A 54,589-nucleotide genomic window follows, 5' to 3' on the forward strand; every position below is an offset into this window, starting at 1 on the left:
GCCATAGATGGCGTGCGTCCAACGGCCTCTATAGTAGTGGCGGATAACGCATTAAGTGCAGGCGAAACTTCGCTGGTGACTTTTACGTTCAGTGAGGCGGTGACAGGTTTTAATAACGCAGATTTGACGATAGCCAACGGTGATTTAACTGCAGTCAGCAGCGCTGATGGCGGCATCACCTGGACTGCAACTTTCACACCGACGGCCAGTGTGACAGATGCAACCAATGTCATTACGCTGAACAATACGGGTGTAACAGATACAGCAGGGAATGCAGGTACTGGCACAACGAACTCTAATAACTATGCGATAGATACGGTACGCCCAACAGCCACAATAGTGGTGGCTGATACTGCACTGAAGATAGGCGAAACTTCGCTGGTGACTATCACTTTTAGTGAGGCTGTGACAGGCTTTAACAACGACGATTTAACCATAGCCAACGGTACTTTAACGGCCGTCAGCAGCGGCGATGGTGGAATCACCTGGACAGCAACCTTTACACCAACAGCTGGTGTTACAAACGCGACCAATGTGATTACTTTAGATAACACAGGTGTGGCCGATACGGCAGGTAATGCGGGTACAGGTACAACGGACTCCAATAACTACGCTATAGATACCGAAGCTCCCAATGCACCATCGGTGCCGGATCTGGCCGCCGGGTCTGATAGTGGCAGCAGCCAGACTGATAATATTACCAATGTCACTACTCCAACCTTTACCGGAACGGCAGAGCCAAACAGCACTGTGACTTTGTATGATACAGATGGGACTACTGTGTTGGGTAGTGCTACAGCAACTGGTGGCAACTGGAGTATTACCAGTTCAGCTTTGAGTGCAGGCAGCCATATTTTGACAGCAAAAGCAACGGACGCGGCAGGCAATGAGTCTGCTGCATCCTCTGGATTGTCTGTCACTATAGATACTGAAGCGCCAGTCAAACCTGCCGCACCTGATCTGGATGCCAATTCGGATACTGGCAGCAGTAACAGCGATAATTTGACCAACGCTACCAGTCTTACTTTTAACGGTACTGCAGAAGATGGCAGTACCGTCAGCCTGAGCTCCAGTGTGGACAATGCGCTGGGGGCTACAACAGCCACAGGAGGCAGCTGGAGTTTAACCACTGCAGCTGTAACCAGCGAAGGGGCTCATAACATCACACTAACGGCCACAGACGTGGCGGGTAATGTCAGTGTGGCTTCTGATCCATTGGCGATCACTCTGGACAAAACGGCGCCAGCCGTTGGCGGTGTGGCTTTTGATCAGGCTTCTGTCAGCAGCGGAAATCAAGCGGCATTAAGCTTCACTTTGGCTGGTGCTGAGGTGGGGGCAACGGCAGAATACAGTATCAGCAGCAGTAATGGTGGCACAGCAGTCACCAACTCTTTTGTGGTGGCGGCTGCCGATCAGCAAGTCACAGGACTCAATGTCAGCGGCTTAAATGATGGCACTTTAACTATCAGCCTGACCTTAACTGATGCTGCGGGTAACGTCAGTACACCTGCAGTTACCGATACCGTAAATAAAGACGCCAATGTGCCAACCATTAGCTCAGTGGCTATTGCCAGTGGTAACTACAAAGCCGGAGACACTGTTAGCTTTAGTCTGACTTTTAGCGAGACTTTGGTGTTATCTAATGCTAATTCTGACTACAGTCTGGCGATAGATATAGACGGCACAACCCGGCAGGCTGTGTTAACCAGTAATGCAGCTGGGGTTTTAACCTTCAGCTATACAGTGCAGGCCGGCGAAAATACCACTGCTTCTGGTGTTGCCATAGCCAGTAATGGCTTGTCTCTGCTCAATGGCGCGACCATTAAGGATGCAGGCAATAACGATGCAACTTTAAGCTTCGGTGGTATTAATAACAGCGCCGCTAAAGTGGATACGATTGCTCCGGCTTTGACCCTGGTGACAGATCCGGCTCAGGCTGTGTTTGTGAATGCTGCTAATTACCAGATCAAGGGAACTCATTCTGAAATTGGCCTGACCATTAACTTGTATACAGATACAGGCAATGATGGCACTGCAGACGGTGGTATTCTGGCCAGTGCTGTGGTCGATGCAGATGGTAACTGGAGTTTGGTACAACCTTTGACAGCAGACTCTGCACACAACTATGTGGTCATAGCTGAAGATGCGGCTGGTAATGTTTCGGCTGCTGTGGATGTTCCTACTATTACTGAAGATTCTATTGCTCCTGTTGCTCCAGTTGTTACCAGTCCTGCTGCGGCTCTGGCTGTGAATACCCTCAGTCAACTGATCAGCGGTACTCACACTGAAGATGGTGTCACAGTAGAATTGTTTGCAGACGCCGACAATGATGGGGTGGCAGATAACAGTGCAGTGCTTGCCAGCGCCGAGGTGGGGGCTGTCACTGCTGGCAGTTGGTCATTGACGGCACCTCTTACACAAAACACAGCAAATAATTTTGTCGTTATTGCCAAAGACAAAGCCGCCAATGTATCGGCTGCTGTGGATGTGGTGACTGTGACTCAGGATTCTGTGGCTCCTGTGGTGACAATAGCACCACTGGTAACTGCAAATCCCAGCCCTGCTTTGGTGGGCACAGTGGATGATGCCACTGCAACCTTAAGTCTGACCGTGGACGGTAACAGTTATACACCAACCAATAACGGCGATGGTAGTTGGGTCCTTGCTGCTGATCAAATCACAGCTTTGGCTCACGGTGTTTATGATGTTGTTGTCAGTGCTGAAGACGCACAAGGCAATATTGGCACTGATGCTACAGGTAATGAACTAACCATCGATTTATTGCCTCCTTCAGGCTATAGCGTGGTGATCCAGCAAAATCGTATTGATGCTGCAAATCAGACCTCCATGAGTTTTGTATTTGCTGGTGCTGAGGTCGGCTCCACTTACACTTATGTGGTGAGTGATGGTACTAATTCAGTCACCAACACCGGAGTGGTCACAGCGGCCAATCAGCAGATTGGATCTATTAACGTCACTGGTCTGGCTGAAGGGACATTACAGCTTAGTGTTATTCTTACCGATACAGTGGGTAATGCTGGCGCAGCTGCCACAGCAACTGTAGTGAAGCTTTATAACGCGACTCCGGTGATCTCCGGCAGCCCTGCAACTTCAGTGAATGAAGACAGCCTGTACAGCTTTACCCCAGTGGCTACAGATGCAGATGCAGGCACAACCCTGACGTTCAGCATCAGTAATAAACCAGTGTGGGCAAACTTTAATACCGCCACTGGTGCTCTGAGCGGAACACCAACCAATGATCATGTAGGCACCACCTCAGGCATAGTGATCAGCGTCAGCGATGGCACTGCAACAGCTTCACTGGCTGCTTTTGCTATTACAGTGGTGAATGTGAATGATGCGCCTGTTGTCACTTCAACACCTGTCACCTCTGCTACTCAAGGTTCGCCTTACAGTTATAGCTTTACAGCGACAGATGTAGATGTCGGAGATACTTTAACCTTCTCAGTGGTTACTAAACCGGCCTGGCTGAATTTTAATGCGGGCACTGGTGTGTTGTCGGGTATTCCGGCAAATAGCGATGTAGGTGTACATGCAGTGACATTAAGAGTGACAGATACGGCAGGTTTACTTGCAGATCAAAGCTTTAACGTCACTGTGGCTAATGTCAATGATGCACCAACTATCAGCGGAACTCCTGCAATCACAGTAGCTCAGGGCGCAGCTTATAGTTTTGTGCCTACAGCGGCTGATGTGGATGTGGGTACAACCTTAACCTTTAGCATCACCAATAAACCAACATGGGCAGCCTTTAATACGGCGACAGGAGCCTTAACCGGAACTCCGGGTAATGCCGATGTGGGTGCTACTGCTGGTATTGTGATTTCAGTATCAGACGGTGAATTGAGTGCAGCACTGCCAGCCTTTACGCTGACAGTGACCAATGTCAACGATGCACCAACTATCAGCGGAACTCCTGCAATCACAGTAGCTCAGGGCGCAGCTTATAGCTTCGTACCAACGGCTGCTGATGTGGATGTGGGTACAACCTTAACCTTCAGCATCACTAACAAACCAACATGGGCAGCCTTCAATACGGCGACAGGAGCCTTAACCGGTACTCCGGGTAATGCTGATGTGGGAGCAACTGCGGGTATTGTGATTTCAGTATCGGACGGTGAATTGAGTGCAGCACTGCCAGCCTTTACGCTGACAGTGACCAATGTCAACGATGCACCAACTATCAGCGGAACACCTGCAATCACAGTAGCTCAGGGCGCAGCTTATAGTTTTGTGCCTACAGCGGCTGATGTGGATGTGGGTACAACCTTAACCTTTAGCATCACCAATAAACCAACATGGGCAGCCTTTAATACGGCGACAGGAGCCTTAACCGGAACTCCGGGTAATGCCGATGTGGGTGCTACTGCTGGTATTGTGATTTCAGTATCAGACGGTGAATTGAGTGCAGCACTGCCAGCCTTTACGCTGACAGTAACTAATGTCAATGATGCACCAACTATCAGCGGAACTCCTGCAATCACAGTAGCTCAGGGCGCAGCTTATAGTTTTGTGCCTACAGCGGCTGATGTGGATCTGGGTACAACCTTAACCTTTAGCATCACCAATAAACCAACCTGGGCCAGTTTTAATACGGCGACAGGAGCCTTAACCGGAACTCCGGGCAATGCCGATGTGGGGGCTACTGCGGGTATTGTGATTTCAGTGTCAGACGGTGAATTGAGTGCAGCTTTGCCAGCCTTTACGCTGACAGTAACCAATGTCAATGATGCGCCAACCATCAGCGGAACTCCTGCAATCACAGTAGCTCAGGGCGCAGCTTATAGTTTTGTGCCTACAGCGGCTGATGTGGATGTGGGTACAACCTTAACCTTTAGCATCACCAATAAACCAACATGGGCAGCCTTTAATACGGCGACAGGAGCCTTAACCGGAACTCCGGGCAATGCCGATGTAGGGGCTACTGCTGGTATTGTGATTTCAGTATCGGACGGTGAATTGAGTGCAGCTTTACCAGCCTTTACGCTGACAGTAACCAATGTCAATGATGCACCTGTGATCACCTCAACGGCTTTAACCAATGCTTCCCAGGGTGTTGCTTATAGCTACACTCTGACGGCAACAGATGAAGATGTGGGTGACACTCTGACCTTCAGCGCAGCCACTAAACCGGCCTGGTTAAGCTTTAATGCTGCAACAGGGGTATTAAGTGGTACGCCAGTCAGAGCTGATGTGGGCAATCATCAGGTTAGTTTAGTAGTAACAGACAGCGGTGGTTTAACTGCAACACAAAACTTCACGCTGGTGGTGGTCAGTACTAATGATGCACCTGTAGCAGCAAATAGCTCTGCCACTCTGAAAGAAGACACTACGTTGAGCCTGACCTTAACAGCTCAGGATCCGGATCAGGACCAATTGACCTTTGAGATTGTGACTCAGCCTGAACATGGTACTGCAGCACTACAGGGTGCCGTGTTGGTGTACACACCGAATCAGGATTTTAATGGTACGGACAGCATTGGATTTATTGCCAAAGATGCTGAGCTAAGTTCGAACATTGCCACCATTAGTCTGACAGTGACGCCGGTTAATGATAATCCTGTAGCACTGGATGACAGTTACAATCTGCAGCGCACGGACAACAATCAGTACCTGCTGAATGTACTGGCCAATGACACAGACGTGGATGGCGATACCTTAACTATTGATGGTGCTTCAAGCAGCGTTGGAACCGTTACTTTTAATGCCGAAGGCTTAACAGTCACAGTTCCTGATCGTTATGTCGGACCTGTCAGTCTGCGGTACACAGTCACTGATGGGAACGGAGGCCGGGACAATGCTGATGTGAGCCTTATTATTGAAGGAGGAGCTGCGGCTGACTTGCCAGTCATTACAGTGCCTGCTGATATTGAAGTGAATGCAACGGCCTTGTTTACCCGCGTGCCTATTGGCACAGCTACGGCAGTGGATCGTAATGGTCGTCGTCTGCGGGTGTCCTTAATCAACGGCAGTCTGTTCTTCGCACCTGGTGAGCATATAGTCTACTGGCAAGCCACTGATGCTGCGGGCAATACAGCCACCAAAGCACAAAAAATCAGTGTGAATCCGCTGATCTCGTTAAGCAAAGATCAACTGGTGACAGAGGGTAGTGACGTGGTGGTTGAGGTGATGCTCAATGGTCCATCTCCTGTGTATCCGGTGTTAGTGCCTTATACCGTCAGCGGCAGTGCAGATGCCAATGATCATACGCTGGTGTCAGGTGTGGCAGAAATCAGCTCGGGGGTCAGTACCAGTCTGCGCTTTACCGTGCTGGAAGATGGTCAGAGCGAAGGCACGGAAGACATAGTGATTAGTCTGGATGCCAGTGTTAATCGTGGTAGTCAGCGTACCAGCCGTATTGTGGTCACTGAAGCCAATATTGCCCCTGTAGTGTCTTTAACTGTGCAGCAGAATGGCGAAAGCCGGTTGACTGTGGGTGAAAATGGCGGTGTGGTGACTGTGACAGCGACTGTAACTGACGCCAATCAGCAAGATCAGGTGAGCGGTGAATGGAACTTTGGTCGGCTGAATAACGTGACCACAGATCAAACTCAACTGAGTTTTGACCCTGCAAATCAAGGCCCGGGTTTGTATCAGGTCAGCTACACAGCGACAGACAATGGTAGTCCCAATTTATCAGGCACAACCCGGGTCTTTATTGTGGTTCGGCCAAGTCTGCCTGTTTTAGGATCGCAAGATTCAGATGGTGATTTAATACCTGATGATCAGGAAGGTTTTGCCGATTCGAATGGGAATGGTATTCCGGACTATCTGGATGCCATCACTGAATGTAACGTAATGCCCACTGAGTTTTTGGGGCAAACCGAATTCCTGGCCGAAGGTGATCCGGGAGTCTGTTTACGTTTGGGTACTGTAGCTGCTGAAACGGATGCCGGTGGTTTGCAAATTGCTCAAGATGCTATCGAAACGGATAAAGTCGCGACCAATATTGGCGGTATCTTTGACTTTATCGCTTATGGTTTACCGGAGAAAGGCCAAAGTTACAGTCTGGTATTGCCACAACGTTCACCTGTGCCTGCTAATGCAGTGTATCGCAAGTTCAGTGATGTAACAGGCTGGGTAGACTTTGTCAGCAATGAACGTAACTCAGTTGCCAGTACACAAGGCGAACGTGGATTCTGTCCACCGCCTGGTGGGAATGAATGGACTGAAGGCTTAACTGAAGGCCATTGGTGTGTGCAGGTGACAGTGGAAGATGGTGGTCCAAATGATGCAGACGGCATTGCCAACAACGCTATTGTTGACCCTGGTGGTGTAGCTGTTGAACTCAATGGTAATAACCTGCCTGTGGCTATGCCGGATCAGGCAACAACTGGCATGGATATGACAGTTATTGTCAATGTGCTGGCCAACGACACAGATCCGGATGGTGATACTTTAACTGTCAACCAGGCTGTGGGTAGTTTTGGTACTGTTACTATTCTGGATGATCAACAGCTGAGCTACACACCCAATCCGGACTTTATAGGCACAGATACTGTGATCTACAACATCACGGATGGCAGGGGCGGTACGGCCAGCAGCGAGTTAGTGGTCAGCGTGGTTGGCAACAGAGCTCCGGTAGCGGTGAATGATGTAGCTTCTACCGATGATAAGACAGTGTTGCTAATCGCTGTGCTGGCCAATGATACCGATGAAGATGGCCATACGCTGAGGGTAAGTAGTGCCAGTGCTGTGCAGGGTACTGTCAGCATTGAGGCTGATCAACGCCTGCGTTATACACCAAAAACCGGTTTTGCCGGGGTGGACACCATCAGCTACACAATAACAGATGGTTTTGATGGTCAAGCGTCGGCCCAGGTCAGTGTGACTGTGCGTGCTTATCAGGATGTGGTCGTAGATAACAAATCAAGCGGAGGCAGTATGGCGTGGTGGATGGTGATGGTATTGGCAGGAGCTGTGGTGTTACGTCGCCGTTCAGTAGTGGGGTTTGCGGCACTGGCATTGTTGTCGTTCAGTCCCTTTAGTCAGAGCGCTGATTGGTATCTGCAAGGCTCGGTTGGGCATAGTAAAGCCGATCAAAAACAAAGCCGTTTGGTGGAAGAACTACCCAATGGAACCATTACTGGTTTTGATGACAATGACGGTTCCTTTGGCATCAATCTGGGTTATCAGCTGCATCCGGTTTTTGCGCTGGAGCTGGGTTATCTGGATTTAGGCGAAGCCAGCAGTCAAATCACAGCCGAAAGTCTGACACCACAGCAGTACCATGAACTGGTGAAAGCTGTAACTCCGGTTCTGGTGGATGGTTTTACTGTCGCAGGGCGCTTTACCTTATGGCAAAACGAGCAATGGAGTCTGGAAGTGCCATTAGGATTGCTGTTTTGGGATTCAGAAATAGAAAGCCGCATGGATAACACTGTGATCCGCTCTAAGAATGATGGCACAGACTTTTACCTTGGTGTGCAACTGAACTATCAACTGGCTGCGGGTTGGAAACTGGGGCTGGGGTATCAGCAACTCAATCTGGAACCTAATGACGTAAACAGTTGGTTGGTTAGCATACGCTACCAGTTCTAAGCTTTTGTTTTAGAATGCACAAGGGCGGTTTTTACCGCCCTTGATATTTTTTGTGACAAAAAAAGGCTGCCCGTTTTTAGCCTGCTTTGTTATGTTAAGCTGAAGCTACAGCGAATTGGAGTAAAAATTAATGTCAGGACAAGGATCAGGCGGTAATGTATTGGCCGCGTTATGTAGTTTGTTTATCCCGGGTTTAGGCCAACTGCTACAGGGCCGTTTAATTGCCGCTATATTGTTTTTCGTCATTACAGTAGTGGGTTATGCGATGTGGTGGTTAATTATTCCAGCGATTATCGGCGGTATTGCGCATTTATTCGCCATACTGGACGCGGCGCGTTTCAAATCTTAGTGAGACGACACAATTAACTGACGCAATGCGGCTTCCAGCTGAGGTACTAAGGCCGCATGGCGTTCATGCACATAATGAAAAATTTCTGTTTTGGCTAAATCAGGTGCAATAGCGTAAATGCCGTGGTTTTCCAGCTGCTTGAGCTGCCATTCGGTTTCATCCCCTAAGGCAACAACCACATCAGTTCGGCCGGACAACAGCCGTTGTATCGCCTGACTGATACTGTTTACTTCAGTGTACTCCTGCTCCTGCATATTCACTCTGGCCAGATAAATACCCCGCAATACATCAACACGAAAGGCTGATAAATCCCGCCAGTGATTAATTTTGAGTGCTGGATTGCGGCTAAAAGCTGTAATACGGATATGGCCTATAGGCACTTCAACCCTGAGCATATTTGGCAAGATTTCCGCCGCTTGGGCAGTGCGGCTTAATTCAGCATCCAGTAGTTGGCCTTTATTGCTTTCGTGGGCGCTGCGTTCCAACGGCATCACTATCAGTGTCATCTGATAGCCCAACTGCTGATAGGCTTTAGCCATCAATAAAATGCTGGGGTGATCGGCAGGTAAATTATTTGAAGCGCCGACGGCAATTTCTTGCTCGCTGGCAACCGCAGCACAAAGGCCGAACCAATAGAAACAGAAGGCAAAAAGACGCATTGCAGCCAGAGTCCTTGAAGCTGATTTGTATTGACTATAGCAAAACAGCTAAAGTGCAGCTTTTAGTTTTATCAGAGCAGCCGCGTCCGGCACTACAGATAAAACGGCGAAGGAGAACAGATGATTTTACCTGTGATTATGGCAGGAGGTTCCGGCAGCAGATTATGGCCTATGTCGCGTGAACTGATGCCAAAACAGTTTCTAAAACTGGATGGTGATTTCACTATGCTGCAGGCTACGCTGAATCGTTTGCAAGGCCTGAATACACAAACCGCGCTGGTGATTTGCCATGAAGATCTCAGGTTTGTGGCTGCTGAGCAGTTAAGGCAAATCAATCAGCTTTATCATAATATTGTGCTGGAACCTGCTGGCCGTAATACAGCCCCTGCTATTGCGCTGGCCGCATTTACCGCTATTAAAAAAGGTCAGGACCCCTTGCTGTTGGTACTGGCCGCTGATCATCTGATAGGCGATACCCAAAGTTTTCAGCAGGCTGTTGCATCAGCAACAGAGTTTGCTGAAGCGGATCGTTTAGTCACTTTTGGCATTGTGCCTGTCGCAGCCGAAACAGGCTATGGCTATATCAAAAGAGGGCAAACCACAGAGTTGAACCAGGCCAAGGCTTATCAGGTAGCGCAATTTGTCGAAAAACCACAGCTGGACGCTGCACTGGCCTATATCAACAGCGGCGACTATTACTGGAACAGTGGCATGTTTTTATTTAAAGCCAGTGTTTATCTTAAAGAGTTGAAAGCGCACAGACCGGACATTCATGCTGCCTGCGAGCAGGCCATGGCTGACGTAAATCCGGACTTAGATTTTATCCGTGTCGATCCACAGGCATTTTTAGCCTGTCCGTCAGAGTCTGTGGATTATGCAGTGATGGAAAAAACCAATGCTGCTGTGGTGGTGCCTTTGGAAACACACTGGAGTGATGTGGGCAGTTGGTCGTCTTTATGGCACTGCTCGGATAAAAACAGCGACGGCAATGTGCATAAAGGCGAGGTTCTGAGTCTGGACAGCCAGAATAATTACGTTATGGCTGAAACCGGCCTGGTGGCTACTTTGGGGGTGCAGGATATGGTGGTGGTGCAAACCAGAGATGCAGTACTGGTTGCGACCAAAGATCGGGCACAGGACGTAAAAGCCATAGTGCAGCAGTTGAGCGAATTGGGGCGCACTGAACATCAAACTCACCGTGAACTCTACCGCCCCTGGGGCAAAAGTGATTCACTGGCTCAAGGCGCACGGCATCAGGTGAAGCATATTACGGTGAATCCCGGCCAAAAGTTGTCGGTGCAAATGCATCATCACAGAGCTGAACACTGGATAGTAGTGGCAGGTACAGCTTTGGTCACTATAAATGGCGTCGAAAGCTACCTGTTGGAGAACCAGTCGGTTTATGTACCTTTAGGGGCTGTGCATTCGCTGGAAAATCCGGGGAAAATAGCACTGGAACTGATAGAGGTGCAGTCTGGTACTTACTTAGGCGAAGACGACATAGTGAGGTTTTCAGATTGGTATGGTAGATAAATTGGGGTCAGAGAGGCTAATGGGTGACCCCAATTTCAGGTTTAGCTGATGATCATCTGAGCGTAACGAATTCCTCTGAAGACGTAGGATGTATAGCCACACAGTTGTCAAAATCGGCTTTGGTGGCGCCCATTTTGATGGCTACGCCAAACCCCTGCAGCATTTCATCGGCACCAAAACCTATCACATGCAAACCTACTACTTTTTCGGTAGGGCCAGCGCACACCAGTTTCATTCGGGTAAGCTGACGATGCTGGGTTAAAGCCGTATACATAGCGGCAAATTCGCTGCGATATACTTTCACCTCGCCATCACCAAATTGCTGACGGGCTTCGTCTTCAGTTAAACCTATGGTGCCAATAGGAGGGTGCGAAAACACCACAGTGGGCACAGTGCTGTAATCCAGTTTGCTGTCTGGTTTGTTATTAAATAACCGCTCTGACAAACGTCGTCCGGCCGCTACTGCCACAGGGGTTAACGCCAGACGACCTGTGTTATCCCCTACGGCATAAATGCCAGGCACATTGGTATTCTGAAATTCATCTGTAGGAATAAAACCGTCGTCGTCTAACGCCACACCAGCTTTTTCCAAGTGCAGTTGATCGTTGGCAGGCTCGCGGCCTATGGCCCAAATCAGACAATCCACTGTCAGGTTCTGGCCTGTCGATACCTGAACAGTTAAAGAGCCATCGGTATTTTTAATGACAGCAGTGACTTCGGTGTGAGTGTGCAACTTAGGACCATCTTTGGCCATCAGTTCAACTAAGGTGTCAGACAATATAGGGTCAAAGCCACGCAAGGGTTTGTCTTTACGCACCAGTAAGTGGGTTTCACTGCCAAGGGCCTGCATCACACCTGCAATTTCTACGGCGATGTAACCTGCACCCACCACGGCCACACGTTTTGGCTGGCTTTGTAAGGCAAAAAAGCCATCGCTGTCGATGCCAAGTTCAGCTCCCGGTAAATCAGGGCGCACAGGGCGACCACCAGTGGCTATGGTGATATGGTCGGCGCTGTAGAGTTTGCCATCTACTTCCACAGTTTTTTTATCCACAAAACGGGCAAATCCCTGGATCACTGTAACGCCGTTTTTTGCTAATACTCTGTCGTAAGAACCATGAATACGGGAAATATAAGCTTCGCGGCTTTCGACCAGTTTGCTCCAGTTTAAGGCTGGCATTTCAACATTGAAGCCATAATCCGGCGCGTACTTAAAGGCATCGGCAATTTGTCCGGCAAACCACATGGCTTTTTTCGGCACACAACCCACATTAACGCAGGTTCCGCCTAAAAATTTGGCTTCAATAATGGCGCATTTCTGACCATGGCTGGCTGCTCTGTTGGCGCTGGCTATACCGCCGCTGCCGCCACCTATGGCGATATAGTCAAAATGTTCAGTCATTGCAGGCTCTGTTGTTGCTTGGGTATCTAATGGTTATATGGGGTCAACTGGCTGAACTCAAGGGGGATAGACGAATGGTTACGCATCTGCGGCGGTTTCAGTTCCTGCAGGCCAGCGTAAGCTGACACTGGTTCCTTGTTGTGGGTTACTGTGGATACAGACTTCGCCTTGATGCCACTGGGCGACTTTATTGACAATATACAAACCCAAACCAAAACCAGAGCTGTTGTCACCACGGCGAAACAGCCGCATCAATACATCAGGATGTTCTTCAAGGCCAGGGCCATCATCAGCCACTGTCAGTTGATAGTGGGATTCCGTTTGCTCAAATTTAACCACAATACTGCCTTTGGCATATCGGATGGCGTTGGCCAGTAAATTTTGCCCGGCCAGCAGTAAAGCAGAATAATGAAAATGAGCGACAGGAGTTTGCGCCTGAAAACTCAGTTCAAAAGCATGCTGATAAATATCAAAACGTGAAGCGAGATCAGCCATTAAGTCCGCTGTATTGTGACGAGGCAGTTGGTGTTGATGTCGAAAGTAATCCAGTTTTGAAAAATCCAGATAATTACTAACCAGCGCATCAATTTCTTCAATGTCATCCAGCAGCCGCTGCTGATAACGGCCTTCCAGTTGCCGGGCGGCCAGACTTAAAGTGAACTTCATTCGTGCCAAAGGGGTGCGGGTTTCATGTGCTATGGTGCGTGACATATCCTGATTAATCGCCATCATCTGGCTGATCTGGCTGGCCATTTGTTCCATGCTTTGTGCCAGTGGATACAAACTGGAACCCGGGCGGATCTGGCTCTGTAAAGGGCCTGGTGAAGCGGCAAATTGTTGGGTTAGTAAGGTAAGCCGTCTGATATCCCGAAACACAGGCCACAACAAAGCCAAAAACAGCAGTGCCAGAGCGCCATAAAGTAAGTAGGGCAAACTGCTGTTGGCCACAGAAATGGTCGGCAATGGACCCAACTGATCCAGCATATCGGGGAGCAGGCTTTGCCGGTAATACAAACTCTGGCCATCAGACAAATCTACCGCGACAATCTGTTGTTGCCGCAGCAATTCGCTGAGTTCAGGTGGGAAATACAGGCTGGATGCCGGAACCTGCTGAATGATTTGGCCTTGTTGCTGCAACTTAAACAGAGAATCAGCATCGAGCTGATAGTTCCAATGGTCTTGTTGGACTAACTGAACAATACTGCCAAGCGCCCATAACAACCCGGCGCAGGACAAAAGCAACAGCAGGTAAAAACGCACAAACTGTTTTTTCATTCCTGCTGTCCGGCAGGCAGATAATTAAACAGATAACCCTGACCCCGCACAGTGACTATAGATAGGCCCTGAACCTCTAATTGCTCCAGATGTTTACGCAGCCTGCTGATCCTGACATCAATAGCCCGATCCAAACCATCGTATTCACGGCCTACCAAATGCTGAAACAGCAGTTCGCGGCTGATAATTTGTCCGGGCCGGGCGATAAAAAAACATAAAATATCGAACTCAAGACTGGTGAGCTGCAGTGGTTTTCCGGCTAATAAAGCCCGGTTCAAACTAAAATCGATCACCAGATCATGTAATGCCAGTTGGCCCTGAGGTTGTAATTGGCTTTGTCTGGCACGCAGGCAACTACGGATTTTCGCCAGCAATAAGCTGGGATCTATAGGTTTACACAAATAATCAGCTGCGCCGGCTTCCAGACCACAGATTTGATCTTCGGCACTGCTTAAGGCGGTCAGAAACAATACGGGGCAGGACCAGCGTTGCTGCAACTGCGGCAACAGATTCAGGCCATTGCCATCAGGTAACATGATGTCACAGAGTATTAAGTCATAATCGCCTGCGATGGCTAAAGCGCCGCTGGCGTCGGCCACATGAAATATCTGGATCTGCTGAGCGCGCAGGTATTCACAAATTCCCAGAGCCAGGCCACTGTCATCTTCAATTAATAAAATCCGGCTATGCTGATGCATCAGAGCATATTCCACAAATAACCACGTTTGTGTCTTTTGTGTGCACCCTGAAACTGCACCAGCTGCAAAGTGGTTGTGGCTATGGCTTGCCCCTGAGGCGTTTTTAACCGCAAGGGCAGGTTGCTGTCAGCATCCACTTCCAGAGTGAACACTGTGGTCTGGCCGGGAAGGTGCCATTGGCAACTATGCTGAGTAGTATCCTGATATAAGCACAGCAATTGGTGTTCTCCTCCTGTCACCAGCAATCTGGCTTTGATCTGACACTGAGGTTGTTGTTCTGTCACGACGCAGGTTTGAGGTATTAGTTTTAGTGCAAGTTCGGCTGGAGCTGCTTCTGCAGCACAAACAAGAGCTAAACTGAACAGCTGAATCACAACACTGCAACGAACCATCATCAGAAGCTGTATCTCACTCCGATAAATCGACTGTAATAATGATCAGAGCGTAGCAAAGGGCTGCGTAATAAATCCTGATCCAACTGATTTTTTTGCCAAAACGCCTGAACTGCCCACTGTGGATTTAATTGATAACTTAGGGTTACACCATAAAAGTAGTTCAATCCGCCTGGTAACCCGAACCAGCTTGGGTTATTTCCCAGTTCATCAGGCCGAAGATTGTAGTAATAATTGGTGATTTTTTTGTTTTTGTAGAGAGTGCCAAGATGCCAGCGAAATTGCCATTTTTGCCAGTGATAACTTTTACGAAAACTCAGATGATGTTCTTTCCCGTGATGCACTCCGCTGATATCTGCCAGCGATGACAGTCGAACTTCCACTAAGTCGGTCAGCCAGGTGAAACTTAAGCCCGCCATATAAGATAAATTGCGTTTAATGTCCTTATAGACAGGTTTTTCAATGCCATCACCTGAGTTGAAGCCACCGTCCATGCCCAAAGCGTCCCACCAGCCAAACTGGTTAATACCATCAAGTTCAAAGAAGAAACCGTCGTCGTTCAGGGAACCGGTCAGATCCAGATACCAGTTTTGTTTTTCAAATAAGGTATAGCCGATGAAGCTGTTTTCGATAAAAAAACGTTCGCCGTAATAGCTGACCGCGGGCAGGAGGTAGCCTTGTAAATCGTCGCGGTTCGACAGAGGGGTCGTCACTTTGCCTGCACCTGCAGATAAAGAAATACTCCATTCACCAGCTGCAGTTTGTGGGGTGTCTGCCAGTAACTTACCGCTGTGTAGCGCCATGACCAGAATAAAAGTCAGAAACAGTTTCATCAAAATCCAAAGGGTTAAAACCAGCTGTTCTCACTTTAGCAAGACTCAATACTGAAATCTGCAGTTTTATGACAATGATACAAACTGATACATGAAATGCTTCGCGCTTCGGACGGCTTGAATGATTAGATAAATTCAGCGACGGAAAAATAACCAGTCGCGTAAATAATCAAAAGTTGGAGAGTCCAGTGAAGTTAAAATCTATAGCTTATGCAGTTGCGGCGGCCCTTGGCGGCATTGCAATTGCCCATGCGGCAACCAGTCATTTACCTGCATCCTCAGCAAGTAAAACGGATGCAAATACCCTAAAGCCCGTCACTATTTCAGCCGAACAACTCAAAAAGCAGCAAAATAGCAGAAGTATCAAAAACAACAGACTAGTGAATGAAGGCTTAAACGTTGCGTTGCAGCCTAAAAAAGTTAGTTTTGTGCGTGAAGATGGTCTGAACGGAGAGCAGGTTTATATAGTTCGGTTACGACACAACGCTGTCAGCCAATACAAAGGGGGTATTGCCGGATTGCCAGCGACTAAGCTGGACAACGCAGATCCGACACAGCGCTTGTTTGATAAAGGTCAACCAGCCAATACTGCAGTGAAAAGCTACCAGAAATTTTTGCTTGATCAGCAGCAGGTGGCACTCAATAGCATTGGCCAGTTGGTTGGTGCAAAAAAAGCCCGTATGCAGTACGTGAATGCGCTCAATGGTTTCAGTTTAAGCCTGACTCAGGACGAAGCAGAACAAGTAGCGGCTTTGCCTGATGTTGTCAGTGTACAGCGCTCGAAACTATACCAGTTGCACACAGATGAAGGTCCAAAACGTATCAGCGCAGACAAAGTCTGGGCAGGGCAAACCAGTGTGAATTTACCTTTGAAAGGTGAAGGCACCATTGTTGGTATTATCGACACTGGTGTGAACAGTGATCACCCTTCTTTTGCTGACATGGGTGGCGATGGTTATGACCATGTTAACCCTTTAGGTTCGGGAAAATACGTAGGTGACTGTGAACTTGAAGAATTTGCAAACAGATGTAACGACAAGCTGATCGGTATCCGCAGTTATTCAGTGATCACAGACACTTACGCTGGTTTGTATCCGGCTGTGGGTGAAGACGTTTCAGGCCACGGTTCGCATACTGCGTCTACAGCTGCAGGTAACGTGCTGAGAAACGTAGATTATTCGGTTGCTGAACTCAGTCCTGCCAGCGCAGGTAAAATCATTAAAGAAGGTTTATTCCCTGAGATTTCGGGTGTTGCGCCTCATGCCAATATCATTTCTTATCAGGTCTGTTATCCGCTGGAAGGTTGTCCTGGTGAAGCCTTAATTGCTGCTATTGAAGACGCAGTGACTGACGGTGTAGACGCCATTAACTTCTCTATTGGTAATGTGATGAACACTACCTCGCCGTGGGAAGATGCCATCGAGCTGGCCTTTTTAGGTGCGCATCAGGCGGGTATCGCCGTTGCTGCTTCGGCTGGTAATGCCGGAAGTAATGATGGTCAGGAAGTTGGGACTTACATAGATCACGTATCTCCGTGGTTGTTAAACGTTGCGGCCTCTACCACGGGCCGCCGTATTGTAGTGGATACCAAAGCGCAGGACTTTACCGGCGGTGACAACCTGCCGCAGGAAGCCATTGCTGGTGGTGGTATCAATGAGCAAGCGCTGACAGGCGTAGTAGTGCAAGCCGCTAATTTTGGTAATGAGCTGTGCACAGAGCCTTTTGCCCCTGGTACCTTTGACAATTTAACCAATGCAGATGGCGAACCCTATCTGGACGCAGAAGGTAATCCAGCCAATATTATTGTGGCTTGTATGCGTGGTGAAAATGGTCGGGTGGAAAAGTCTGCTCATGTTGCAGCGGGCGGCGCTGAAGGTTTTATTCTATACAATGCAACAGATTGGGGGCAGGAAGGCTCGATCGCTTACACCGACAGCTATGCAGTGCCTGGCATTCATTTATCTAATGCGCAGTGGTGGGGCAGTATGTACAACTGGCTGAGCACTGAAAGCAGCACAGGCCATCAGTTGACTCTATCCGCCACCAGCATAGATCGTACAGTTGATGAAAGTGAAGCCGACAAACTGGCTGATTTTTCGTCTCGTGGTCCTGGCATTGCGAACCCTGAACACTTAGTGCCTTCAGTCACTGCACCTGGTGTGGATATCTATGCGGCCATTAACGACGAAAGCCCTTTTGCAGAACGTTTGGGTTTAAGCCCTGTGACAGGTGAGTTTGGTGTCTACAGCGGCACTTCTATGGCTTCGCCTCATGTTGCCGGTGCTTTAGCTTTATTAACCCAGGCTCATCCAGACTGGACTGTCGCACAAAAGCAATCAGCTTTGCAGTTAACAGCCGAACCTGTGGTCACCTATGCAGTTCATACTGGCACTGCATGGGAAAAAGATATTAAAGCTGAAATTTACCGTGCCGGTACTGGCCGTATTAATGTGGCTTCTGCCATAGATGCGGGCCTGCTGATGGATGAAAGTTATGACAATATGTTGGCGGCAAACCCTGCCAATGGTGGCCTGGTGCACAAACTGAACCTGCCACAAATGGTGAATTTCAGCTGTAAACCAAGCTGTAGTTGGATTCGTACCTTTACTGCCACTAAAGACGGTAGCTGGACTTTATCAGCGGATGAAATCACCAACTGGTCTCCATGGTATCAGGAGCGTTATGTACAACAGGGGGCTAAGCTGGAAATAGTCCCTAATAAATTCAGCTTAAAAGCAGGTGAAACTCAGACTGTGATGGTACGTGCTTCTATTATGAATTCTCAGGACGTGTTGGGGAATTCAGAAGTAGAGCTGCAGTCTCATCTGATGTTTAAAGAAGACAATGGCAATTCGCCGGAGATGCGTTTACCCGTGGTATTTAAATACGACAACGCGGGTTTACCTGAACGTTTGTCTGTTATTGCCCATAGAAATGAAAGCAGCTACGTCGCCAAAAAAGTTCCTGTACCCGCCATGAAAGCAGCTGTAACCCGCACTTTTGTGCCGGTAAAAGCAGAGCGTCATAGTGTGACTTTACCTAAAGATGATGACTTTACTTTTCCATGGCCATTGCAGGAAGGCGACTTGCCAGAAAATCGTCTGGATGAAGCTGCCCATAGTTTCTGGATTGATGTTCCGGCCAACAGCAAACGCCTGATTGTTGAAAATCTGCAAAGAACTGATTCCAGCAATAAAGAAGCGCATAACTTCGGCAATGTGATTGTTTATCTGGGCAAAGACTTCAACAACGATGGCGTCATGGATCTGGATTCAGAAATGATCTGTGTGTCCTGGCATGTTAAATACAACAACTTCTGTAATGTGAACGATCCGGAAGAAGGCAAATACTTCGCTCTTTTATACAACGCCAACGACTGGATGACGCCAGGCACTGATACCTTTGAATACACTTATGCAGTAGTCAGCGATGACGAAGCAACTGATGTTAGCGTCACTATGCCAGCCCAGACTGATGGTAAAGAGCCAGTTGATGTACAGATCAACTGGAACAAGCCTGATATGGAAACCGGTGATCTGTATTACACAGGTTTTGATATAGGTTCTTCTCTTGCTAATGCCGGAAATGTAGGTTTTGTGCCGGTGAAACTAAGTCGTGGTGATGACGATGTGACACTGAAAGCAAAGCAAACCAGTGCCCGTGTTGGTCAGCCGATATCATTCAGCTTCAATGCCTTAGCTAACCAAAGTGGTGCAGACAGGGACTTCACCCTGACGGCTACTATTCCTGCAGGTTTAGAGCTGACTGCGGAAGATGTGCGGGCCAGTGATTCCACTATTGTCACTGAAACCACGCTGGAAAACGGTGTATTAACAGTGAAAGGGACTCAACCTGATACCAGGGATGTAAAACCAGAGTATAAAATCAGCAGCAGTGACGAAGATGAAATGTGCCGTGTGCCTGACTTTGGTCAGAACAACGATCGTTATGTCAATCTGAGCGACTTCTACATCTGGCCGATGTTTGGTGATGATCCATCCATGCTCAGAGAAGGTACTTTAATTCCATACAATGCCATGTTTGGTGATGGCGGCAGCTTTGGTTTATATAACAACGAGTACGCTAATTCGCAGTGGATGTCTGTGCGTGGTAATGGTTTGATCGCCTTCTCAGGCGACCCTATTTACTACCCGGCGCATTACCCATTCCCATACAATGGCTTTCCACATGAAACTATAGGCGCTTTATGGCGTGGCTGGGGTGGATACCCATTTATTCTGGATACTGCAGCAACACCTTTAAGCTGGGATTCGGGTATGACACTGGCCAGCACTCAAAATGGCTGGGGTATTGTGGAGTGGGATGGTATGCGCACTATGCCGTACCTGGGTATGGATGAAAACTGGCAATCTATTTGGGGTGAAAGTGATGACCGCTTTGAATTCCAGGTGATCTTTAACAACAAAACCCGTTTTGGTGAAGGTGAATATGAGTTTTATATGGCCTATAACCAACTGGACTTTGCAGGTGACGGTCGTGGCGCTGTAGGCGTGCAAGGTTATCGTGGTCAGCTGTCAGTCTATGGCCCATTAGAAGGTCATCTGGGTACTCAGTACGCTTATGAAGACTTAGACAGCAAACTGAATGTGGGGAAAGTGCTGTGTTACAACTACGTAGGCCCTGAGTCTTCTCAGTTCCAGGTCACTGTGAATGCCACTGTAGCTCAGGCCGCTATTGGCAGCTCAATGACAGTGACAGCGACCAGCCAGGTTGCAGGTATGGAAGATATCAGTATGAGTCATGAGATCTCTGTTCCAGGTAATCTGACGCTGGGTGTGATCCGCAATGCCACTATTGCTGAAGATACAGAGTTAAAAGCTGTTCAAGTGCTGTACGCTGATGAAAACAATAGTGTGAACAGCATCACAGTCAGCGGTGAGCATTTCACTGCCACTGTAAATGGCCATACTTCAGGTTCAACCATCGATATCAAACCTGATGCTGACTTTAGCGGCACTACCACAGTGACAGTGACAGTGGCTGATGTGGAAGAGCCAAATGACAAAGCCAGTACCAGCTTTGAGCTGACAGTGACTCCGGTAAACGATGCTCCGGTGGCAAAAGTGACCAGCAGTAGTGTGACTGGCACCGCAGGCAGCAACATCACATTAGATGCTTCCGGCAGTACTGATGTGGACGGTGACACTTTAAGTTATAGCTGGACACAAGAATCCGGCAGCACCTTAAACACTACTGCAGATGGCGCCAAACTGACGCTGAACAGTGTTCCGGCAGGCAGCTACAGTTTTGAGGTGATAGTCTCTGATGGTGAGCTGATCAGCGTAGCTGAAGTGACTGTGACAGTACAAAACAATCAGGTGACAACAGAAGTCAAACCTAAATCATCAGGTTCCTTTGGTGGTTGGGGTCTGTTGATGTTGGTGGCTTTTGCTGGTCGCTTGTTCCGTCGTAAAGCAGTTTAAACAGAGCTGGTAGTTCGATTGGCGTGGTCAGGGAAGGGCCGCCAATTTCCTGAGTGAAACAGAGCGCATCAGCGCTCTGTTTTTGTTTTAGGCTGTAAGGCAGCATATTTATTGAATAGTAAGTCGCAAAAATCACGCCTAAAACAATTCTTTGCTTGAGAATGTGGTAAAAGCCCCAATACTGCTTTTATAAAGAGTTTACAGAGATACATCATGACCCAAGCCTTACCTGCATTTAGTCAAATCGAACCCAGCCAAATCAAAGCCCGTGTAGAGCAGTTGATAGCCCTTTGCACTGCGGATATCGAGGCTGTAGTAAAACAGCCAAACCCGGGCTGGCAGTCGCTGATTGTGGCGCTTGAGGAAAATAAGGATGAGCTGGCTAAATTCTGGTCGCCTGTATCGCATTTAAATTCAGTGAAAAACAGCCCAGAACTTCGTGAAGCCTATGAAAGCTGCCTGCCATTGTTATCAGATTTCAGCACTTATGAGGGGCAGCATGAAGGTTTGTATCAGGCTTATTTCAAGCTGTCGTACAGTGCTGAATACGCCACTTTAACTACAGCGCAGCAAAAAGTGATTCAAAATGCCTTACGTGATTTTAAGCTGTCCGGTATTGGTTTGTCGGATGAGAAAAAGCAGCGTTATGGTGAAATTCAAAGCCGTGCTTCTGATTTAGCCTCCAGCTTTTCCAACAATACGCTGGACGCCACTCAAGCCTGGTTTAAACATATTGAAGACGAAAGCCTGCTGTCTGGTTTGCCGGAAGATGCCAAATTAGCAGCGGCAGAAGCAGCGGCACAAAAAGAATTATCCGGCTGGGTTTTTACGCTGGAATTTCCAAGTTATATCGCCATTCTGACCTATGCTGATAACAGCGATTTACGTGCTGAGTCGTATCAGGCTTATTGCACCCGTGCTTCTGATCAAGGCCCAACAGCGGGTCAGTTTGATAACACGGCCATTATTGAAGAAACCTTAGCACTGCGTCACGAACTGGCGCAGCTGCTGGATTTTACTAACGCGGCAGAAGAGTCACTGGCGACTAAAATGGCCGAAAGCCCGGCTCAGGTGCTGGAGTTCTTGGCAGATTTAGCCCGCCGCGCTAAACCTCAGGCGCTGCAGGATCTGGCCGAGCTAAAAGCTTTTGTGAAAGCAGAGTTTGACGTCGCTGAGTTAAATGCCTGGGATGTCACTTATTACTCAGAGAAGTTAAAACAGGCCAAATACTCCATTTCTGACGAAGCTTTGCGGCCTTATTTCCCGGAAACCAAAGTAGTGCCGGGTTTATTCAGCGTGTTAAATAAGCTATTTGGCATTGACGTGAAACAACGAGAAGGTGTCGATGTCTGGCATCCGGATGTCAGCTTCTACGATATTTTTGACGCCAAAGGTGAGCTGCGTGGCAGTTTTTATCTGGATTTATATGCCCGCGAGAAAAAGCGGGGGGGCGCCTGGATGGATGATTGTCAGGGCCGGCGCTGGAAAGCCGATGGCAGCCTGCAACATCCTGTGGCCTATTTAACCTGTAATTTTAATAAACCTGTAGGCGGTAAACCTGCGTTATTTACTCATGACGAAGTAGTAACTTTGTTCCATGAGTTTGGCCATGGTTTACACCATATGCTGACGCAAGTGGATGCATCAGCTGTGGCTGGCATCAGCGGTGTGGCCTGGGATGCAGTCGAATTACCCAGCCAGTTTTTAGAAAACTGGTGCTGGCAGCCAGAAGCTTTGGCGCTTATTTCTGGTCATTACCAAACAGGCGAAGCTTTGCCACAGGATATGCTGGAGAAAATGCTGGCAGCGAAAAACTTCCAGTCGGCCTTGTTTTTAGTGCGTCAGCTGGAGTTCGCTTTGTTTGACTTCCGTTTACATGCTGAATACGACCCTGCTTTGGGTGGGCGTGTACAGCACATTCTGGATGATGTACGCCAGCAGGTGTCAGTGATACTGCCGCCGCGTTTTAACCGCTTCCAGCATGGTTTCAGCCATATTTTTGCCGGTGGTTATGGTGCTGGTTATTACAGCTATTTATGGGCTGAAGTATTGTCCGCGGATGCTTTTGGCCGCTTTGAAGAAGAAGGTATTTTTAATGCTGCTGTGGGTCAGGATTTTCTGCACTGCATTTTAGAAAAGGGCGGCAGTGCAGAACCTATGGAGCTGTTTAAAGCCTTCCGTGGTCGTGAACCATCCAATGCAGCATTATTGCGGCATATGGGCATAACAGCTTAAAAGGCTTATACCTTTATAAAGAGGCGCTATGAAGAAATTTTTTCCTTATGTCCTGTTTGCGGCTATCTGTGTAAGTACAGCCGCTTGTTCAGAATCTGAACCGCCTCAGAGCGTTCAGCCACAAGAGGGTGCTATGGATATAAAAACGCAAATTCAGCAAGAAAGAGAGCAGATCAGGCAACTGATTGGTGATGCCAAAGCTTCAGACCCCTCTCAATGCAGAGTGCTTGCGCTCGGCCATAAAGCCTGTGGCGGGCCTGAAACTTATGTGGCGTATTCGACTGAGCATACAGACGAAGCTGAGCTGTTAAAGCTTGCTGAACACTATAAAAATGCACAACAGACCATGCAAAAGCAGGAAAGAATGTATTCGGACTGCGCTATTGTGCCAGAACCCAAGGTGGGGTGGGTGAATGGCTATTGTGTACTTGGGGCTGACAATGTTTTATAGAGAAAGCTGATGATGTCTTATGCAGAATCTTTTGCGGTTATTTTTCACAGGGCGGCTGAGCGCAAAGGGGGCAAAGCCGCATTGCAGGCTTTGTTATCTAAACCCCGTACTGCGGTTCAGTTAAGCCAACTGACAGATGCTGAATGTTTAAGTGAATTCAGCAAAAAGATTTTTCAGTCCGGTTTTGTCTGGTCTGTGGTTGAAAAAAAGTGGCCGGGGTTTGAAGAGCTCTTTTTTGGTTTTGAACCGGAAAAAATGTTGCTGATGAGCGACGAGATGTTAGCTGCTAAAGCCACAGACCCACGTATTATCCGCAACGCTACCAAGGTATTTGCGATACGCGACAACGCGCTGATGATCCAACAGGTGGCTGATCAATACGGCAGTTTTGGCGCCTTTTTAGCCCAGTGGCCAGGTGAAGACATTATTGGCTTATGGGGCTATCTGAAAAAACAGGGCAGTCGTTTAGGTGGCAATACCGGCGCTTATGCGCTTCGTATGCTGGGCAAAGATACCTTTATTATCAGCCAGGATTTAGAAGCTTATTTGCGTAACTTTGGTGTGGTCGAAGGTGGCTTAACCAGTCAGAAAAACCAAAAGGCCATTCAGCAGCAGTTTAACCTGTGGCAACAAGAATCAGGCTTAAGCCTGCAGGAAATCAGTAAAGTAGTCGCCTTTAGCTTTGGTGATAACCATGTAGGTCTGAAGATGTAGAATTAGGCTCAGCTCGCATTGTTAACTGTTAACAAAGTGAACTGCCCCCTTTTTTAAACAGGGCCAGGGCGGTTACACTAGCTATAGTTTTATCCTTGATCTGAAAAATTAAAGTGACACTATGTCCAGCACTTGTTATTTAATCCAGCCCGATTTCCCCCCTGAACTGGCTGAAAGCCTACAACACCACTTTGGTTTGCAAGCAACAGACTCCCCTCAAGGCTGGTATTTATGCTGGACTGGAGATGCTTTGGTGTTACGCAACACAGAACTTAATAAACAAGGCGATATACTGGTCGACTTCGCCAGTGGTGCAGCTACCTACAGACGTAAGTTTGGTGGCGGCAAAAGTGAAGCCATAGCCAAAGCTGTGGGCCTCACCAAAAAGCCGGGTTTAACTGTAGTAGATGCAACAGCAGGTTTAGGCCGTGATGCCTTAGTGCTGGCCAGCTTAGGCGCTAAAGTCACTTTAGTGGAGCGTCAGCCTGCTGTGGCTGCTTTGTTAGCAGATGGTTTACGTCGTGCAGCCCTTGATCCTGAATTAGCCCATTGGTTGCCTGAACGTATGCAACTGGTTTTTGCGCCATCGCAGCAGGCGTTAACCCAATTACCATCACCGGACGTAGTGTATTTAGACCCAATGTTTCCGGCCCGTGAAAAGTCGGCTTTGGTAAAAAAGGAAATGCAGGCCTTTCATCAGGTGGTAGGTACTGATGACGACGCAGATGCATTGTTTCCTTTGGCCTGGCAACTGGCCAGCAAAAGAGTAGTGGTAAAGCGGCCTGGTTATGCGGAGTTTTTAGCAGGACAAAAACCCAGCATGCAAATCGAAGGCAAAAACAACAGATTTGATGTCTATGTGAAGGCTGCGCTGGACTAATACCTATATGTTTTGATACTGCGGCATATCTTGGGGGGCGCTTAGCATGAGTGAATACAGCAAGGGACTGATTGTGGGGACGCTGGCGGCGTCACTGGTCACAGCGCTGATAACGACATACCTCTTTATGCATTTTTTGCGCGCAGCAGTGATACAGGAAGCCGCAGGCATAATTCTGATGTCTAACATCGCTACCCAAGCAACCAGCTTAGATAAAGTTAGATATATGCAATTATGGAAAGCGGGCTGCGCTATTGAACATGTTGAATTTATGGAATCGGCTCTGTTTAGCTTGATCAGTGATAAAGAGGACGTAAACCGACTGAAGTCTGAGTTGCGTGGGGCTCCTCAGCTCTGTAACCAATACCCGATCGATAAAGAAAACAAACTATGAGTTTATTGGGTGCTTTGTTTTTCGTGAAGCTGACCCAATACTATAAAAGCTCGCGGTTAGAAATGAATGTGGTGCCTGAAGTGAATCAGCTTCAGAGGTATTTAAAACAACAAGGCAAGAGTTTAAGGATAAATTTATGATCAAAATTGGCGATACCTTACCTGATGTGACCTTTGCGCGTTTAACCGACAATGGTCCTGTGAACCTGACTACGGCTGAAGTCTTTAAAGGCGAAAAAGTGGTGTTATTTGCTGTGCCTGGCGCTTTCACGCCCACCTGTAGTGCAGCTCATTTGCCGGGCTTTATTGAACTGGCGCAGCAATTTTTTGATAAAGGCGTGGATCGTATTATCTGTACTTCGGTTAATGATGCTTATGTGATGGATGCCTGGAGCAAAGCTCATAACGCCACCGATATCGTATTTTTAGCAGACGGCGCCGCTAAATTTGCCAAAGCTGTTGGCCTGGATGCTGATACCGGTGATTTTGGTGGTGTGCGTTCAAAACGCTATGCAATGATCGTGGACAACTGCGTAGTCAAAGCGCTAAATGTCGACGAACCTAAACAGTTTGAAGTCAGTAAAGCTGAAGTGATGGTAGAGCTGGTTTAAGCCAGCTCTTTAGTCGGCCAGTGAAATACTTTTTGGTAAGGTTACATAGGCCATCACAGCACTATCGCGGATGCTTGAATCTTGCTCATAATGCTTAGTGCGATAGGCCTGGCAATATTCAACCGCGTCACCTTGCTGGTGCAAAAAGTCATTGTGTTTCACCTTAGCTAAAGCCTCTTGCCAGCGATTGGCAGCTTTTGGTGGTGGCGCAGGCAGTGTTAATAAAATGCGTTCTGAGGCTGAAAACTGACTTTTTGTAGCGATTGCCAGCATGTTGTCCGTGGCTTCTCCGAGCCAGCAAGTGCCACTTTTAGAGATGTAAAGTAAAGGCATATAAGGCGCAAGGGCAGGGCAGATATCATTGCGATAGACTTCCACTTCCCAGTAAGTGCGGGCTACGGATATAAACTGCTCAAAACTGGTGACTTCAGCAAAACCAGAGGTTGCTAAAGGTAATACCTCAATGCGTGGCTTATTTGGATTGACTGTGTCATTGGATACATCCAGATACCAGTCCCCAACAGACATAGCGTTTTGAAAATAGACGCCCCGCAAAGCGCCCCATATTTTTTTCAGGCTCTCCCCTTTGGCCAACTGGTCGCGGATTAATACTAGTCCGGGTTCTGTTGCTTGCGGAAGTTGTTGTTGCAGCTGCACAAATACGGCATCTCGTATTTCTTTACAGCGGCCCAGCGGGTAAATCTTAGTGCCCAGATAGGGATAACGTGGAACCAGCTCTAAATCGACCTGCAGACGTAAACGGGCCAAATCTGCCACTACGGCGTTGATCTGCTCGTTATCCCATTGCATGTTTTCATTTTGTATAGGGTTCATATTCTGCTAAGCACCTGATTTTTTAATAAAGCGCCATAGATATAACACAATACAGCACTAGTTTGACTATGTTTCAAAGCCAACAAATTGACAGCTCAGATCGATCATTGCAAATACAAGGTACCATTTGCTTTGATGATAGCTAACCACTGCTGTGACAAAGCTTGGGCTTGTTCAATCTGCTCTGGGGTCAGTTCAGAATGACGACGTTGCACAAACCATGAGTATCTGCTCTGCAATTCATTGTCATCCGTCAGTTCCAGGATCAGATGGTTTAAGGCGTAGGATTTAGCCCTACCATGCTCGCCATAGTTTTGTGAGTGGTGCATAGTTGACAGTGTGATCAGTGCTCTGATGCTGCCGTGCTGGGATGCGGACTCCAATAATGAGAGCTGCAGCTGAATAAATTCCTCCCGCTTTTGGATATAAGCCGCTCGTTCCAGATCTGTTGCATCAGCCAATTGCATAAACAGCTCTGGCGTGACTGTGGCCATCTCTTCCTGAGCATAGACATAACCAGCTTTGGCCGCAGTTTCTAAATAAAGGTAAAACTCATCGCGTTGCTGCTGATTTATTCCGGCACAAAACTCATAGCGTTCTTTGATGTCAGCTATGGCAACACCATTGTCTTTATACTGATAGGCTTGTTGCAAACGAGCTTCTAAGTCGGTTTCATCCAGTGGTGCCATGCCACAAAACCTCAGGTTCATTGCAAGACTATAGGCGGCCTGCAGATCGCCTTTGTCTGCCCGGTTTTTCAGTCTTGTTAGCTGAGTTTGCAAAGGCTGGTCCAGTTTCCAGTCTGTTCGTTCAATAACGACCATCTGTTCAGCTGGTTCTGGCGCTGCCGGACTGGAGTTGGGTTGGGTGACCCCTTCCTTCTCAACGGCTAAGGGAATAGGGTTTTGCTCTTGAATGTCAGAGCTGTACTGAAGCTGAGTTTGAGGCTGAGTACTGCTGTTGTTCGTGCCTATAAAAAACAGGCCGCATAGGAGTAACAGCACTAAGGAGAAAGCTAAGAGTTTTTGCATTACATTCCTTGTACAACTTCAGACCCGGAACCTTAGTTCAGCACCAACTCCAGGGCCGCTTTTATCGAAGGCCAGACTTCATCTGCGCTGGCCTGGTCTTCTGCTGTCAGTGTTTGGCCTGATAACACCAACACTTTACGGCCAACACCAGCAGCTTGTGCTGCCTGCATATCGGCTTTTTTATCACCTAACATCAGGCTTTGGCCTGGATCAATCTGATACTTGTTTATGGCTTGCAGCAACATGCCTGGAGCTGGTTTACGACAATCACAGTCGGTTTGATACGGTGGCTTGGCATTAACCGGATGATGAGGGCAAAAAAACACATCAGTCAGAGTAACACCGTGCGACTCAAACTGAGCTTTCATCCAGTCGGTTAAAACATGGAACTGCTGCTCGTTGTAGTAGCCGCGGCCTATCCCTGATTGGTTAGTCACTACTATCAATAGATAACCTTGTTGCTGTAAATGACGACAAGCCTCAAATACACCCTCAATAAACTCAAATTGTTCTGGGCTGCTGACATAACCGTGATCGACATTGATCACACCGTCTCTGTCCAGAAAGGCGGCTTTTTGCATAGTTTTCATAACTGCTGACTCATAGTTGCTGTTCTGTCACTACTTTATCGAACATGGCAGTCACAGCCTCTACAGATATTTTTTGCATAATGTCGCTGCCTTTGACGCGGGCGCCCCATTTCAGCTCTGCTGCCGTTTTACCCAGCTGTTCCAGTAAAGACTGGTGATAGACCTCAACCACATACTGACGGAACAAATAAGGCCCGGTGCGATCCGGATTACTGTGGCCATACAAACCAATGACCGGAGTGCCAACTGCCACCGCCATATGAGTAGGGCCAGTATCTGGCGCCAGCACTAAACTTGCGTGTTTCAATAAAGCCAGCAGCTGTTTTAAATTGGTTTTGCCTGTCAGATCTGTGATGGGATGCTGTGCTGATGCCAAAATGGCCTGACTTAAAGTACGTTCCAGCTCTGTCGGGCCACCAGATAAGATCACTGCAAAGCCTTTGGACTGCGCATAATCGGCCAAGGCTGCGTAACGCTCAGGCAACCAGTTGCGCTCCGCTTTAGAAGCGGCAGGGCTGATAATCAACACTCTGGAGTTGCCGATAGCAGCTAACTGCTGTTTGGCCCATAACTCATCGGCTTCAGGAATAGGCAGTTGCCATGTTGGAGTTTTTCCAAGTTCTTGCTCTGATACACCAATAGCTTTAGCAAACTGACGAAAGCCATCCAGCACATGGCTACGTGGCGCTGGCTCTATGCGGTGACGCATAAAAAGCGCATGTAACTCTTTGGCGGTGTGCCAGTCAAAACCAATTTTTTTGCGGGCCTTGATACATAAAGAGGCAACATTAGCGCGAAAGGCCACCTGCATATGCAGCAGCACATCAAAATAGTCGTTTTTTAAATCCTGCTTTAGCTGGCTATAAGCCGCTCTGCCAAGCTTTTTATCAAAAACCACAAAACGTACACCAGGCAAAGCTTCCAGCAAGCGGGCTTCCACTTTGCCGATAATCCAGGTGATCTGCGCTTGTGGATGCTGGCGCTGAATAGATTGCACCACAGAGACTGCGTTGCAGACATCACCTATAGCGGATAAACGCAGAATACAAATAGATGTTATGGGCTGCGACAAATCAGTTATTTCCCTGCAAGTCCTGGATTTTACGTATCACTTTGCTGGTGGAGCGGCCATCAACAAAAGTCAGCACTTGTACTTCACCACCATGAGCTATCACGACGTCTGCGCCCACTATGGTTTCAATGCTGTAGTCGCCGCCTTTGACCAATACATCAGGCAAAATAGTGCTGATAAGCTGGAATGGCGTATCGTTTTCGGCAACGTCATCGCCAAAAGGCACCACCCAGTCAACACTGGCCAAACTTGCCAGCACTGTGGCGCGATCTTCCAACGTATTGATAGGGCGCTGTTCGCCTTTTAAGCGGCGCACTGAAGCATCTGAATTCAAACCTACGACTAAACGGTCGCCCAAAGCCTTAGCCTGAGCTAAATAACGCACATGACCTGCATGTAAAATATCAAAGCAGCCGTTGGTAAAGACAATACGTTCGCCGTTTTGACGGGCAAACTGGATATGCTGCAGTACTTTGTTAAAAGGCGTCTGGTAAAAATCGCCCTGACGGAATAAATCTTTATTCAGCTTGGCGGCCAGCTCTTCCGGTGAAACAGTTGCAGCTCCTACTTTGCCTACCACTATGCCAGCCGCTAAGTTGGCAAGTTGAGTGGCATCATGCAGCGACATACCTGCACTTAACATCACAGCTAAAGTGGCGATCACTGTATCGCCAGCACCAGTCACATCACTTACTTCCAGCACCTGAGCCGGGAAGTGGAAATGTTCGGTTGGGGTGATCAGGCTCATGCCTTGTTCGCTGCGGGTTAATAAAATCGAGGCTAAACCTGCTTTTTGCATCAGCTCACGGGCTGAGCTGAGCATTTCATCCACAGAAGCTGTTTTGCCGCCCGCTGTTTTAAATTCGCCTAAATTCGGTGTAATCACATCAGCGCCAGCGTATACCGACAAGTCGGCTTGCTTAGGGTCAACCAATACAGTTTTACCGGCCGCTTTGGCCAATTTGATCATGGAAGAAATTTGCTGCAACGAGCCTTTGTTGTAATCACTGAATACAATCACATCGTAGTTCTGATACACAGCGGCAAAACGTTCTGCCAGCAGGGCTGCATCTTCCGCGCTGAACATTTCTTCCTGATCCAGCCGCACTATTTGTTGCTGGCGCGACACCACCCGCATTTTGGCGATAGTAGGTTTATCATTTTGGCTAAACAATTCTGAATGAATTTGTTCACCGGCCAGCAATTGCTGTAAAGACTCGCCTGCACTGTCGTTACCAATAATACCTAATAAGCCTGCTTTGCCATCCAGATGAGCAATATTACGCGCCACGTTGGCAGCTCCACCTGCTTTGTCTTCTATTTTGCTGATTTTCACTACAGGCACAGGGGCTTCAGGCGATATACGCTGCGAGTCGCCATTAAAATAGCGGTCCAGCATCACATCACCAACCACCAATACAGAAGCAGAAGACAAGTTTTGCAGCAGGCTCAGATTAATCATTAGTTGTTTCCCGTAATAGCCAGATCAAGGGCTTCACAGAGCCAGTGACCAATAAACATATGCACTTCCTGAATACGGGCGGTTTCATCGTTTTTGACAATAATAGGCAGTGTGGCAATGTCTTTCACTAAACCGCCGTCGCGGCCAGTCAGGGCTACAGTAAAAGCGCCTAATTCATTGGCGGCTTTTAAAGCTAAATTGATATTTGGGCTTTTGCCTGAAGTCGTCAGGCCAATCACCACGTCTTGTGGCCGCACTAAACCTAACACCTGACGCTCAAAAACGCTGTCAAAATGGTAGTCGTTGGCGTGGGCTGTCAGAATAGAAGTGTCTGTGGTTAAGGCAATAGAAGCCAAAGGGCCACGTTCTGCTTTATAACGTACCATAAACTCGGCGGCTAAATGCTGGCTGTCGGCAGCGCTGCCGCCGTTACCCATCCAGACCACTTTGCCACCTTGTTGTAAGCAGTGTTGCACTGCCTCTAACAGCTGCATGGCTTCATCATGGTAGGCTTCCACTGTGGCAAAAGCGTCACGGTGACGTTTTAAACTATCTAAAAAACTTTGTTTTAAATTGGCTTTTAAATCTGACATAGGAGGCTCTGCCTGGCTGCATGAATAAAGGCATTTTAACGGATCTGCTTTATTGCAAAAGAACTTTTTCTTGCTTCGGCTTAAAAGTAAGACTGATTATGCTTATCAGCCTATACCTCTGGCTGGGCCGTCATTTTTTGTCTCAATGCTGATCCGCTCAATGGACGATACAATTCAGTAAAAGTAGTGCTGAGATAAGGAGAAGCTCATCCATGATGAACTTCACCTCTGTCACGCGCTCTTAGCTCTCACCTTTCATTTTTGTCTGACACTCTGTTTTAGCAATTTAGCAGGCCATATGCTTTAGTGCATGCTGAATATAAGCGTTCGCTGCATAGCTGGCCTGGAACTTTTCATACATGGGCCATTGCTCTACATCCACTTTGGGTTTGGTTTTCAGCAAAAGTTTTATTTTTTGCGCAAAGCTATCAATATCAGCCATAGGCACAAGCCAATCTTCGTGGAAATTATGTAATATTTCTGCAGGACCATGAGGGCAGTCAGTCGACAATACCGGGGTTCCGCACAGTAGTGCTTCTACCAGTACATTAGACAAACCTTCATAATCAGATGACAGCAGCAATAATTCGGCGTGGCGCATCCAGACAAATGGATTTTGTGTAAAGCCGGCAACTACCACTTTATGTTCTAAGCCATAGCTTTTAATCAGTTTTCTTAACTTGGTTGAATCTTTGGTCAGCAATACCAGTTGGGTTTCAACACCTGACCTTTTGTAGGCATCAAACAATCTGTCAATGCGTTTCTGAGCGCTTACTCTGCCTATATGCAATAAATAAGGCGAAGAAGGAAGTGCTGGCTCAGTGGCCTGAGCCATATTTAAAATAGCCTGCGTATCGAAGGGGTTATAAATAGTGGTCACGCTGGCAGCCTGTAGCCATTCGATATCACCCTGTAACTCTGACCCCACGCCTGCAGACACAGTCACCAGATGTTGTTGATGCATCACAGCTTTACGTCTTTTTAAGCGCTGATAGCCAAAGAAGCCACGTTGCCTGGCGTTGCTTAGTTCGGCTTTACAGGACGCATGCACTACATAGTGTCTTTTTATTTCGCACTGAAGGCCAGCCACTACACTGTGACTGACATCGAGGTGGCTATAAATAGCTGTCACAGCGCCACCTTGCTCAATTTTGCGGATCAGCTCCAGCAGCTCCTGTCTGACTTTACCGACGCGATACCAGCTGTCCAGGTTTTTATTGGTCCCAAATGGTAATACATAACAGTTGGTCAGGTGACTGATGTCATAGTCGCTTCGGCGACTCAGAGACACAATGTAAGACTCAGCATTGGGTTCATTGTTAATCGCCTCATGTAAGCGCAAAACTACTGCTTCAGCTCCGCCCCCATTAAATGAGTCGATAATATGAATAATACGAACTGCATGTTCCGACTGCTGTACTTCCGTTGCATTCATTTTTTTGACTCCAGCACCGATTTAAAATAATCCATGACGTAGGTTAAACCTGGTGTGACATCAAGTTGATGTTTCAGAGGATGTTCCAGGGCTATTTTCGCTTGAGCCACTATGCTCGCTTGTTCAAGACTGGCCTGGTAAATGGCTTTTTGTTCAAGGCATTTGGCGATACGTGGAGGTTGATCTTTTGCTACAGGCACTGCGACAAGGTTTTTACGCAGCACTATGGCCTGGCCCATCATGTCGCCACCGCCACACACCACCAGTCTGGCATGTTGTATCAATGTCATCAGCTGCTCGTTTGGCAAACTTTTAACCAGCAGCATATTTTCAGTTGCAGTCAGGCTGCCCTGATAATTAGCTCCGGTGACAACAATATGCTGCAGATCCTTGTTATTAAGTTCCTTTGCCGCCTGATAAAACACTTCAATCGCAGGTACACCTTTATGGCTATGACCACCGCCGCCCGCTGCCCAAAGCACAAAATCATGACCATTTAACCGGGCAAACTCCGCAGGTAAATCAGGTGCAGGGGGCGTAAACACAGGGCCTATAAATTGTGGAGCTTTGCCATTGCAGAGTTTGAGTTTAAGTTTTTCCAGCCAGGTTAAATCGCCATCGACAAATTTGAACTGGGTGATCCAGTGAGCGTCCAGAAAAGGCAGGCGGCCAAAAGAAAAACCACGTTTGCGTTTCTTTTTGTGTTGGCTGATAAACACCACTTTGCTGCCACAGGCTTTTGCATGCCTGACCTGAGAAGCCCGGCCTGAACAATCAAAAATTGTGACATCAGGCTTATATTCAGAGACCAACTGATTCACAGCACTGATTTCTTTAGTGGGTGAATTATTCAGCAGGAAATGTGGAAAAGGACAGCTGGACGCATAGGGGGCATCTTTGTTCAGAATAAAACTGATGTCTGATTCTGGCCATTGCCTTTTGATGGCCTGAGCAATAATAAGTGAGCGCATATACTCACCTATACCCTGGGCTGAAGATACGGGGATAAACAAAACTTTCAATGAATTAGCCATCTTAAATTAAGCACTGTTTTGAGGCGCTGAGTTTAACAAATTGCGGTATAACAAGCTATTCTGCGATAATACAGCGCATTTTGCCGCTGGAACACGGGACATCGATGGTAAACCGCTGGATTTATAGTGTATTGCTTGTGCTGTGTTGGCCTCTGGTTATTTTTTATCTGTTGCTGCGCTCGCGCAAAGACCCGGCTTATCGTCAGCGTTTTGCTGAACGTTTTGCCTTGACGCTGCCTGCTGCTTCGGCCAAAGACGGCATAGTGCTGCATACCGTATCAGTGGGGGAGTTTAACGCCGCCAAACCTTTGATTAAGCAGCTGTTAGTGCACTACCCGCAACTGACTCTAACTATCACCTGCACCACACCCACAGCTTCAGCAGCTATTGTCAAACTGGTGGCCGAACAGCGTGAATTGGGCCGCAAGCTTCAGCATTGTTATCTGCCTTTTGATTACCCGGTGCTGATGCGCCGTTGGCTGAGTTTTATGCAGCCACAATTGCTGCTGATTTTAGAAACTGAGCTGTGGCCCAATTTAATAGCAAACTGCAAAGCTTTGGCTATTCCCACTTTAATAGTAAATGCCCGTTTGTCGGCGCGCTCAGCTAAAGGTTACCGGCGTTTTAGCGCTTTAACTCAACCTATGTTGAAAAACATCAGCCAGATTCTGACTTTGGATAAACACAGCGCCCGGCGTTTTTCCGCTTTAGGCGCACCCAATGTGCAGGTGGCAGGCAACTTAAAGTTTGAACTGGATGTGCCAAAAAGCAGCACCCAGTTGGCTATGAGTTTAAAACCTTTGCTGCAGGGCCGTATGGTTTGGGTGGCAGGCAGTACTCATGCCGGTGAAGATGAAGTGCTTATTCAGGCTTATCAGCAGTTAAAAACACAATTCCCGCAGTTAATGCTGGTGCTGGTCCCCCGGCATCCTGAGCGTTTTGATGCGGTCGCAGAGCTGTTGCAGCAACAGCAACTGAAGTTTGTCCGCAGAAGCGTGAATGGTTTGCCTGATGCAAACACTGAAGTCTGGCTCGGCGACTCGATGGGCGAATTATTAAGCTGGTATCAGCTGGCCGATTTTGTGTTTATTGGTGGTAGCCTGATCAACAGGGGAGGCCATAATCCACTTGAAGCTATGGCCTTTGGCAAAGCGGTGTTATCCGGCCCTTCTGTGTTTAATTTCCAGCAGGTCTTTCAACTGCTGCAACAGCAGCAGGCGTATTTTCAGGTGGCCGATGTTGAAACTCTGGTTGGCACAGTCACTCAACTTATTCAGCAGCCCGAACTGGCCATTCAGACCGGCGAAAAGGGCTTAAAGCTGTATCAGCAGCAGCAAGGTGCTGTGGCCCGCATCATGGCGCAGGTAAACAATTTATTGCCTATGGCTGAAATAAAAAAAATAAATAATGACAAAGCTTTAGCATGGTTTGACCCGCACTTTTATCCGAACTTTGAAATGGCTTATTTTCAGAGCGAATTCTGGCAAAAGCAGTCCTTAGTCACGGGCCAATCAAAAGGCCGTAATACCGTTTGGTTTATCCGGCATCAGGACGGCCAGCAAGCAGTGTTGCGGCATTATTATCGCGGGGGTGTGGTTGGTAAATTCAACAAAGACAAGTTTTGGCCAGAGCCTGCAGCCCAAAGCCGGGCTATGGCAGAATTCAGTTTGCTCTGGCAAATGCGGGTATGGGGTTTGCCTGTGCCACGGCCTTGTGCCGCTTTGTATCAAAAGCATAGTTTTGGCTTTGGTTTTTATATGTATAGCGCCGATATTCTGATTGAGCGTATTCAGGGCGCAACCGACCTTGCTCACCTGCTGCAACAACGGCCTTTTACTTCGACTGAGTGGCAACAACTCGGCGCTTTAATAGCGTCTTTTCATCAGCATCAGGTGTATCACTCCGACTTAAACTGCCACAATATTTTGCTCGATGATCAGGGCCAGTTCTGGCTGATTGATTTTGATAAATGCGCTATTCGCACAGCAGCCGATTTTCCGGATCAAAGCTGGAAACAACAGAACTTGCAGCGTTTATTGCGCTCTTTAAATAAAGAAAAACAGCAGTTGCCGGTTTTCCACTGGCAAAACGACCAATTTTCCGCGCTTGAACTGGGTTATCAGCAAGCGGGCCTTACACATACCATACAGAGTACAAATTAATGCAGCAGTGGGACGTCATAGTTATAGGTGCAGGCGCAGCAGGTTTATTCAGCGCTATTGAAGCTGCCAAAAGAGGCCGTAAAACGCTGGTGCTGGATAACGGCAAACGTATAGGCCGCAAAATTCTGATGTCGGGTGGTGGTCGCTGCAACTTCACCAATATTTACGCCAGCCCGGCTAATTTTTTATCGCAAAACCCGCATTTTTGTAAGTCGGCCTTAAGCCGTTATACCCAATGGGATTTTATCGCTCTGGTGCAGCAATACGGCATTGCCTATCATGAAAAAACACTGGGTCAGCTGTTTTGTGACGACAGTGCCAAAGATATTGTCGATATGCTGCAACAAGAATGCGACAAGGCTGGTGTGTCTATTGCGCTGCAACAGGATATTCAAAACGTCAGTTTTGCCAATGGCGTCTATACAGTCACTACGCCTCAGCTTAGCCGCAGTTGTCAGAGCCTGGTGGTGGCTAGTGGCGGTTTAAGCCTGCCAAATTTGGGTGCTACAGCTTATGGTTTTCAGCTGGCTGAACAGTTTGGTTTAAATGTATTGCCAGTGCGCGCAGCTTTAGTACCACTAACCTGGCAACCGGCCGATAAAGCGGTATTTGAAGAAATCAGTGGTGTGTCTTTGCCTGTTACGGCAGAAGCCAACGACGTGGTATTTCCGGAAGATATGCTGTTTACCCACAGGGGTTTAAGTGGCCCTGCTATTCTGCAAATTTCCAGCTTCTGGCAACCGGGTGACGAGCTGATTATCAACTTATCGCCGCAGCAGGATTTAAATGAATTCCTGCTGGAACAACAGCAAAAACACCCTGAGCAGGAATTAAAAACTATTCTTTCGCGCCTGCTGCCCAAACGTTTAGTCGAAAAACTGCTGGAGCTGAATGTATTTCAAAATCAGGCGATTAAAGCGCTGCACGCCAAATCCATCCAGCGCCTGGCCGACAGCCTGACCCATTATGTGTTTAAACCCAACGGCACCGAAGGCTACCGCACAGCTGAAGTTACTTTAGGTGGCGTCGACACCAACGAGTTATCGTCCAAAACCATGGAAGCCAAAAAACAACCCGGCCTGTATTTTGTCGGCGAAGTAGTAGACGTCACAGGTTGGTTAGGAGGCTACAATTTCCAATGGGCCTGGGCTTCTGGTTGGGTGGCAGGGCAGTATTGTTAAATGATTTGTTGCTTTAATCATTACATAGTGGATAAAACTCGTTTGAAATTATAAAGTCTGTACACTAAACCGAAGATTTTTATACTTTCATTTGAAGCTGAGTGTCAGTCTCTCACGGAGATAATTTATGCTGAAGTCCCCTGTTACTATTGAAGGCCTGAAAGGGGTCGGCAAAGTAGAACTAGAGCTGCAACAGGAACAGCAGGTTTATGTACTTATTGGCATAAATGGTGTGGGAAAAACTAAGACACTGGAAGCGCTGTTTCAAACATTGTTTTTTAATAATAAAACAGTTGTTCAACTATCTTCTGCCAATAAGAATGAGAATGTTTTGTGGCAGAAGCACTGGGTTTTCAGCTCGTTGACAAGTGAGCAGAATCGTTTCACTTCTGGTTCGATGATGGTAACTCATTCCCTCAAGCAACAACCGTTGGTTCATACTTACCCTGTGGTGTTTTTGGCCTCCCAAAATAGAGGTTTTATCCAACACCAAAGCAGCTCAGCAGCCAGCATTGGTACTTTCGATCAGCGTCGCTCCAGTTATCTGGAACAACAAATCGCAGGTATAAAAGATAACTTCACCAGCTTAAATATGAATATCGGTATTGAAGACTGGTTTGTCACTATAGCTCAGTCTTCCCACCCCTATTTAAAGCAGGAAGATAATCGGAATATCGAAATTAAAGTACTGCTGGAACTGTTGCATAAAATTGATAACAGAATAGACCCTGAGTATCTGCAAATTAGCGGTGATAACAGAGTCTTCCTGAAAATTGATCAGCAAGCTAAAGAGTTGTCCCATTTAAGCACTGGTTTTGCTTCCATTTTGAAAATGCTGCAGGCCATTATTTCTGGTTATGGCTATTTCACCAATGAAACCCGTTTACCACAAGTGAAAGGCATAGTGCTGATTGATGAAATAGAAAGCCACCTGCATTTGTCATGGCAAGCGAAAATTATTCCGCTACTAAAGCAGTTATTTCCCAATACGACTTTTTACATCACAACACATTCTCCTATTGTGTTATCTCAGCTAAATGCCGGGGAAGCTTACCGGCTGCAGCGTGAGGAAGATGGAGTAGTAAGAACCAAGTCTATTGTTTCACCAGCGACAGCTTCTCTGATTGATGTTCTAAAAGATGCCTTTGATATTGATATCAACCGTATAAAGCTGGATGGCACTTCGCCTGAGTCTCAGAACGACGCTAAACAGCAGCTGCTAAAACTGATTAAAGGTAAAGGAAGCGAGTAAGCATGATTAATGTATTGCTGGACGCTAATCTACTTATTGCTGCATTGGATGACAGTGGCACAACTTCAAAACAATTGCGTCAAAGTGCTGCTACTACATTGGCAACCTTTCTGGAAAACCCTGACATCAAGCTAGTTATTACCCCTCTTATCAGATATGAGGTTTTGCGTGGCGTGAGTTGGAATGACGCTGAGCGTTATAACAGCTTGAAGCTGGTATTGGATAATCTTACAGAGATTGATGTAGACCGTAATGTATCTGAACTGGCTGCTAATTTATTCAGGTTCGACCGATCAGTTAATGCAAAAGACAAGAAGAATGTGGAAAAACGTAAGTTTGATGTTTTCCATTTAGCCTGTGCCAAATGTTATGGACTTGATTTAGCGTCACAAGATACGGATATAGCGTCCTTGCAAAGCTTATTCGACAGCTATCAACAAGCTGGCGGTCTTGTTTGATTTGAACATTTAGCAAGTATCCCCCATCTTTTACCGCTTCCTTGTCTCGGCGTAATTTTTAGTTCATCCGATAAAGTCCGCCTCCACAGATCGGATCAATAGCTGTTTGACCTCCCTTTCGTTTCAGGGCAGTGTAAAGGCGAGATAATTCAGCAGAAGGGAGTAGGGATGTTCAAATTAAAGTTAGGATTAGTGGCCGGAATAGCTATGACTTGCCTGAGTACTATGGCGGCAGAGGCGGATCAGCCGTCGCAAATTATTCAGCAATCTGAAGCGAAAGCCGAAAAAGGCGATGGTTATGTATTTTATAGCTATTTTGCCAAGCCGACTTTTGGCACCCAGGACGCACTGACTGGTGTGGCTGTGATTGAGCCTGGCAAAGAAATCCACCCGCCTCATATTCATGCCGAAGAAGAGTACCTGATGGTGATTGAAGGCGAAGGGGTCTGGTCGCTGAAAGACAAAGAAATTCCGGCTAAAGCGGGCGATATTTTATATGCGGCTCCATGGGACTCGCATGGTATTCGCAATACAGGCAAAGTGCCACTGAAGTTTGTCGTGATGAAATGGCATAGTAAAGGTGTGCCAGTTCCTGCCGATCCTGCTGCAGTAAAGCCATAAAGAGAAAACAAAGCCGATCATTCAGATCGGCTTTGGCGGTAAGGTTATTAACTTTCTGACACTGTTAATTTATCTACTACCTTCACCACATCCCTGGTGTTTTTAGCTTTGGCGACGGCCAGATCTTTTTCAGCATCTGAATCCACCACACCGCTGAGTGTTACCACGCTGTTTTCAACATCTACATTAATGCTGGTGCCACTGGTTTCAGGCTCAAACAGCAGGCTGGTTTTTACCACTGTCGCTATTTTGGCATCTTTCAATGCACTGGTCTGTTTTGGATCCGCATTGGTTTTGCCGTCTTTTTTCACCATCAGCTTGTTTTCTACTGAGGTAACGCCGTCCAGCCCTTCTACCAGCTCTGCAGCTAAGGCTTTATCTACATCGCTTTTAACTTCACCCGTTAAAGTGACAACTCCGTTTTTCACATGAGTGTCGATAGTAAAAGAATTCAGGTTGCCGTTTAACAGCAGAGTGGTTTCAGCTTTGCCGTCGATCCAGGCGTCTTTTGCTGTATCTTTCCAGTCATTGGCCGCCATGGCCGAAACTGAAGCAAGAGTTAAAGTGATCATCACTGCTAATGTTGTGCGTTTCATTATGTCGCTCCTTTTGTTCGTGAGACAGAATAGACATTGCCAGTTTGATGCCATAATTTAAGTTATTGATTTATATTGAGTATATTTTACGGTTCATCTGATGTTAATTTTATGTTTGTAATTTTGGCTGACTGTTCGGTAAAAGTTTCATACTCTGTCGGCAGAGTTTCACTTTGTGCCAGCTGATCGGCCGCTATTTGCAGGCTAGCGGTAAAATGCAACAAGCTTTTATGATGCTGGGGTAAATCGCCATTTCTGATCAGTGTTTTTTGCAGCTGCAGTTGAGTAGCCAGTTGCTGCTGTATCGCAGGCACTGAGGTCTGGTTGGGTGGATTGTTATACCAGCAGCTAAGCTCGGATAAAGCGCTACCTTCAGCAGTACTACTGTCGACCGGTGGAAACAAATATAAAATTTGCTGATGCAGTTCTGCCAGCGCTGAAAACTGTCGGCGCAGGTTACCTGGTCCTGCAGTCTCAGCAGTATGTTGGTAAAAAATTTTGGCCCGGGTAAATAGACGGCTTAAAGCCGCTAATAGTTCTGTCTGCTGCGCTGTTGGGCTTGTGTGTAACAAAGGTTCTGTCATTAGTTTGGTACTCCATGGCAAATAAAAACCATGCAGATTCATAGTCAATTCATGTACCAGAATGTAAGTTGATGATGTATAGATATTTTTGATTTTTTCTATCCGGGAAGCTGAGTGCAGATCGGTAAGTTTTACTCAGGACCCCTGTTAAATTTACAGTCTTAGAGCGTGTTGACGTTTCGAGATTAAATTTTGTTCGTTCTGGCGCCGCTTTGAGCGCGAAAGGAGGAGCGAAGTTTAGTTATTCTAAATGAGCGACGAGTGACAAAGCTCAGGGCGCCGCCAGACGAACCCGAAGGGCAGCGCCTGGCTGGCCTTTCTGCTGCGTTAGCACTCGTTTATGTAGAATAACTACACTGCACTCGTGCTGCCTTGCATAAAAACCGGCCAGACTGCTGCAAAAATAACCCTGAAACGTCAACACGCTCTCAACTACGGAAAGTATGTATGAGCCAGCCTTTATTGTTCCTGCATGTGCAGGACCCAGAGTTAACTACTCAACTATTGCAGTCCGACATTGTCCGGCGTTTTGTCATTTGTAAAAGCCAGCCAGATGAATGCTGGGTCGAACAGATGCTCAGGCAGTCCTGCGATCTGGCTCTCATTGAAATGGACAATCCTGCACCTGCTCAATACGAGTTGTTGCAACAGAGTCATGTATTGTCAGAAATCGACTTCATTCTGATCAGCAAAGGAATACCGGATTTAGCGCTGGATCAACTGATGCGCTGTGGTGCTGGTTATCACTTCCGCCAGCCGCTGGATATGAACTCTGTGTTGGATGCAGTGCAGGATTGTTACCGACAGTTGTCCACTGTGGTGGTGAAGCGTAAGGTTCAAACCAGTGATCTGGACCAGTTTGGTTTATTGGTGGGCTCTTCAGCAGCTATGCTCCGGCTCTACAAAACGGTGCGTAAAGTGGCCGTCACTGAAGCCAATGTTTTTATTATTGGCGAAAGCGGTGCAGGTAAAGAGCTGGTGGCCAATACAGTGCATTTAGCCAGTCACAGAGCTGATAAGCCTTTTGTTGCCATTAATTGTGGTGCTTTGAGTTCGGAACTGATCGACAGTGAGTTGTTTGGTCATGTCAAAGGTTCCTTTACCGGCGCTTTACGTGATCATCAGGGCGTATTTGCTCAGGCGGAACAAGGCACTTTGTTTTTGGATGAAGTCACAGAAATGCCGCTTGAGCAGCAGGTGAAATTACTGCGGGTGCTGGAAAGTGGTGAATATCGCCCAGTTGGCAGTAACAAAGTGTGTATGGCCAATGTCCGGGTGATAGCTGCCACTAACCGTGATCCGCTGCAGGCTGTTGCTGATGGCATTTTGCGGGAGGATTTGTACTTCAGGTTATCGCAGTTTCCGGTGAAAGTGCCGCCACTGCGTGAGCGGGAAGCCGATATTACCGGTCTGGCTCAGCATTTTCTGGCCTATTGCAATGCCAGAGAAAAACAGCAAAAACAGCTGTCTGATGCAGCTTTATCCCTGGTAGCACAGCATAAATGGCCAGGTAATGTACGTGAGCTAAAACATGCTGTTGAGCGGGCTTTTATAATGGCAGATAAACTGATCGAGCCACACCACTTGCTGTTGGAGGTCGCTACTTCGGTGGAAGCTGTGGCAGATATTCCCGCCGATATGCCGTTGGACGAGCTGGAAAAAGCCGCAATTTTTGCAGCACTGGAGCGAAACTGTGGTAATAAAACGGACACAGCGCAACAGCTGGGTATCAGTGTAAAAACCCTTTATAACAAACTGGAAAAATATCAGCAGGAAAGTTAATCGACTGGATAGCGCCTGATAAAGGCGGGGAAAACCCCGCCTCATTTATTTAGCAATCTTTGTCTTTGGCGTCGGCTTTTTCTCTGGCCGCTTCACAGAGCTCTTTGGCTTTCTCTGCTGTTTTGTCTGCAGCCTCTTCCAAAGCATCTGCTGTTTTATCAGCTGCTTCTTCCAGTTTATCTTTAGCTTGTTCAGCTGTTTTCTCAGCCTGAGCTTTGAGTTCTTCCATTCTGTCTTCGGCTTTATCTGCATCACTTTCACTACAAGCAACCACTGAAGTCGCAAGCACTACAGCAAATAACAGCTTAACCAATGAAGTTTGAATTTTCATTCCATTCTCCTTCTGCCCATTCCGGCGTTTTACAATTTAGGGGTTTTGCCGCGTAAGGCGTTGGCTAACAGCGAAATCACCAGCAACACAATAAAAATCAGAAAAATGACTTTTGCTATACCTGTTGCCGCACCTGCTATGCCGCCAAAACCCAGGATCCCGGCCACCATGGCCACAATAAGAAAAGTTAAAGCCCAGCCTAACATAATTACTCCCTGGTACTTAAGTACCGTATCAAAAGTGCTTCAGCACTTGGTTGAACGTACTTTTTCACTAAGCCAGCATTATGCCAAGGTCAAAATTTATACTCTAAGTTATTGTTATCGCTTAGTTTATACTTGAACCCTGAACACAGGCTGTCTGGATTTTAAGGGCTTCAGAGGTAAAATTTACAGGTAGATTAGTAACAGTTGCAGGCTTTAGAAGCTAAAGCCTGCAACTGTTACAGCTTAATCCATGGCATAATCCTGCTTATAAAAGCCTGGAGCTGAGTGAACAATGGCGAAAAAATTAAGTGTGGTGCAACAAAAACAACAAGCCAATGTGCTGAAGTCGCTGGAAACAGTAGAGCAAGCTGCGGCAGCTTTGTATGCAGATTTTGTCGGTTGCTGGTTTAGTATGGAGTTTGAAAACTTTCCGGGGTCTTTACTGGTGCGTTGTCAGTTTAATTCCGAACCCGCTCTTGCTGCTGCGCTGGAACAAAAGCTGGATCTGTATTTTCAAAAACAAATCCATAAGCAGCTATTTAAATGCGGAATTTTAGTGAAAGACATCAAAAGGCATGTGGTGTTAACTACTTTGTCGGCAGATGACTAATAAGCTGTCTCAACTTAATAATTTGAGCTTTTGTGCTTGCATCCAAAACAGGTTTATCGAAAGTTGGATTGTAACTGCCAGGAAAAACAGGTTCTCCGGATAGATGAGGGCGTAACGTTGCTTTACATTGTGTTGAAGTAAAATTAGCTGGAACCTTTTGGTTTAACACTTCAAGTAACATACCCTCAAGGCAAAGTGGTGTGGATAAAATCAATTCAATGCCAGATTTTCTGGCTAAATCCCATGTTGTCGAATAGGTATATCGCTATCCATCAGTATGAAGCTTCGGTCATAATCAGCATGCAAATATTTGCGCTGAGTGGCTTTAATGATGTCGTTGGGCGAGCCTCCATCGGCTGAATGGATCGTCAGATGTTGGCCATTATTCCGGTCATCATAAAGCGACTTCATATGTTTAATAAATGCTTTATCTTGTTGTCCTTCTCCAACTATGAGTAGCGTGGCTTGTTGAGCTTTTCGTTTTATTTTTGCCATCAGTCCCTCACAGATCAGGTACAGCGTTCAAGGCACCTGCCATATATTTTGCGTATAAGTTATCGTCAGCTCTGAGCCCGGCAACTTCGTCGAGACGCCACGATTCACTTTTTTGCTGGTCTTTTTGCACTAAATAGACCTGATGTTTCTTTAACAGATTAAGTACTTCCGGCGTGTGGCAAGTAAAAATTAGCTGTGCCTGATGCGGATTGCTATGTTCAAATTTAAACAGGTCCATCAGGTGTGGTAACAAATGAGGATGAAGATCGTTGTCTAATTCGTCGATGATTGCTATACCACCTTGTTCAAGTACCGGCAGAATTCTGCTTAATAAGACAAAGGCTGATTGAGTGCCGCTGGATTCTTCAAAAAAAGGTAACTCGAACGAGGTTTCCCCTAAAAGGTGAATGCCGCTGGGAATATACAGAGTACTTATCTCTCCTGAGTTATTTCGGGCTTCTGCTTCACTGATCCTGACAGAAGCCATACCTAAATCCAACTCACAAATAATTTGCTGCATATGTTGATTTAAGGTCGAGTTTTGATAAAACAGCTCAGCACTGTCAAACAGGTCACTTTGGTTAAAATTACGGCGACCCAACACGTTCAGATTAAAAATCATCTTGTGGAAGTAGTTCACAAAATCTGCAGCTTCCGGTACATCGTAGTTATAGGCTGCAGAAAGCAATGAAGCATTGCTTCGGATCGCTTTTGCCTGTGCGGATGCAAAGCTGAAACCCTGCTGCTTTATATCAAAACCTGATCCATCAGCTTTCAGGTCACGACTAAAAATATAGCTAAATAAATGACTGGTTTTTTTGTGCAGAGATTCGTGCACGATCTTATTCGTGTTAATTACCAGCCGGTAACGAAACTCTTCATTGCCCAGCAAAAATTGCAATTCAAATTCACTGTTTTTAGCGCTAAACAGTGCATGTGGTTGAAAAGGAATAGGATCCTCTGGTTTATTTCCCAAAAAGGAGTGACAGACAAACCAGCTAAGAAAGGCTAGTGGTTTAATCAGCTGAGTTTTTCCTGAACCGTTTGCTCCCACTACAGCTGTAACTTTATTCAGGCGACGGCCATTCTCCAGCTTTAGGTCATAGTTGGATAAGGCTGGCTTTTTACCAATTTCAAATGAAATATTCGTTTCCTGAGCAAAGCTGTAAAAATTTGAAAACCGCAGACTGATAATCATAGTGGCCAGTAATGAACGTAATTTTGTTGATTGTTGATTATTATGCAGGCTTGTTCAAGCGTCTGAAGAGTTTTTTATTAATAATTTGTCTAATTGTTATGGTATTTAGCCACAGAAGCGCTGTGTGGTGAAATGCCTGCTTTGGCTGCCTGCCAAATTGAGGTAGCATAAACGCCATTTGGTTTTAAAAAATTTGGCGTATGACGGCTGATTTTGTTTTTCCTGTCTCTGCAGAGCAGTTACAACTCTGGTTTCACCCTGCTACCTTTCACAAGGCGCGGGCTTATTTTCTGGCCGGAAAAGTGGTGCAGCTGGATTACGAAGCTGACTTTTCGCAAATTCGTAGTCAGGTGTGGGGCGATGGCTTTAGTCCTTTTAAACAGCTGATTTCGATATCAGAGCGGGATGGTCAGGTGCAACTGACAGATTCCTGCACCTGCTCTGAAGGTAACAGATGCAAACATGTGCTGGCGGCCTTGTTAAAGCTGAAACATCAGTTGGATCAGCTGCAACAAAAGTCAGTGCAGCAGCCAGTGCGTCAGTTAAACCAATGGTTTAGCGAAGCCGAACAATACAATCCGCCAGTTGCAGCCAATACCCCCGAAGATACAGTCCTGTATGAACTGCGCCCCAGTAGCTTAGGTTTACAGCTGCTACCCAAACGAGTGAAGCAAGCCAAAAATGGCAGTTACAGCAAAGGTAAAATCATTGCCCAGAGTGAGCTTTCCGGGCAAGTGAGGCCCTTATGGCTGGCCGAAGATGATTACAGATTATTGCAGCAGTTTTTTGCTTTTGATTTACGCCGTCAGGCCTTGCTGGAAGATCAGTGGGGTTATCAGCTGCTATTAAAAATGCTGGAAACAGGCCGTTGTGTGCTGGACGAAGAACGCCGCGAACTATTTTGGGCTGATCAACTGCCGCTGCAATTACGCTGGTTAAAAAGCAAAGCCGGCTGGCAGTTGTTGCAACTGATGCCTAAAGATCGTGAACTGGAACTGGTGTATACCGATCCGCCTTGTTACCTCGACTTAGTCAATAATCAGTTGGGTTTGCTCGAAAGCGACATTACAGGCCGTGAGCTAAAGCTGTTAATGCGCATGCCACCTGTACCAGCCACCGTATTGCCGGACAGCATGAAACGGCTGCAGCAAATTTTCCCCAAGCTCAATTTACCTATGCCGGACGACAGTGCAGTACAAAAAATTGAAAGTAAGCCAGTACCTGTATTACAGCTGAAGTTACTGACGCAAAAAAACAAAGTCAGCAAAGCTGTGGCTGTATTACAAATGGCGTATGGTCCGCATGTATTGCCATTGGATTTACAGCAATCCCAAACCCAGTTGCAACTGGATAACCAGACGGTGTTTATCCGCCGTGACCGTGACAGTGAAATTAAAGCACTGGAAACTGTATCTCAGTATGGTTTACGTTCTGTGCCAGTTGAGCAATCCGCTACACCTTATTTCGATTGCGGTGAAGGGCCGGAAAATCCGCTGTTATGGCAGCCGTTATTGCAAGCCATCCCCGAACTAAAGCAGCAAGAATGGCGCATTGAACAGGACAAAGCCTTTAATCAGGCGGTGATCCACGCCAAAGCTTATCTGGAAGTGACAGACAAAAACACTGGTGGTTTTGGTTTAACAATACAGGTCGAAATTGATGGCCAGCAAATTCCGCTGCTGCCTTTAATCACTCAGTGGTTACGTAGTTTTGGTTTGCCAGCGGCTGATGAAACCTTGTGGCTGACTTTACCTAAAGGCAAATTGCCTTTGCCTGTCAGTCTTATTCAGCCTTTGATCGACACCATAGTTGAACTGTTAAACCTGAAAAAAACACCCAGCGAAATAGAATTGCCGGATTACAAAGCCGCCTTATTGCCAGGCCCAGGTGCTGAAGAAATCCGTTATTTAAATGCCGGACGTTTGCAGCAGTTAGTCACTCAGTTGCATCATTTTGATGGCATTGAAGATGTAGCAGCGCCGCTCAGTTTAAAAGCCCAGCTGCGGCCTTATCAGCAGCAGGGGTTAAGCTGGCTCTGTTTTCTGCGCCGTTTTGGTTTAGGTGGCATTCTGGCTGACGATATGGGCCTGGGTAAAACTGTGCAAACCCTGGCGTTTTTGCTGCATCAGCAAGAGTTGGGTGTACTGAAACATCCTGCGTTAATTGTTTGCCCTACCAGTTTGCTGGGCAACTGGGCACAGGAAGCCGCTCGTTTTGCACCTTCGCTCAGAGTCCTTACTTTATACGGCCCTAAGCGTCAGGCGCTGTTTGACGAGCTGGAAAAATACGACTTAATAGTCACCAGTTATCCGCTGCTGGTACGGGATTTAGCTTATTACCAAACCCATCATTTTAGCCTGATGGCGTTGGACGAAGCCCAGCATATTAAAAATGCCGGCTCGCAATCGGCGCAAAGTGCACGCCTGGTGAAAGCCGACTTTAAACTGGCCTTAACAGGCACGCCGCTGGAAAACCATTTGGGTGAACTCAAAGCCTTATTTGATTTTGTCTTGCCTGGCTTATTAGGCACAGAAGCACGGTTTGCGCAGGTTTTCCGCAAGCCGATTGAAAAATCGGCCGATGCGGAACGGGCTCATGCGCTGCGTCAGCGGATAGCGCCTTTTATGTTACGCCGCACTAAAAAGCAGGTGGCGACAGAATTACCGGATAAAACCGAAATCCTGCAGCTGCTGGATATGGAGTCGGATCAGCGTAACTTTTATGAAAGTATCCGCTTAATTATGGAAACCAAAGTGCGGGAACTGTTTTTGCGTAAAGGGGTGGCGGCCAGTCATATTGAATATCTGGACGCGCTGCTAAAACTACGTCAGGCCTGCTGTGATACGCGTTTGGTGCCGATAGAACAGGCTCAGATGGTGCAGAATAATGCCAAGTTGCAGTGGCTGCGTGATACCTTGCCTGAGATGATTGAAGAAGGTCGTAAGGTGCTGATCTTCAGTCAATTTTCCAGCATGCTAAACCTGATAGAGCAGGAATTGCAGTATATGGATATCAGCTACAGCAAGCTGACAGGCCAGACGAAAAAACGCCAGGAACAAATAGACGAGTTCCAAAACGGCGACAATTCTGTATTTTTAATCAGCTTAAAGGCAGGTGGCACAGGATTAAACCTGACAACTGCTGATACAGTGATCCACTACGATCCATGGTGGAATCCGGCGGCAGAAAATCAGGCGACAGACCGCGCTTACCGTATAGGCCAGGATAAGCAGGTATTTGTCTATAAGCTGATTATCAGCAAAACTGTGGAAGAAAAAGTACAGCAGTTACAGCAGTTTAAACAAGGGTTGGCCGATCAGATTTTCAGTCTGGGCCAAAGCCATATCTGGCAAGGCGAAGCGCAGGATTTATTAGCGTTGTTCAGCGAGTAGGTCACAGCAGGGAAGGGAAAAATTTATGAAAATCAAAAACGTATTATTTTCCCTGTGGTGTTGCGTCAGTTCTGCAGTTCTGGCTGCTGAACCTTATGATCGCATAGCGCCTTTAGTAGAAAAAGCCATAGCTGATAAGCAATTACCTGGCGCTGTGGTCTTAGTGGGGCGGGGCGAACAGGTTTTGTATCGCAAGGCTTTTGGTTTTAAAACCTATTCACCAGCAGCTCCTGTGATTACGCCAGATACAGTCTTTGATTTAGCCTCTTTAACCAAGCCTGTAGTAACCACAACCTTAATTATGCAGTTAGTGGAGCAGGGCGAGTTGCGCTTAACAGACCCTGTTGGCAACTACCTGAAACAGCTCAATGATGTTGAAGTGAAAAAAATCACTATGCTGCAATTGCTGACTCATAGTTCAGGGTTAGCTGATGGTTTTGACAGGCGTGAATTCTGGCAAGGCAAAGCCGGATTAGATACTGCGCTTGCAAAGCTGAAGTTAAAAACCAAACCGGAACAGCAGTTTGTGTATTCAGATATAGGCTTTATTTTATTGGGGTTGGTGGTTGAGCAGATCACAAAACAGCCTTTGGATCTGTTAGCAGAGCAACGCATTTTTCAGCCATTAAAGATGAAAGACAGCCGCTACTTACCCCTGGATAAGCCTTTGCAAGATGTCGCTTATATACAACGTATAGCCCCCACCGAAAACCTGCAAGGGGACGCGGATTATCAAAAGCTATTGCCGAACTACGCCCAAGCTTATTTACATGCTGTGGTGCACGATCCAACAGCCTTGCGTTTAGGCGGAGTTGCAGGGCATGCCGGGGTTTTTGGCACAGCAGGCGATTTAGCCTTATTTGCCCAAATGTTGTTAAATGGCGGCGAGCTAAAAGGCCAAAGCGTATTATCACCTCTGGCGGTGCAACGTTTACTCACTCCGGCAGTTATTGGCAACCAAAGCCGGGCTTTAGGCTGGGATATGCAAACAGGCTACTCGGCACCCAAAGGTGATTTGTTACCACCAGGCTCTTTTGGTCACACAGGTTTTACCGGCACCAGTATCTGGATAGATCCGGCCAGCCGCACCTACATCATTTTATTATCAAATCGTGTTCACCCCAACCGCGACACTTCCATCACCGACCTGCGCGCTAAACTGGCGAATATAGTGGCTTCAGGTATCGAGCTCGCCAAAACGGCTGACTAGAAAGCAGCGTTACGCAGTTAATAGTTGCTAAGTATTAGTTTTCAGGCTATTCCATAAAGTACCTTTTTATTGATAAGTGTAAAGCAATGCTTTACACTTTGGCGAGGCTGAAGGAATAGCTTATGGCTATTAAGAGTTTTAGTCACAAGGGGCTGAAGAACCTGTTTTACAAAGGCGACAGTAGTGGTGTGCAGCCCATACATGCAGCCAAACTTGAAATAATGCTGGATACCATCCATGCATCACATCAGCCAAAAGATTTGCGAGCTATTTTTGGCAGTAAGTTTGCGGAAAAGCTTGGAGCGGGCGCTGGTGTTTTTTCAATTGAAGTGAATGGCAACTGGCGGATTACCTTTGAAATTGAAGATGATGGCGCCGTATTACTCGATTACAGCGACTATCATGGTAAACAGATCAAGGCCAAAAAGTAGCGATAGCAGCCTTGGAATTAAACCGGAGTTTAGTATGGAAAAAATGACCAGGTGTCCTACCCATCCCGGAGTTGTTTTCCGGGTCACTATTTTAGAAGAACATGGCATATCCGTCACTAAAGCAGCCAAAGCTCTGGGGTTGTCCCGTACAACTATGAGTAACTTCTGTAACGGTCATACTCCCTGCACGCCAGAAATAGCGCAACGTATCGCATTGTCTATAGAGAGCAATGTGGCTGTGTGGATCAATCTGCAAGCGAACTACGATGCATGGTTTGCCGAGAACCGCGAAAAACCTCATGTCGAGAAGTTGCTCATTACAGCAGCCTGATCATTTCACCAAACTCAAAAAATAATTCGAGTAATCACTTTAAACACCAGAGCAATTTAAACTTATAATTCCACTGGTCTGGCCGCCGCTTTGGCCTGAAGTTTTAGCTATTTGTTAACAATTGGCGCAGCTCAAAATTCAAACATAATAGTAAAATTTTGCTGCTTAATCTGCGCCGTTGGACGCAAATGTGCCATTGCATCGTCATTTAGCTGTTCTATCTTGTACTGGGATTTGTAACTTGGCATCACGGAAATGATGCAAATAAAACAATAAATTTACACAGACAAGAGCAAGGACAAACGAATGAAACTATTAAAAATGACGGCAGCCACATTGGCTCTGCTGAGTTTACCGCTTTCTGCTGCTTTGAATGGTCATCCTGTGGTGTTAGTGCATGGTTTTCAGCCTGGTAATTTGGCTGATAAGCCTGTAGGTACTGATGTGACCAGCAACGGTGCTGACTACTGGGCTGGTTTTTGGTTAAGCCGTGCTGATGCGCGTATCGACTGGCCATCACAGGAACGCATCACCGGAAAAATTGCCACCAATTATGTCTGGCCAAAACTGCAGCAATTATCCCGCGCAGGCACCTGCAGCAATGGTTGTATTTTTGTCAGCCACTCTACCGGCGATTTAGTCACCCGTTATATCATCGACAATCAGGCTTTATGGCTGCAAAACGCGGGCTTACAACCTTTAAATATTATCGCCAGTTTTGACTTTGCCGGCGCTGGTGGTGGTGTTGAACTGGCTGATTTAGCAGTGAATGTGGCCGGAGGCGGCAGCTGGACAGACGCAGCTTTACGCGCTGCTTTATCTTTATGGTTAGGCCAAATGCCATCACCTTCCAATATAGGTGTGTTGAACGATTTACGCGTCAATACAGCGCGACAACTGGCGAGTTTCCCCAGCAGTCGTGTGCCACGTTTACGTTTTGCGGGCGCGGGTTCTGACTTTTTAAATGCCACAGGACCATTTTTACCTGGTACTGACGATGGTGTAGTCGCCAGTCATTCCAGTTGTGGTGCATCTGCTGTCGGCTCTTTTGACAGCTGCAGTGCCAATGTGGCTTTTGATGGCAAACTGGCCAGCCAAAGCAGTGGTGTTAAAGGCTTTATGCCGTACCACTACCCCATGCTGATGGGCAATGACTACAGCCACAGTGGTCTGATTGAGGACAGCCGCGATGGTGAAGTGACTGCAGCCAATGCCAGAGCCAATTACTTAAACAACGAAGCTTTGCAGTTCCAGACTTATCAGCAAAAACGCGGTTGGTGGGTATTTGCCTCGAACTATTTATTGGTGACAGGTTCAGATCGTCAGAGCATGTCGTCTTTAGTCAGTCAGGCTGCTGATTAATGCCAAAAAAAGTCTTGGTTATGATGCTGCTGGTGCTGATGGCATTGGCAGCTTTTTGGTTTTGGCCCAAAGCTGAAACTGCTGTGGCTGTGGTGGATAAGCCTCAGCTTGAAGCTATTGCCGAACCCCAGACCAAAGCCGATGTTCAAACTGCTATACCAGTGCAGATGGATCAGTATCAGCAGGAAGAATTGCAGCAAAGTTTTAGTCTGTTGTCGCAGGCCTATGCGGCTGAACTAAGTTATCCACCTTACTCCAGGCCTTTGTCGGCTGCAGATCATCAACTGCTCAACCCCAATCACTTTGACACAGTGGCTTTGCCGCTGGAAGGGGGTGCCAGCGCTAGTCTGGTGTTGCCAAAATACCGCTTTAGCTACCCTGAAGCTGTGGTTTTTACTTTGGTGATGGATGGGTTGTCGCCACAACATGCCAGAGCTGAATTACGTGAACAACAAAGCGGAAAAGTGCTGGCGCAAGCCGATTTAACAGCCACACCAGACTCGACTGAATGGCCGCATCAGTTTGATGCCAGTGAAAACTGGGACGGTGCTATGGAGCTGGTGGTGTTATTTGAAGCTCAAGGCAAAACCCAACAACTGCAAACAGGGCTGGACTACAGTTTTCCTGTGGCCACTATCACCGGCATTGGTAGTAGCAGTTCACGTGGCGCTGATTTAGTGATCCCAGTAAATCTGGATGTGAAAAAAGCCGGTATGTATCGCTTAAGAGCCAATTTATTTACCGAAAGCAAACAGCCTTTGGCTGTGCTGACGGCAGAGGGGAAACTGACCGAAGGTTCTGCAACTTTGGATCTAAAAGCATTTAAACAGGTATTGCAGCAACAAGGTGGTCCTTATTGGCTCGGCACTTTTGTGCTGGAACTACGCTCCGCCATGCCAGGTGAATCCAACAGATATGGCGACAGCAAAGAACCAGGTTTTACCGTGGAAGCCATCAACTTCGGCCAACTCAGCGACGAGCCTTTTGTGTTAAGTGATGAAGAAAAGCAGCGGTTGCAGTTTTTACAGCAGTTGGCTGGAGGGAAGTGACTTAGGTTTAGATTATTCTTTGACTGCCTGAGCTGCAATGTTATTTGTAATAGAAATTAGATATTTGAGTTATTGTCTGCAGCTAAAGAAAGCTTTGCTGTTTTTGGGACCGAAGATTTGAGCTTCTGGGCTTTTTAGATAAGCAGGGTTAATTGTTACGGAGATTATCGATGAACGGGAATGAAGTTTTACTCATCGGGATCGCGATCGTATTTCTGCCAGTCCTTATTATTTTATTCTTCATAATGCCAAATGACAGTAACTGCAATTCTTGTCGAAGCCAGTTATCGATGTATAGACAGCATACTTACCATTGGAAAATCGATGGTAAGGAAAAAGAGATTTGCAAGAAATGCTATAACCGCAAAGCTAAACCAAAGATGCCGAGAATGCCCAGAATAAGATCTTAATTCTGAGTTGAAGTGGGGTGTACACAAGGAAGGCTAAGTTATATGGAGTTAATCAATGATTGACGAGAAAAAGTTCAAAGAGTTTGCTCAAGAACATCAGCCCCATTTAATCGATTGCATAACCCACCTCAGGTCTATTAGCAAAACGATAGAAATCTATGAGTATCACAAAGCTGAAGCATACATTCGCATAAAAAACTTGGAGCCAACAAATACACAACAAAAGTTAATGCTTGTTTTTGAACTTGACGCCTCTTATTTGGGTAGGTTGTCAATACAGGCTCATGTTCAATCAGCGATTCACAATTCAAGAGCCTTGTATGATCTTTTTGCTCAATTGCTAAACAAGGTTCGAGTATGTAAAATTTTCTGTGTAAGTGGCTGTTTATCATAGTGATACACGATCACCGTACATGATGATGAACTGATTCATCGCCGGTTTCCAG

General features: G+C 47.0%; 44 protein-coding genes. 24 read left to right on the plus strand and 20 right to left on the minus strand.

The genetic code is table 11. From position 1 onward, the window contains the following. Nucleotides 1-12: 12 nt before the first annotated feature. Both J2W69_RS18585 and J2W69_RS18590 read left to right on the plus strand, forming a co-directional pair. On the plus strand, nucleotides 13-8,562 hold the full coding sequence (locus J2W69_RS18585; RefSeq protein ID WP_310281301.1) for an Ig-like domain-containing protein: 8,550 nt from the start codon (nucleotides 13-15) through the stop codon (nucleotides 8,560-8,562). Between the two features lie 130 nt (nucleotides 8,563-8,692). Next, nucleotides 8,693-8,911, plus strand: a complete 219-nt coding sequence (locus tag J2W69_RS18590; protein ID WP_310281304.1) for a hypothetical protein — start codon at nucleotides 8,693-8,695, stop codon at nucleotides 8,909-8,911. Here J2W69_RS18590 and J2W69_RS18595 read toward each other — a convergent pair. Beyond that, nucleotides 8,908-9,570, minus strand: a complete 663-nt coding sequence (locus J2W69_RS18595) for a transporter substrate-binding domain-containing protein (RefSeq protein ID WP_310281305.1) — start codon at nucleotides 9,568-9,570, stop codon at nucleotides 8,908-8,910. The two genes, J2W69_RS18590 and J2W69_RS18595, sit on opposite strands and share 4 nt — an antisense overlap. A gap of 120 nt (nucleotides 9,571-9,690) precedes the next feature. Between J2W69_RS18595 and J2W69_RS18600 the strand changes: the two genes are divergently transcribed. Beyond that, nucleotides 9,691-11,103 carry a mannose-1-phosphate guanylyltransferase/mannose-6-phosphate isomerase gene (locus J2W69_RS18600; protein WP_310281307.1) on the plus strand — a complete coding sequence of 471 codons (1,413 nt, stop codon included), beginning with the start codon at nucleotides 9,691-9,693 and terminating at the stop codon, nucleotides 11,101-11,103. A 52-nt stretch (nucleotides 11,104-11,155) separates the two neighbouring features. Here J2W69_RS18600 and gorA read toward each other — a convergent pair whose 3' ends face one another. The 5 genes from gorA to J2W69_RS18625 form a co-directional block, all read right to left on the minus strand. After that, nucleotides 11,156-12,505, minus strand: a complete 1,350-nt coding sequence (gorA, locus tag J2W69_RS18605; RefSeq protein WP_310281309.1) for a glutathione-disulfide reductase — start codon at nucleotides 12,503-12,505, stop codon at nucleotides 11,156-11,158. 78 nt (nucleotides 12,506-12,583) lie between these two features. Continuing rightward, nucleotides 12,584-13,780, minus strand: coding sequence for a sensor histidine kinase (locus J2W69_RS18610; RefSeq protein WP_310281311.1), 1,197 nt, complete (start codon nucleotides 13,778-13,780; stop codon nucleotides 12,584-12,586). Next, complete coding sequence (locus J2W69_RS18615; protein WP_310281313.1) at nucleotides 13,777-14,478, minus strand: response regulator transcription factor; 702 nt, start codon at nucleotides 14,476-14,478, stop codon at nucleotides 13,777-13,779. Before J2W69_RS18615 ends, J2W69_RS18610 begins: the two co-directional genes overlap by 4 nt. Next, nucleotides 14,478-14,873 (minus strand): DUF3019 domain-containing protein, encoded by a 396-nt coding sequence (locus J2W69_RS18620; RefSeq protein WP_310281315.1) that lies wholly within the window; start codon nucleotides 14,871-14,873, stop codon nucleotides 14,478-14,480. The genes J2W69_RS18615 and J2W69_RS18620 overlap by 1 nt, the downstream gene beginning before the upstream one ends. Continuing rightward, on the minus strand, nucleotides 14,873-15,703 hold the full coding sequence (locus J2W69_RS18625) for a MipA/OmpV family protein (protein WP_310281317.1): 831 nt from the start codon (nucleotides 15,701-15,703) through the stop codon (nucleotides 14,873-14,875). Before J2W69_RS18625 ends, J2W69_RS18620 begins: the two co-directional genes overlap by 1 nt. 188 nt (nucleotides 15,704-15,891) lie before the next feature. Between J2W69_RS18625 and J2W69_RS18630 the strand changes: the two genes are divergently transcribed. The 7 genes from J2W69_RS18630 to J2W69_RS18660 all read left to right on the plus strand — a co-directional run bounded on the left by J2W69_RS18630 (nucleotide 15,892) and on the right by J2W69_RS18660 (nucleotide 26,431). Then, nucleotides 15,892-21,147, plus strand: coding sequence for a S8 family serine peptidase (locus J2W69_RS18630; RefSeq protein WP_310281319.1), 5,256 nt, complete (start codon nucleotides 15,892-15,894; stop codon nucleotides 21,145-21,147). Between the two features lie 213 nt (nucleotides 21,148-21,360). Then, a complete protein-coding gene (gene prlC, locus J2W69_RS18635; RefSeq protein WP_310281321.1) occupies nucleotides 21,361-23,382 on the plus strand; it encodes an oligopeptidase A in 2,022 nt (673 codons plus the stop codon). 133 nt (nucleotides 23,383-23,515) lie between these two features. Next, entirely contained in the window at nucleotides 23,516-23,833 is a 318-nt protein-coding gene (locus J2W69_RS18640) for a hypothetical protein (RefSeq protein ID WP_310281323.1), read from the plus strand. A 9-nt stretch (nucleotides 23,834-23,842) separates the two neighbouring features. Next, the gene (locus J2W69_RS18645) at nucleotides 23,843-24,547 is read left to right on the plus strand and encodes a DNA-3-methyladenine glycosylase I (protein WP_310281325.1); all 705 of its coding nucleotides are present in this window, start codon (nucleotides 23,843-23,845) and stop codon (nucleotides 24,545-24,547) included. Nucleotides 24,548-24,668: 121 nt separating this feature from the next. After that, nucleotides 24,669-25,427: a class I SAM-dependent methyltransferase gene (locus tag J2W69_RS18650; RefSeq protein WP_310281327.1), complete on the plus strand. Its 759-nt coding sequence runs from the start codon at nucleotides 24,669-24,671 to the stop codon at nucleotides 25,425-25,427. A gap of 46 nt (nucleotides 25,428-25,473) precedes the next feature. Beyond that, on the plus strand, nucleotides 25,474-25,821 hold the full coding sequence (locus J2W69_RS18655) for a hypothetical protein (protein ID WP_310281329.1): 348 nt from the start codon (nucleotides 25,474-25,476) through the stop codon (nucleotides 25,819-25,821). A 136-nt stretch (nucleotides 25,822-25,957) separates the two neighbouring features. Further along, on the plus strand, nucleotides 25,958-26,431 hold the full coding sequence (locus J2W69_RS18660) for a peroxiredoxin (RefSeq protein ID WP_310281331.1): 474 nt from the start codon (nucleotides 25,958-25,960) through the stop codon (nucleotides 26,429-26,431). Nucleotides 26,432-26,440: 9 nt separating this feature from the next. Here J2W69_RS18660 and J2W69_RS18665 read toward each other — a convergent pair whose 3' ends face one another. From J2W69_RS18665 to J2W69_RS18700, 8 genes are all read right to left on the minus strand, one after another. Beyond that, the gene (locus J2W69_RS18665; protein ID WP_310281333.1) at nucleotides 26,441-27,265 is read right to left on the minus strand and encodes a hypothetical protein; all 825 of its coding nucleotides are present in this window, start codon (nucleotides 27,263-27,265) and stop codon (nucleotides 26,441-26,443) included. Nucleotides 27,266-27,369: 104 nt separating this feature from the next. Then, nucleotides 27,370-28,296, minus strand: a complete 927-nt coding sequence (locus J2W69_RS18670; protein ID WP_310281335.1) for a hypothetical protein — start codon at nucleotides 28,294-28,296, stop codon at nucleotides 27,370-27,372. A 32-nt stretch (nucleotides 28,297-28,328) separates the two neighbouring features. Next, complete coding sequence (gene gmhB, locus J2W69_RS18675) at nucleotides 28,329-28,886, minus strand: D-glycero-beta-D-manno-heptose 1,7-bisphosphate 7-phosphatase (RefSeq protein WP_310281337.1); 558 nt, start codon at nucleotides 28,884-28,886, stop codon at nucleotides 28,329-28,331. Between the two features lie 10 nt (nucleotides 28,887-28,896). Next, nucleotides 28,897-29,958 (minus strand): glycosyltransferase family 9 protein, encoded by a 1,062-nt coding sequence (locus J2W69_RS18680; RefSeq protein ID WP_310281339.1) that lies wholly within the window; start codon nucleotides 29,956-29,958, stop codon nucleotides 28,897-28,899. Between the two features lies 1 nt (nucleotide 29,959). After that, nucleotides 29,960-31,420 (minus strand): bifunctional D-glycero-beta-D-manno-heptose-7-phosphate kinase/D-glycero-beta-D-manno-heptose 1-phosphate adenylyltransferase HldE, encoded by a 1,461-nt coding sequence (gene hldE, locus J2W69_RS18685; RefSeq protein WP_310281342.1) that lies wholly within the window; start codon nucleotides 31,418-31,420, stop codon nucleotides 29,960-29,962. Continuing rightward, entirely contained in the window at nucleotides 31,420-32,013 is a 594-nt protein-coding gene (locus tag J2W69_RS18690; protein WP_310281345.1) for a D-sedoheptulose-7-phosphate isomerase, read from the minus strand. Before J2W69_RS18690 ends, hldE begins: the two co-directional genes overlap by 1 nt. A 286-nt stretch (nucleotides 32,014-32,299) precedes the next feature. Next, on the minus strand, nucleotides 32,300-33,448 hold the full coding sequence (locus J2W69_RS18695; protein ID WP_310281346.1) for a glycosyltransferase: 1,149 nt from the start codon (nucleotides 33,446-33,448) through the stop codon (nucleotides 32,300-32,302). Then, nucleotides 33,445-34,419 (minus strand): hypothetical protein, encoded by a 975-nt coding sequence (locus tag J2W69_RS18700; RefSeq protein WP_310281347.1) that lies wholly within the window; start codon nucleotides 34,417-34,419, stop codon nucleotides 33,445-33,447. The genes J2W69_RS18695 and J2W69_RS18700 overlap by 4 nt, the downstream gene beginning before the upstream one ends. A 167-nt stretch (nucleotides 34,420-34,586) precedes the next feature. Here J2W69_RS18700 and waaA point away from each other — a divergent pair, with 167 nt between their 5' ends. From waaA to J2W69_RS18725, 5 genes are all read left to right on the plus strand, one after another. Next, entirely contained in the window at nucleotides 34,587-36,644 is a 2,058-nt protein-coding gene (waaA, locus tag J2W69_RS18705) for a lipid IV(A) 3-deoxy-D-manno-octulosonic acid transferase (RefSeq protein WP_310281349.1), read from the plus strand. Next, the gene (locus J2W69_RS18710) at nucleotides 36,644-37,825 is read left to right on the plus strand and encodes a BaiN/RdsA family NAD(P)/FAD-dependent oxidoreductase (RefSeq protein ID WP_310281351.1); all 1,182 of its coding nucleotides are present in this window, start codon (nucleotides 36,644-36,646) and stop codon (nucleotides 37,823-37,825) included. Before waaA ends, J2W69_RS18710 begins: the two co-directional genes overlap by 1 nt. Before the next feature lie 127 nt (nucleotides 37,826-37,952). After that, complete coding sequence (locus J2W69_RS18715) at nucleotides 37,953-39,077, plus strand: AAA family ATPase (protein WP_310281353.1); 1,125 nt, start codon at nucleotides 37,953-37,955, stop codon at nucleotides 39,075-39,077. A gap of 2 nt (nucleotides 39,078-39,079) precedes the next feature. Then, nucleotides 39,080-39,535: a type II toxin-antitoxin system VapC family toxin gene (locus J2W69_RS18720; RefSeq protein ID WP_310281355.1), complete on the plus strand. Its 456-nt coding sequence runs from the start codon at nucleotides 39,080-39,082 to the stop codon at nucleotides 39,533-39,535. Between the two features lie 168 nt (nucleotides 39,536-39,703). Beyond that, complete coding sequence (locus tag J2W69_RS18725; RefSeq protein ID WP_310281357.1) at nucleotides 39,704-40,156, plus strand: cupin domain-containing protein; 453 nt, start codon at nucleotides 39,704-39,706, stop codon at nucleotides 40,154-40,156. A 47-nt stretch (nucleotides 40,157-40,203) separates the two neighbouring features. On the opposite strand, the gene J2W69_RS18730 is transcribed toward J2W69_RS18725, so the two are convergent. Further along, nucleotides 40,204-40,752, minus strand: a complete 549-nt coding sequence (locus J2W69_RS18730; RefSeq protein WP_310281358.1) for a BON domain-containing protein — start codon at nucleotides 40,750-40,752, stop codon at nucleotides 40,204-40,206. Between the two features lie 86 nt (nucleotides 40,753-40,838). Then, nucleotides 40,839-41,384: a hypothetical protein gene (locus J2W69_RS18735; protein WP_310281360.1), complete on the minus strand. Its 546-nt coding sequence runs from the start codon at nucleotides 41,382-41,384 to the stop codon at nucleotides 40,839-40,841. 399 nt (nucleotides 41,385-41,783) lie between these two features. Here J2W69_RS18735 and J2W69_RS18740 point away from each other — a divergent pair, with 399 nt between their 5' ends. Then, nucleotides 41,784-43,118 (plus strand): sigma-54 interaction domain-containing protein, encoded by a 1,335-nt coding sequence (locus J2W69_RS18740; protein WP_310281363.1) that lies wholly within the window; start codon nucleotides 41,784-41,786, stop codon nucleotides 43,116-43,118. Nucleotides 43,119-43,167: 49 nt separating this feature from the next. Here J2W69_RS18740 and J2W69_RS18745 read toward each other — a convergent pair whose 3' ends face one another. After that, nucleotides 43,168-43,449 carry a hypothetical protein gene (locus tag J2W69_RS18745; protein WP_310281365.1) on the minus strand — a complete coding sequence of 94 codons (282 nt, stop codon included), beginning with the start codon at nucleotides 43,447-43,449 and terminating at the stop codon, nucleotides 43,168-43,170. 29 nt (nucleotides 43,450-43,478) lie between these two features. Then, on the minus strand, nucleotides 43,479-43,655 hold the full coding sequence (locus J2W69_RS18750) for a DUF1328 domain-containing protein (RefSeq protein WP_310281366.1): 177 nt from the start codon (nucleotides 43,653-43,655) through the stop codon (nucleotides 43,479-43,481). A 292-nt stretch (nucleotides 43,656-43,947) separates the two neighbouring features. On the opposite strand from J2W69_RS18750, the gene J2W69_RS18755 reads away from it, so the two are divergent. Next, entirely contained in the window at nucleotides 43,948-44,265 is a 318-nt protein-coding gene (locus tag J2W69_RS18755; protein ID WP_310281368.1) for a hypothetical protein, read from the plus strand. A 234-nt stretch (nucleotides 44,266-44,499) separates the two neighbouring features. Here J2W69_RS18755 and J2W69_RS18760 read toward each other — a convergent pair whose 3' ends face one another. Both J2W69_RS18760 and J2W69_RS18765 read right to left on the minus strand, forming a co-directional pair. Further along, nucleotides 44,500-44,760, minus strand: coding sequence for a hypothetical protein (locus J2W69_RS18760; protein ID WP_310281370.1), 261 nt, complete (start codon nucleotides 44,758-44,760; stop codon nucleotides 44,500-44,502). 7 nt (nucleotides 44,761-44,767) lie between these two features. Next, on the minus strand, nucleotides 44,768-45,958 hold the full coding sequence (locus J2W69_RS18765; protein WP_310281372.1) for an AAA family ATPase: 1,191 nt from the start codon (nucleotides 45,956-45,958) through the stop codon (nucleotides 44,768-44,770). Nucleotides 45,959-46,158: 200 nt separating this feature from the next. On the opposite strand from J2W69_RS18765, the gene J2W69_RS18770 reads away from it, so the two are divergent. The 7 genes from J2W69_RS18770 to J2W69_RS18800 all read left to right on the plus strand — a co-directional run bounded on the left by J2W69_RS18770 (nucleotide 46,159) and on the right by J2W69_RS18800 (nucleotide 54,537). Further along, nucleotides 46,159-49,350, plus strand: coding sequence for a DEAD/DEAH box helicase (locus tag J2W69_RS18770; RefSeq protein WP_310281374.1), 3,192 nt, complete (start codon nucleotides 46,159-46,161; stop codon nucleotides 49,348-49,350). 25 nt (nucleotides 49,351-49,375) lie between these two features. Next, nucleotides 49,376-50,560: a serine hydrolase domain-containing protein gene (locus tag J2W69_RS18775; RefSeq protein ID WP_310281377.1), complete on the plus strand. Its 1,185-nt coding sequence runs from the start codon at nucleotides 49,376-49,378 to the stop codon at nucleotides 50,558-50,560. Nucleotides 50,561-50,682: 122 nt separating this feature from the next. Then, nucleotides 50,683-50,991 (plus strand): type II toxin-antitoxin system RelE/ParE family toxin, encoded by a 309-nt coding sequence (locus J2W69_RS18780; RefSeq protein ID WP_310281379.1) that lies wholly within the window; start codon nucleotides 50,683-50,685, stop codon nucleotides 50,989-50,991. A 43-nt stretch (nucleotides 50,992-51,034) separates the two neighbouring features. Next, entirely contained in the window at nucleotides 51,035-51,322 is a 288-nt protein-coding gene (locus tag J2W69_RS18785) for a HigA family addiction module antitoxin (RefSeq protein ID WP_310281381.1), read from the plus strand. 306 nt (nucleotides 51,323-51,628) lie between these two features. Further along, nucleotides 51,629-52,684 (plus strand): hypothetical protein, encoded by a 1,056-nt coding sequence (locus tag J2W69_RS18790; protein WP_310281383.1) that lies wholly within the window; start codon nucleotides 51,629-51,631, stop codon nucleotides 52,682-52,684. Beyond that, on the plus strand, nucleotides 52,684-53,733 hold the full coding sequence (locus tag J2W69_RS18795) for a hypothetical protein (protein WP_310281385.1): 1,050 nt from the start codon (nucleotides 52,684-52,686) through the stop codon (nucleotides 53,731-53,733). Before J2W69_RS18790 ends, J2W69_RS18795 begins: the two co-directional genes overlap by 1 nt. A gap of 465 nt (nucleotides 53,734-54,198) precedes the next feature. Further along, the gene (locus tag J2W69_RS18800; RefSeq protein ID WP_310281387.1) at nucleotides 54,199-54,537 is read left to right on the plus strand and encodes a hypothetical protein; all 339 of its coding nucleotides are present in this window, start codon (nucleotides 54,199-54,201) and stop codon (nucleotides 54,535-54,537) included. Nucleotides 54,538-54,589: the final 52 nt, after the last annotated feature.

The organism is Rheinheimera soli, assembly GCF_031457405.1.
In the GTDB taxonomy this organism is placed as follows: Bacteria; Pseudomonadota; Gammaproteobacteria; order Enterobacterales; family Alteromonadaceae; genus Pararheinheimera; species Pararheinheimera soli_A.

What these genes read in the sequence shown, in the direction of transcription:
- J2W69_RS18590 (WP_310281304.1), top strand. Translation starts at nt 8,693, where the DNA reads ATGTCAGGACAAGGATCAGGCGGTAATGTATTGGCCGCGTTATGTAGT.
- J2W69_RS18595 (WP_310281305.1), bottom strand. Translation starts at nt 9,570, where the DNA reads ATGCGTCTTTTTGCCTTCTGTTTCTATTGGTTCGGCCTTTGTGCTGCG.
- J2W69_RS18600 (WP_310281307.1), top strand. Translation starts at nt 9,691, where the DNA reads ATGATTTTACCTGTGATTATGGCAGGAGGTTCCGGCAGCAGATTATGG.
- gorA (WP_310281309.1), bottom strand. Translation starts at nt 12,505, where the DNA reads ATGACTGAACATTTTGACTATATCGCCATAGGTGGCGGCAGCGGCGGT.
- J2W69_RS18610 (WP_310281311.1), bottom strand. Translation starts at nt 13,780, where the DNA reads ATGAAAAAACAGTTTGTGCGTTTTTACCTGCTGTTGCTTTTGTCCTGC.
- J2W69_RS18615 (WP_310281313.1), bottom strand. Translation starts at nt 14,478, where the DNA reads ATGCATCAGCATAGCCGGATTTTATTAATTGAAGATGACAGTGGCCTG.
- J2W69_RS18620 (WP_310281315.1), bottom strand. Translation starts at nt 14,873, where the DNA reads ATGATGGTTCGTTGCAGTGTTGTGATTCAGCTGTTCAGTTTAGCTCTT.
- J2W69_RS18625 (WP_310281317.1), bottom strand. Translation starts at nt 15,703, where the DNA reads ATGAAACTGTTTCTGACTTTTATTCTGGTCATGGCGCTACACAGCGGT.
- prlC (WP_310281321.1), top strand. Translation starts at nt 21,361, where the DNA reads ATGACCCAAGCCTTACCTGCATTTAGTCAAATCGAACCCAGCCAAATC.
- J2W69_RS18640 (WP_310281323.1), top strand. Translation starts at nt 23,516, where the DNA reads ATGGATATAAAAACGCAAATTCAGCAAGAAAGAGAGCAGATCAGGCAA.
- J2W69_RS18645 (WP_310281325.1), top strand. Translation starts at nt 23,843, where the DNA reads ATGATGTCTTATGCAGAATCTTTTGCGGTTATTTTTCACAGGGCGGCT.
- J2W69_RS18650 (WP_310281327.1), top strand. Translation starts at nt 24,669, where the DNA reads ATGTCCAGCACTTGTTATTTAATCCAGCCCGATTTCCCCCCTGAACTG.
- J2W69_RS18655 (WP_310281329.1), top strand. Translation starts at nt 25,474, where the DNA reads ATGAGTGAATACAGCAAGGGACTGATTGTGGGGACGCTGGCGGCGTCA.
- J2W69_RS18660 (WP_310281331.1), top strand. Translation starts at nt 25,958, where the DNA reads ATGATCAAAATTGGCGATACCTTACCTGATGTGACCTTTGCGCGTTTA.
- J2W69_RS18665 (WP_310281333.1), bottom strand. Translation starts at nt 27,265, where the DNA reads ATGAACCCTATACAAAATGAAAACATGCAATGGGATAACGAGCAGATC.
- J2W69_RS18670 (WP_310281335.1), bottom strand. Translation starts at nt 28,296, where the DNA reads ATGCAAAAACTCTTAGCTTTCTCCTTAGTGCTGTTACTCCTATGCGGC.
- gmhB (WP_310281337.1), bottom strand. Translation starts at nt 28,886, where the DNA reads ATGAAAACTATGCAAAAAGCCGCCTTTCTGGACAGAGACGGTGTGATC.
- hldE (WP_310281342.1), bottom strand. Translation starts at nt 31,420, where the DNA reads ATGATTAATCTGAGCCTGCTGCAAAACTTGTCTTCTGCTTCTGTATTG.
- J2W69_RS18690 (WP_310281345.1), bottom strand. Translation starts at nt 32,013, where the DNA reads ATGTCAGATTTAAAAGCCAATTTAAAACAAAGTTTTTTAGATAGTTTA.
- J2W69_RS18695 (WP_310281346.1), bottom strand. Translation starts at nt 33,448, where the DNA reads ATGAATGCAACGGAAGTACAGCAGTCGGAACATGCAGTTCGTATTATT.
- J2W69_RS18700 (WP_310281347.1), bottom strand. Translation starts at nt 34,419, where the DNA reads ATGCGCTCACTTATTATTGCTCAGGCCATCAAAAGGCAATGGCCAGAA.
- waaA (WP_310281349.1), top strand. Translation starts at nt 34,587, where the DNA reads ATGGTAAACCGCTGGATTTATAGTGTATTGCTTGTGCTGTGTTGGCCT.
- J2W69_RS18710 (WP_310281351.1), top strand. Translation starts at nt 36,644, where the DNA reads ATGCAGCAGTGGGACGTCATAGTTATAGGTGCAGGCGCAGCAGGTTTA.
- J2W69_RS18715 (WP_310281353.1), top strand. Translation starts at nt 37,953, where the DNA reads ATGCTGAAGTCCCCTGTTACTATTGAAGGCCTGAAAGGGGTCGGCAAA.
- J2W69_RS18720 (WP_310281355.1), top strand. Translation starts at nt 39,080, where the DNA reads ATGATTAATGTATTGCTGGACGCTAATCTACTTATTGCTGCATTGGAT.
- J2W69_RS18725 (WP_310281357.1), top strand. Translation starts at nt 39,704, where the DNA reads ATGTTCAAATTAAAGTTAGGATTAGTGGCCGGAATAGCTATGACTTGC.
- J2W69_RS18730 (WP_310281358.1), bottom strand. Translation starts at nt 40,752, where the DNA reads ATGAAACGCACAACATTAGCAGTGATGATCACTTTAACTCTTGCTTCA.
- J2W69_RS18740 (WP_310281363.1), top strand. Translation starts at nt 41,784, where the DNA reads ATGAGCCAGCCTTTATTGTTCCTGCATGTGCAGGACCCAGAGTTAACT.
- J2W69_RS18745 (WP_310281365.1), bottom strand. Translation starts at nt 43,449, where the DNA reads ATGAAAATTCAAACTTCATTGGTTAAGCTGTTATTTGCTGTAGTGCTT.
- J2W69_RS18750 (WP_310281366.1), bottom strand. Translation starts at nt 43,655, where the DNA reads ATGTTAGGCTGGGCTTTAACTTTTCTTATTGTGGCCATGGTGGCCGGG.
- J2W69_RS18755 (WP_310281368.1), top strand. Translation starts at nt 43,948, where the DNA reads ATGGCGAAAAAATTAAGTGTGGTGCAACAAAAACAACAAGCCAATGTG.
- J2W69_RS18760 (WP_310281370.1), bottom strand. Translation starts at nt 44,760, where the DNA reads ATGGCAAAAATAAAACGAAAAGCTCAACAAGCCACGCTACTCATAGTT.
- J2W69_RS18765 (WP_310281372.1), bottom strand. Translation starts at nt 45,958, where the DNA reads ATGATTATCAGTCTGCGGTTTTCAAATTTTTACAGCTTTGCTCAGGAA.
- J2W69_RS18770 (WP_310281374.1), top strand. Translation starts at nt 46,159, where the DNA reads ATGACGGCTGATTTTGTTTTTCCTGTCTCTGCAGAGCAGTTACAACTC.
- J2W69_RS18775 (WP_310281377.1), top strand. Translation starts at nt 49,376, where the DNA reads ATGAAAATCAAAAACGTATTATTTTCCCTGTGGTGTTGCGTCAGTTCT.
- J2W69_RS18780 (WP_310281379.1), top strand. Translation starts at nt 50,683, where the DNA reads ATGGCTATTAAGAGTTTTAGTCACAAGGGGCTGAAGAACCTGTTTTAC.
- J2W69_RS18785 (WP_310281381.1), top strand. Translation starts at nt 51,035, where the DNA reads ATGACCAGGTGTCCTACCCATCCCGGAGTTGTTTTCCGGGTCACTATT.
- J2W69_RS18790 (WP_310281383.1), top strand. Translation starts at nt 51,629, where the DNA reads ATGAAACTATTAAAAATGACGGCAGCCACATTGGCTCTGCTGAGTTTA.
- J2W69_RS18795 (WP_310281385.1), top strand. Translation starts at nt 52,684, where the DNA reads ATGCCAAAAAAAGTCTTGGTTATGATGCTGCTGGTGCTGATGGCATTG.
- J2W69_RS18800 (WP_310281387.1), top strand. Translation starts at nt 54,199, where the DNA reads ATGATTGACGAGAAAAAGTTCAAAGAGTTTGCTCAAGAACATCAGCCC.